Genomic DNA, 54,686 nt, shown 5'->3' on the forward strand with positions numbered 1-54,686 from the left:
TGTCCGACACGAAAAACGCCGGAGAATCGGGCTTTCGAACCCCATTCTCCGGCGCCTTCACCAGGTTTCTGATCCGAATGCGAACGACCCAGGCCCTAGCCCTCGCCATTCGCGTCCGAACCGGTCAGCAGGACCCGATCAGATCGACTGTCCGGTTTTCGCCCAGTCGGCGAGGAAGCCCTCGATGCCCTTGTCGGTCAGCACGTGCTTGAACAGGCTGAGGATGACCTTGGGCGGCATCGTCGCCACGTCGGCGCCGATCTTTGCGCACTGGAGCAGGTGGATCGGATGGCGGATCGAGGCGGCGAGGATCTCGGTCTCGAACGCGTAGTTGTCGTAGATCACGCGGATGTCCTCGATCAGCTGGATGCCGTCGAAGCCGTTGTCGTCGTGACGGCCGATGAAGGGCGAAATGAAGCTCGCGCCCGCCTTGGCCGCGAGCAGCGCCTGGTTGGCCGAGAAGCACAGCGTGACGTTGACCATCGTGCCATCCGACGTCAGCGCCTTGCAGGTCTTGAGGCCATCGACGGTGAGCGGCACCTTGATGCACACGTTGTCGGCGATCTTGCGCAGGATTTCCGCCTCGCGCATCATGCCCGCATGGTCGAGCGCGACGACTTCGGCGCTGACCGGACCATCGACGATTTCGCAGATTTCCTTGGTGACTTCCATGAAGTCACGCCCCGACTTGGCGATCAGCGAGGGGTTGGTGGTCACGCCATCGAGCAGGCCGGTGTCGGCCAGTTCCTTGATGTCGGCGATTTCGGCGGTGTCGACGAAGAATTTCATGGGAATATCCTGACTGGGCCGGGCTGCCGGCTGGCCTTGAGCCAGACCGGAACGGTATTGCCACGGCGCGGTGGGCCTTAGCGCTTGGGCGATTCTGCGCAGCCCTATAGGCGCACCGCTGGCCCGCGGCTAGGCCCTGAAATCGGCGCGGCAATCGGCGCTGCAATCGGCGCTGCGGCGCAGCGTCAGGCGCCGCGCCCTTCGAGCGCGAACTCGCTGCGCCTGACGCGCTGCCAGATCGCGGCGTCGGTGGCATCGGCGATCTGCGCCGCCAGCGCCGCGCGCGCGCCGGTGTCGAGCGTCTTGAGACAGCCCATCACCGCCGGATCGCGCGAAGCTGTCAGCGCGGTATAGATACGCTCCTGCAACGTGTTGACCGACGCGCTGCCCAGCGTGCGGTGAACGAAATCGGTCACCGGCATCTGGCCCTTGAACTTTTCCTGACCGTACTTCATCGGCACTTCCTCGGCCGCCTCGGCGAGGAACGGCTCCATACTCAGCGCCGCAGCATAGGCCACCTGATTGATCGCGCGCTGAAGCGCCTCGTCCTGACCGCGTACCGCCAGGGAACCGGCCAATGAAACGGGCAGCGGCAGGCGCGAGGCACCATTCCAGAACCCGCCACTGGCGCGCAGCGCGGCAAAGGCCTGATCGACCGAAGCCTGAAGCAGCTTGCGCCCCTTGAGCCCCTTGGCGCCGACGTAGATATTGTTCTTCGCGCGCGCCGCCTCGCTGCGGCGCAGCTGCGCCAGGCGTGCTTTTTCTGCCTTTTGCTGTGCCTTGCGCGCCTGCGCCGCCGCGCGGGCCTCGGCCACCACTTGCGCGGTCTCGTTCGCCGGACGCCGGGTCTTCACCGGCTTGCCCTCGGACGCACCCTGTGGCGCGGACAAGGCCAGCGCGTCCTCGCCGGCCTGCGGCGCCGTCACGGTCGGCGTTGCGGTTTCCCGCGCGGTGGGCGCGGAAGGCGCCGCCGCCGCACGTTCGTCCTTGCGCCCGCGCGCGCTGTCACCGGCCGCATCCAGCGCACTGCGCGCCTCGTAAGCCTTGATCGATTCGTCCGAATGGAGGAGCGACTTGCATCCCGAAAGCGCGCCGAGCGCGATCAGCGCACACCCGCCGATCAGCGCGCTGCGCAGGAAGCCTCTACCGCCGCGAACCGCGCCCGGCACCGCGGCAACGCCCCTGCAGAGCGCACCGCGCGCCAGCCCATTCGAATACACCTGCATGTTCGCACACCTTCAATTCTAAGAATATTCAGAAACAAGCGCTAGGCACGCCACGTAACACAGGTGTTCCAGCTCTTTTGCAGTAACGTTACCAGAGCACGCAGGCCACTGTTTCCATGCGATCGCGGCGCCATCCCCAACTGCGCGCCCCTCGTGCCTTTTCGACCGCGCATCACCATGCCTATATGCAAGCGCGATGTCCCGTGTCCGTCTCCTCGTCTTTAACGCCGCGCTGGGCGTACTCGACTACCGCGTGCCCGAGGGAATGACACTCGCGCCGGGCAGTGTGGTGATCGCCCCCCTCGGCCCCCGGCAGGTGCTCGGCGTGGTGTGGGAGCCCGAACGGCTGCCCGGCATCGACGTGCCCGAAGCCAAGCTGCGCAACATCCTCGAGGTCCTGCCGGTCCCACCGCTCAAGGCCGAGTTGCGCCGCCTGATCGAATGGACGGCCGACTATTACTGCGCCCCGCTGTCCTCGGTCGCCCGCATGGCGCTAGGCTCGATGGCGGCGCTGCGCGGCGGCGGGACGACCACCGAATACCGCCTGACCGGGGTCGAGCCCACCCGCCTCACCCCCCAGCGCGCCGCCGCGCTCGACGCGCTCCAGCACGAGCAGGCCTCGATCCGCGAACTCGCCGAACGCGCCTCGGTTTCCGAAGGCGTGCTGCGCGGGATGGTCGGCGCCGGATTGCTCGAAGCGGTCACCGTCGATCTCGACAAGCCCTACCCGCGCGCCGACACCGCGCACCACGTGCCCCGGCTCAACGAGGAACAGCGCCGCGCCGCCGACGCCTTCATCGAGGCCGTCCACGCCGACCGGTTCACCCCCTTCCTGCTCGACGGGGTGACTGGCTCGGGCAAGACCGAGACTTATTTCGAAGCCGTCGCCGCCGCGCTCGACGCGGGCAAGCAGGTGCTCGTGCTCCTGCCCGAGATTGCGCTGACCGAAAACTTCCTGCGCCGTTTTGAAGAGCGCTTTGGCGTCGCGCCGATCCAGTGGCATTCCTCGCTCAAGGCGAGCGAGCGGCGGCGGGCCTGGCGCGCGATCGTCAACGGCCCGGCGAAAGGCGGCGCGCAAGTCGTCGTCGGCGCGCGCTCGGCCTTGTTCCTGCCTTATGCGCGCCTCGGCCTCATCGTCGTCGACGAGGCGCACGAAGTCTCGTTCAAGCAGGACGACGGGGTGCGCTACAACGCGCGCGACGTCGCGGTGATCCGGGCCCGCTTCGAAAAGGCGCCGGTCATCCTTGCCAGCGCCACGCCCGCGCTGGAATCGATGCAGCTCGCCGAAACCGGGGTCTATCGCAAGATCGAACTCGCCGCGCGCTTCGGCGGCGCCCAGCTGCCCGACATCCGCATCGTCGACTTGCGCAAGGAAGTGCCCGAGCGCGGCCGCTGGCTCGCCCCCTCGCTGGTCGCCGAGATGAAGACCCGGCTGGAGCGCGGCGAACAGTCGCTGCTGTTCCTCAACCGGCGCGGCTACGCCCCGCTCACCTTGTGCCGCAACTGCGGCCACCGCTTCCAGTGCGCGCACTGCACCGCCTGGCTAGTCGAGCACCGCTTTACCCAGCGCCTTGCCTGCCACCACTGCGGCCACGAGGAGCCCGTGCCCGACGCCTGCCCCGAATGCGGCGCGAAGGACTGCCTCGTCGCCTGTGGCCCCGGCGTTGAGCGCATTGCCGACGAAGTGGCCGAGATCCTGCCCGAGGCGCGCACCGCGCTGATTACCTCGGACACCATGAACAGCCCCGAGGCGATCGCCGAATTCGTCGCCAAGGCCGAGGGCAAGGCGATCGACGTGATCGTCGGCACCCAGCTCGTCACCAAGGGCTACCATTTCCCCGAACTCACGCTGGTCGGCGTGGTCGACGCTGATCTTGGCCTTGAGGGCGGCGACCTGCGCGCGGCCGAGCGGACCTACCAGCAGGTCGCCCAGGTCGCCGGACGCGCCGGGCGCGGCGAAAAGCCGGGCGAAGTGCTGATCCAGACCCGCCACCCCGAGGCGCCCGTCATCGCCGCGCTGGCGGCGGGCGACCGCGACGCTTTCTACGCCGCCGAAACCGAAGCACGCCGCGACGCCGGTGCGCCGCCGTTCGGCCGCTGGGCGGCGATCATCGTCTCTTCCGAAGATCTCACCGAAGCGCGCGACGCCGCGCGCGCGATCGGCGGCACCGCGCCCGACCTGCCCGACATGCTGGTGCTTGGCCCTGCCCCAGCCCCGCTTTCGCTGCTGCGCGGACGCCACCGCTTTCGCCTGCTCATCAACGCGCGCCGCTCGGCCGAACTGCAAAAGATTCTGCGCCAGTGGCTCGAGCCCCTGCAGTTCCCACGCGGCGTTCGGGTCAACATCGACGTCGACCCCTACAGTTTCGTCTGAAGGCCTTTCGCGCGACAGCCACCCACCTTCTTGCGAATCCTCCTCGCAAGTGCTGCGCGCCCTGTTGGACAAAAGAACGAGACCGCGCGATGAGGCCCACCCTCACCGGACGCCAGAGGTGAAATTCAACGCCGCCCAATTTCTCCTGACGCAACTGCAAAACACGACCGCGCAACACAACTTCCACCGTGTAATTGCGTACGTTTTACAGCGATTGCCGCAAGGCTTCTCAACACCTTCGGACCCTTGGCAAGGCTCTTTGCACCGTGTTACTGTGAACGCTATCTTTAAACCCCGCGCGCGCAGGTGTGAGCTCCCCCCCGCCACGACTTCGCGCACAAGCCTCTCGGCGCACCTTGCATCGTCGCACTATCGTCGCTATGCGCGCCCCGTCTGCAGGCCGGGGGGACTTGCTTTTCAAGTTTCCCTATCAGTGCCTCAGCCCACCCGATGTAAGGATAGGACACGCGTGGAGAACTCCGGCGGAATCAAGGCCAGCTTGCAAGGACGGTACGCTTCGGCGCTGTTCGAACTTGCCAGCGAGAACGGCACCGTAACGACAGTCGAAGGTGACCTCGACAAGACCGGTCAGGCGATTGCCGGGAGCGCGGACCTGGCCGCCCTGATTCGCAATCCCGAGATCAGCCGCAAGGATTCGCAAAAGGCCATCGAAGCCGTTGCCGACCTCCTCGCGCTCTCGCCGCTGACCAAGAACTTCCTCGGCGTACTGGCCGACAACCGCCGCCTTTCGGCGCTGCCCGAAATGATCGCCGCCTTCAGTGCGATCGCGGCGGCTGAACGCGGCGAGGCCAGCGCCGATGTGGTCTCGGCCCATGCCCTCGACGACGCGCAGGTCGAACAGCTTCGCCAGAAGCTCGAAGCGCGCGAGGGTCGCAACGTAAAAATCAAGACGAGCGTCGACCCGGATCTTCTTGGCGGCCTGGTCGTCACGATCGGTTCGAAGCGTATTGACAGCTCGATCCGCACCCGTCTCAATTCGCTCGCCCAGGCCATGAAGGGCTGAGAAAGGCCCAAGAGGAACTAAACGCAATGGATATCCGCGCAGCAGAAATCTCGAAGGTCATCAAGGACCAGATTGCCAACTTTGGCACCGAAGCCCAGGTTTCGGAAGTGGGCAAGGTGCTCTCGGTCGGTGACGGTATTGCCCGCATTCATGGCCTCGACAAGTGCCAGGCTGGCGAAATGGTCGAATTCGCCAACGGCGTTCAGGGCATGGCGCTCAACCTCGAAGCCGACAACGTCGGCGTCGTGATCTTCGGCTCGGACGCCGAGATCAAGGAAGGCGACACCGTCAAGCGCACCGGCACCATCGTCGACGTGCCGACCGGCAAGGGCCTGCTCGGCCGCGTCGTCGACGCGCTCGGCAACCCGATCGACGGCAAGGGCCCGGTGATGTACACCGAGCGCCGCCGCGTCGAGACCAAGGCTCCTGGCATCATCCCGCGCAAGTCGGTGCACGAACCCGTGCAGACCGGCCTCAAGGCGATCGACGCCCTGGTCCCTGTCGGCCGTGGCCAGCGCGAGTTGATCATCGGTGACCGCCAGACCGGCAAGACCGCCGTCGCGATCGACACCTTCATCAACCAGAAGGGTCCGAACCAGAGCGACGACGAGAACAAGAAGCTCTACTGCATCTATGTCGCCGTCGGCCAGAAGCGCTCGACCGTCGCGCAGATCGTGCGCCAGCTCGAAGAGAACGGCGCGATGGAATACTCCATCGTCATCGCCGCGACCGCTTCGGAGCCCGCACCGCTGCAGTACCTCGCGCCCTACACCGGCGCTGCCATGGGCGAGTTCTTCCGCGACAACGGCATGCACGCCGTGATCGTGTACGACGACCTTTCCAAGCAGGCCGTCGCCTACCGCCAGATGTCGCTGCTGCTGCGCCGTCCGCCGGGCCGCGAAGCCTACCCCGGCGACGTGTTCTACCTCCACAGCCGCCTGCTCGAGCGTGCGGCCAAAATGAGCGACGAACACGGTGCCGGCTCGCTGACCGCGCTGCCGATCATCGAGACCCAGGCGGGCGACGTCTCGGCCTACATTCCGACCAACGTGATCTCGATCACCGACGGCCAGATCTTCCTTGAAACCGGCCTGTTCTACCAGGGCGTGCGTCCGGCCATCAACGTGGGCCTCTCGGTCAGCCGCGTGGGCGGTTCGGCCCAGACCAAGGCGATGAAGAAGGTGGCCGGCTCGATCAAGCTCGAGCTCGCGCAGTACCGCGAAATGGCGGCCTTCGCGCAGTTCGGTTCGGACCTCGACGCCTCGACCCAGAAGCTGCTCAACCGCGGCGCGCGCCTGACCGAGCTGCTCAAGCAGCCCCAGTTCTCGCCGCTGCCGTTCGAAGAGCAGACCGTGTCGATCTTCGCGGGCACCAACGGCTACCTCGACGCGGTCGCGGTCAAGGACGTGGTACGCTACGAGGCCGACATGCTCAGCTACATGCGTTCGGAATACGCCGAGGTGCTGGGCGAGATCCGCGACAGCAAGAAGTTCGAGGGCGAGGTGAAGGACAAGACCGTCGCCGCGCTCGACAAGTTCGCCAAGACCTTCGCATAAGCCTTTGCGTCGCCCCGGTGAAAGCCGGGGCCGCACCCGGCAAGGCGAGAAGTCTGGCCGCACACGATCCCGGCTCACCGCCGGGATGACGAATGGAGAAAATTGAGTGGCTTCGCTCAAGGAACTCAAGGGCCGGATCAACTCGGTCAAGTCGACCCAGAAGATCACCAAGGCCAAGCAGATGGTCGCGGCGGCCAAGCTGCGCAAGGCGCAGGAATCGGCCGAACAGGCGCGCCCCTACGCCGCTCGCCTGACCGACGTGATGGGCTCGCTCGCGAGCAAGATCACGATCAGCGAGAACAGCCCCAAGCTTCTTGCCGGGACCGGCAGCGACCAGGTTCACCTGCTTGTCGTCGCCAACTCGGACAAGGGCCTGTGCGGCGCGTTCAACTCGAACATCGTCAAGGCCGCGCTGACCAAGGCGCGCAGCCTCGAGGCTGAGGGCAAGACCGTGCTGTTCTACCTCGTGGGCCGCAAGGGCCGCGCGGTGATCAAGCGCGAATTCCCCAAGCAGATCGTGCACATGTTCGACACCTCGAACGTGCGTGAGCCCGGCTTCAACGAAGCCGAGCAGATCGCGGACGAACTGGTCGCGCTCTACGAGAAGGGCACGTACGACATCGCGCACCTGTTCTACGCGAAGTTCCGCTCGGCGCTGCTGCAGGAGCCGACCGGCCAGCAGATCATCCCCGTGCCCACCCCCGCGGCCAGCGCCAACACGGCGGCCAGCGATGCGGTGACCCAGTACGAACCGGAGGAGGAGGAAATCCTCGCCGCACTGCTGCCGCGCTACCTCAAGACCCAGCTTTTCGGTGCCCTGCTGGAGAACGCCGCATCCGAACAGGGTGCGTCGATGACGGCCATGGACAACGCCACGCGCAACGCGGGCGACCTGATCCAGAAGCTGACCATCCAGTACAACCGCAGCCGCCAGGCCGCGATCACCACCGAACTCGTTGAAATTATCGCGGGCGCGGAAGCGCTCTAAGACATCGCAGGCAAGGAAACCTCAAATGGCCACTGCACCCGTGTTTAACCAGACTACCGCCGGCAAGATCAGCCAGGTCATCGGCGCCGTCGTCGACGTCATCTTCGAGGGCGAACTGCCCCCGATCCTCACCGCGCTCGAGACCAGCAACAACGGTCAGAAGCTCGTGCTCGAAGTCGCCCAGCACCTGGGTGAGAACACCGTGCGCACGATCGCCATGGACAGCACCGACGGCCTGACCCGCGGTCAGGACGTGTCGAGCACCGGCAAGCAGATCTCGGTGCCGGTCGGCCCCAAGACGCTCGGCCGCATCATGAACGTCATCGGCGATCCGATCGACGAGCTTGGCCCGATCGGTTCGGACATGCACGCTCCGATCCACGCCGAAGCCCCCCCGTTCATCGACCAGTCGACCGAAGGCGCGATCCTGGTCACCGGCATCAAGGTCATCGACCTTCTCGCGCCTTACGCCAAGGGCGGCAAGATCGGCCTGTTCGGCGGCGCGGGCGTGGGCAAGACCGTGCTCATCCAGGAGCTCATCAACAACATCGCCAAGGGCCACGGCGGCGTGTCGGTGTTCGCGGGCGTGGGTGAACGTACCCGCGAAGGCAACGACCTCTACCACGAATTCCTCGACGCGGGCGTCATCGCCAAGGACGAGAACGGCGTTGCCACCTCGGACGGTTCGAAGGTTGCGCTCGTTTACGGCCAGATGAACGAGCCGCCGGGTGCGCGCGCCCGCGTTGCGCTCTCGGGTCTGACCATGGCCGAGTACTTCCGCGACCAGGAAGGCCAGGACGTGCTCTTCTTCGTCGACAACATCTTCCGCTTCACCCAGGCGGGCGCCGAAGTTTCGGCTCTGCTCGGCCGCATTCCTTCGGCCGTGGGCTATCAGCCGACGCTCGCCACCGACATGGGCCAGCTGCAGGAACGCATCACCTCGACCACCAAGGGCTCGATCACCTCGGTCCAGGCGATCTACGTCCCTGCTGACGACCTTACCGACCCCGCGCCGGCCGCTTCGTTCGCCCACCTCGATGCGACGACGACGCTCAACCGCGCCATCTCGGAGCTGGGCATCTACCCGGCGGTCGACCCGCTCGACTCGACCTCGCGCGTTCTCGAACCGCGTATCGTGGGCAACGAGCACTACCAGACCGCCCGCGCCGTCCAGTCGATCCTGCAGAAGTACAAGTCGCTGCAGGACATCATCGCCATTCTCGGCATGGACGAACTGTCGGAAGAAGATAAGCTGACCGTGGCGCGCGCGCGCAAGATCCAGCGCTTCCTTTCGCAGCCGTTCCACGTCGCCGAGGTCTTCACCGGCATCTCGGGCAAGTTCGTCCAGCTCGAAGACACCGTGAAGTCGTTCAAGGCCGTCGTCGAAGGCGAATACGACCACCTGCCCGAAGCCGCCTTCTACATGGTCGGTGGCATCGAGGAAGCGGTCGCCAAGGCCAAGAAGCTCGCCGAGGACGCCTAAGCCATGGCGCTGCACTTCGAACTCGTCACGCCGGCCAAGCTCGTTCGTTCCGAAGAGGTCCACATGGTGGTCGTCCCCGGCACCGAAGGCGAGTTTGGCGTGCTGGCAGGCCACGCGCCCTTCATGTCGACCGTCGCGGACGGCGCGCTCAAGGTCTACAAGACTGAGAACGCCGCGCCCGAAGAGATCGTAATCTCGGGTGGTTTCGCCGAAGTCGGCGACAAGGGCCTGACCGTCCTGGCCGAGCACGTCGAAGGCTGATCGCCTTCGCATATCGTCCATGAAAAGGGGCGCCCCGCTTCGGCCGGGCGCCCTTTTTTCATGACTCATGCACACGCTCCGAGCGCACCACCGCTCAGCGGCGCTTGCGCGTCGGCGCGTGGAAGTCGGCTGGCTTGTCCGCGATCCAGGCGAGAAAGCGCGCGATCTCCACGCGCTCGCGCAGCCTCGCCACATCACCGCCGATGCGCGCCAGTTCGGCGTTGGCAAAGCTAGCGTGCAGCGTGCGATGGCAGATCCGATGGACGGGCTCGGTCGTGCGCCCGCCCCGACTTTTGGGCACCGGATGGTGCCACTCGATCCGACGGCCGAGCGCGCGGCCGCACAGCCAGCACGGAATTTGCGCGAGGTCCTCCATGGCCTGAGAGATAGGCATCGGACAAACCTTTGCACAAGGGTGGCAAACGCGCAGCCCCATTAGGAAGTTATCAAAGTTTCAACCTTAACCTCGGCCCTTGAATGAAGATTTCGCCCGGCCACGTCCGGGTGCGGACAGGGTTGAACAAGACGATGACGGCATTCGGGCGGCGTAGCGGAATGGGCGGCTTGGGCCAGGGCACGCGCCCGGCGTTCGGCGTTGCCAAACCGCTCAAGGGCACGGCTGCGGGCCTGGAGGGCAAGGCCTCGGGCGCGCCGGTTCCGGGCGGAGACGCCTTTCCACCCCTGCCCGGCGCCGATGGCGCCCCGAGCAAGCAGAACCTGCGCGACGATGCCATGACGCGCCTCGCCGACCGCGCCAACGCGATCCACGAAACGCAGGAGCAGGACAGCTTCGAAGCCTCGATCCACAAGATCAAGGAACAGGTCCTGCCCCGCCTGCTCGAACGCGTCGACCCCGAAGCCGCCGCGACGCTCACCAAGGACGAGCTGTCCGAGGAATTCCGCCCGATCATCATCGAGGTCCTCGCCGAGCTCAAGATCACCTTCAACCGCCGCGAGCAGTTCGCGCTCGAGAAGGTGCTGATCGACGAATTGCTCGGCTTCGGTCCGCTGGAGGAACTGCTCAACGATCCCGACGTGTCGGACATCATGGTCAACGGGCCCAACCAGACCTACATCGAAAAGAAGGGCAAGCTGCAGCTGGCGGGCACCAAGTTCCGCGACGAGCAGCACCTGTTCCAGATCGCCCAGCGCATCGTCAACCAGGTCGGTCGCCGCGTCGACCAGACCACGCCTCTGGCTGACGCGCGCCTCAAGGACGGCAGCCGCGTCAACGTGATCGTGCCGCCACTGTCGCTGCGCGGCACCGCGATCTCGATTCGTAAGTTCTCCGAAAAGCCGATCACCATCGACATGCTCAAGGACTTCGGCTCGATGTCCGAAAAGATGGCGACTGCGCTCAAGATCGCGGGCGCGTGCCGCATGAACATCGTCATTTCGGGCGGCACGGGCTCTGGCAAGACGACGATGCTCAACGCGCTGTCCAAGATGATCGATCCGGGCGAGCGCGTGCTGACGATCGAGGACGCGGCCGAACTGCGCCTGCAGCAGCCGCACTGGCTGCCGCTCGAAACGCGCCCCCCCAACCTTGAAGGCCAGGGCGCGATCACCATCGGCGATCTCGTCAAGAACGCGCTGCGTATGCGTCCCGACCGTATCATCCTGGGCGAAATTCGCGGTGCGGAGTGCTTCGACCTGCTCGCCGCGATGAACACCGGCCACGACGGTTCGATGTGTACGCTCCACGCCAACTCCCCGCGCGAATGCCTGGGGCGTATGGAAAACATGATCCTGATGGGCGACATCAAGATCCCCAAGGAAGCGATCAGCCGCCAGATTGCGGAGTCGGTCGACATCATCGTTCAGGTCAAGCGCCTGCGCGACGGTTCGCGCCGCACCACCAACATCACCGAGGTCATCGGGATGGAGGGCGACGTGATCGTAACGCAGGAACTGTTCAAGTTCGAGTATCTCGACGAGACCGACGACGGCAAGATCCTGGGCGAATTCCGCGCCTCGGGCCTGCGCCCCTACACCCTCGAAAAGGCCCGCCAGTTCGGCTTCGACCAGGCCTATCTCGAAGCCTGCCTGTAAGGCTCCGACAGGGGCGACCGGCTCGGGCCGCCCCTGCTTCTGCCCTAGCCCGTTACGCCAAGGCTCAGCCCGCCGTCGCAGACCAGCACCGCGCCGTCCATGAAGCCGTTCCCGACCAGAAAGGCAATCGCATCGGCGACGTCGTCCGGACGCCCGTTGCGCCCCGCTGGCGTGCGCGCCGCATAGGCCTCGAGTGCCTGCGATCGCTCGGGCTCGGGATAGCTGTCCCACCACGGAGTGACGATGACGCCCGGCGAAACCGCATTTACCCGCAAGGGACGCAGTTCGGCGGCCAGGATCGGTACCAGTCCGCGCAGCGCGGAATTGGCCGCGCCTGTTCCCGCCAACCCCGGAAAGGCCGCATGTGCGGAAACCGCGGCCACGAACGTGATGCTCCCGTGCGATGCCATCACGCCCAGTGCGGCCTGGGCGCACGCATAATGCGCAAAGACCTTTTCCTCGAAGCCCAGCTTCATCAGCGCGACATCTGAGGTTGCAAAGGGACCGACACCATGGCTGGTCCCCAGCGCCAGCACCAGATGATCGATGATGCCCAGCCTTTCGAAGGCCGGCGCCAGATCGTCGATCCGCGTCGCATCCAGGACCAGCGTTTCGACCCGCGCCTCATCACCCGATGCCTCGCGCGCGGCGACCAGTCTCGCCGCGCTTCTCCCGGCGATCGTCACCCGTGCGCCATCGCGGCTGAGACGCCGCGCGGTGGCAAGGCCGATCCCTGAGGAACCTCCGATAATCACGACATGGTCTGCCATAGCCTCTTCCTTTCACGCCTGCTTCACCCCATCACGAACACCATGCTGCGACGGGCGGTCGCCCCTTTTGCAGACGGACCGGAGCGCAAACAGTTTTGGACGGATCATGGTATCGGCTAGTTCCAGGATCGTGATCGAGGACATGCCATGACGACCCAGCCCACCATCAACGCAGCGCCGCGCACCGACGCCGCGCCCATGCGCGAGGCGGGCGAATTCCTTCGCTCGCGGCGCGAACGTCTCAAACCGGCCGATGTCGGGCTACCCGACGGGGCACGGCGGCGCACGCCAGGGCTCCGCCGCGACGAGGTCGCGATGCTCGCTGGAATCGGAACGACCTGGTACACCTGGCTGGAACAGGGCCGCGACGTCCATCCCTCGCTCGAGGCTCTTGGCGCTCTTGCACGCGCACTGCGGCTCGATCCGCTCGAGACCCTCCACCTTTTCACGCTCCACGGCCGGGCCATGCCCCAGGACAGTAGCCCGCCGCCCGAGACAGTGCCTGCCTCGCTCCATCGAATGCTCGATGCGATGACCGCGCAGCCCGCGCTGGTCCTCGGGCGGCGCTGGGACGTACTGGCCTGGAACGCGGCGGCAAGCGCGGTGTTTGGCGACTATCAGGCGATGGAGGGACTGCAGCGCAACGCGCTGCACATGCTTTTTCTCGATCCCCGGCGCCGCGACATGCTGATCGATTGGGAAGCCGTCGCGCGCAGCACCCTGGCGATGTTCCGGGCCGATTGCGCACGGCACGCGGCCGATGCCACATTTCGCGCGCTGATCGACCACCTCCTCGCCGAGAGCCCGAAGTTCGCCGAGTGGTGGGGCCATTGCGAGATTGCACAGCCCCTGTCGGGTCTCAAACGGATCAGGCACCCCGAGATCGGCGAAATCCACTTCGAGTACGCCAGCTTCCTGCTCGACGATACGCCCGATATGAAGCTCACCGTTTTCACGCCGATCGATGGCGCGGGCCATGCCGATCGGTTGCGCGCGCTCCTCGAACGCACGCGCTGACGCACCGCGTCAGGCCGCCAGCCCGTCGCGCAGCGCAAGCCCGATCAGCACGAGTGCGCCCAGCGTGGTGAGCAGGCTCAGCACGTTCCAGGGCATGAACCCCACCGCCTCCAGATTGCGACGGCGCAACCGGCGGCGCTCGGCAATGCTCGCCGCGGCGGCCATCAGCGCCAGCACCACACCGGCGCCGAGCATGATCTGATCGGCAGTATCCATCCCTGCCCCTTGCCCCGAAGCGCACGGAAGTTAAAGCAGGATCGTGAGCACTTCATCCGACATCGCGCATCCGGGCGAGACCGCCCCGGTGCAAGGCCCATCGGCCAGCGCCCGCCCGCACAACCCGCTTCTGGCGATTGCGCTGCGCGTGGGCGCGACCTTTTCGCTCGCCACGATGTTCATGCTGTTCAAGCTGGCGGGCGACCACGGCGTATCGATGCCCGAACTGATGTTCTGGCGCCAGGCGGTGAGCGTGCCGATCATCCTGGGCGCGCTGCTGGCCACCGGACAGATCGGCAAGCTCGCCACCCGCCGCCCGATCGCGCATGCCGGGCGCGCGGCGGTGGGGACCGCCGGGCTGTTCTGCAACATCGCCGCTTCGGTCCTGCTCCCGCTGCCGGTGGCGACGACGCTGGGCTTCACCGCCCCGCTCTTTGCCGTGCTCATCACCGCGCTCGTCGTGCGCGAATACGTCGGCTACTGGCGCTGGACGGCGGTGATCGCCGGCTTTGCCGGGGTGCTGATCATCGCCGGCCCCGGCGAGATCGCCAACGTGCCGACGCTGGGCGTCGTGGCGGGCCTTGGCGCGGGCATCATCGTCGCAACCGTCAGTTTCCAGATCCGCTCGCTCGCACGGACCGACACGCCGATCTCGATGGTGTTCTGGTTCGCGATGTTCGGGATGCTGGGGGCGAGCGTGTTTCTGCCCTTCTACGCCCGCCCGCACGATGCGCAAACCTATCTCATCCTTCTCGCGCTGGGCATCGCGGGGACGATGGGGCAGTTCTTCGTCGCTGCCTCGCTGCGCTACGGCTCGGTCGCGACGGTCGTGGTGATCGATTACGTCTCGCTGATCTGGTCGACGTCGTATGGCCTGTTCATTTTCGGGAGCTGGCCACCGCACACCACGTGGCTGGGCGCGCCGCTCATCATCGTGGCCGGGCTCATCATCACCTGGCGCGAACACTACCTGTCCAAGCGAATCTCGCCAACGTCGACGATGGACCCCGGTGCGCTCGAGGAAACGGCAGGGGATCAGCCCCGCGACAGGCGCGGAACCTGATCGGGGCTTGCGTGTTCTTCTATCCACTCCGGCCGTTACCGGGCCGCATCGGGAAAGAAAGGACAAGCTCATGTTCAAGAAGATCACGCTCGCTCTTGTCGCCAGCGGCCTCGTTTTCGGCGCCGCCGCCTGCAACACCGTCAAGGGCGCGGGCCGCGACATCGAATCGGTGGGCCAGGCGGGCGACGACGCCATCCACAACTAAGCGCTGCGATCCTAAACGATCGGGCAAGCAGGCCTCTTTTGCCCAAGGCGCCTTTTGCGTAAATTCGCTGTGTTCAACAGCACACGAAACACGACGCCATGACCAAGAAACTGCTTCTCGCGATCGTCACCACCGGCCTGATTCTGGGCGCCACTGCCTGCAACACCGTGCGCGGCATGGGGCAAGACCTCGAATCCGCCGCCAACGCGGTCGACAAGGCGACCTGAACCGCCTGCACGCCGTCAAGCCAGAGACGAAGCCAACAAAAAGACCGGCGTGCGCAACAAGGCGAACGCCGGTCTTTTCATGCATCAAAGGTGTGCATCACAGGTGTGTTGGCCGCTTCACCCATCGTGCCGATGGTTGGCGATCATGTCGCGCGCGCGCAGCCACAGGGCGAGGCGCTGTCCGCAGATCAACCCCGGCACCAGCCCGAGCCCGAAATCGGTCAGCATCGTCGCCAGCAGCGTCGCATGGTCGGCGGCACCGGTGTGGAACTGGGGAAAGACGATCCGGCGCACCACGAAGATCGCCGCAATCAGCAGCAGCGCTGCGGGCGACTGGCGCAGCATGACACGCGCCGCACCCTCCTCCCCCTCGATGTGCAGCCGCATCAGCCGCGCGCGCCACAGGCCGAGCATTCCGCCGCCGACGAGGCCCGCCAGCAGCGCCACCCAGCCCAGACCGTGGGGCGGCGCCGCGAACAGCGCGGCCACCACCACAGCGGTCACCAGAATGGGCAGTATCCACAGCATGGGCAGGCGAAGAGGGCGGGCCACGCCCACCCTCTTCATACGCCAGAGCATGATGACCGCGAAAATCGCGATGGGCAGCCACGCCACCCACGCCGGTTGTCCTACGCCACCATGCCCCATACGCGCTTACCCCTCGGTTTGGTCACCCTTCCAGACCAGCACAGGCTTACGCGCCGCGCGGGTTTCGTCAAGCCGGCGGCGCGGCGCGTAGAACGGCGCGGCGTGCAGGCTCTCGTCGCCCGCCTTGGCGCGCTCGGCGAGACGGCGCATCGAGGCAATGAAGCGGTCGAGCCCCTGCTTGCTCTCGGTCTCGGTCGGCTCGATCAGCATCGCGCCCTTGACCACCAGCGGGAAGTAGACCGTCATCGGGTGGAAACCCTCGTCGATCAGCCCCTTGGCGATGTCGAGCGTGGAGAGCCCCTCGGGCAGGCCCGCATCGCTGAACAGCGCCTCGTGCATGCACGGACCGCTGGCGCCGAACGGCGCTTCGAGCACGTCGTCGAGGCTGCGCAGCACGTAGTTGGCGTTGAGCACCGCATCTTCGGCCACCTGGCGCAGGCCATCGGCGCCGTGGCTGAGGATATAGGCCAGGGCACGGGTGAACATGCCCATCTGGCCGTGGAAGGCGACCATGCGGCCAAACGCCCTGTCGTGCCCTTCACCGCGGTTCTCCTCCTCGACGAGGTGGATCGAACCATCGGCCCCGCGCGTCACGAAGGGCAGCGGCGCGAAGGGCGCCAGCGCTTCGGACAGCACCACCGGACCCGCGCCCGGACCACCACCGCCGTGCGGGGTGGAGAAGGTCTTGTGCAGGTTGATGTGCATCGCATCGACGCCAAGGTCGCCCGGACGCACGCGCCCGACGATGGCGTTGAAGTTCGCGCCGTCGCAGTAGACATAACCGCCCGCGGCGTGAACCGCATCGGCGATGTCCTTGAGCTCGGGCTCGAACAGGCCGCAGGTGTTGGGGTTGGTGATCATCACGCCCGCAACGTCCGGCCCCAGCTTTTCCTTGAGCGCGGCGACATCGACGCGGCCCTCGGGGGTGGCCGGGATGGTCTGCACCTTGAAGCCCGCGAAGGCGGCGGTTGCCGGGTTGGTGCCGTGCGCGCTTTCGGGCACGAGCACGATGTCACGCGTTTCCCCGCGCGCGTCGAGCGCGGCGCGGATGCACAGCAGGCCGCACAGCTCGCCATGCGCGCCCGCCTTGGGGCTCATCGCCACCGAAGCCATGCCGGTCAGCGTGATGAGCCAGTCGGCCAGCTGCTCGATCACCTCGAGCGCGCCTTCGACCGTCTTTTGCGGCTGGAGCGGGTGGACATCGGCGAAGCCGGGCAGACGCGCCATCTTTTCGTTGAGGCGCGGGTTGTGCTTCATCGTGCACGAGCCGAGCGGGAACGGGCCAAGGTCGATGCCGTAGTTCTGGCGCGACAGGCGCGTGTAGTGGCGCACCACTTCGGGCTCGGTCAGGCCGGGCAGCGCGGGCGCCGCCTTGCGCGCGAACTTCGCCAGCGCCGAAGCCATCGGACGCTCGCACGCGTCGATGTCGACGCCCCACTTGCCTTCGCCGTCGAGTTCGAAGATCAGCGGTTCCTCGAGCATCAGCGCGCGGTCGCCGCTCGCGGTGACGGGGCCGGTGGCGACACCCTCGGTCGAATTCATGCTCGGGCGCCAGCCCGCCGTGTTCACGCCGCTCATGCGCGCTCTCCTTCCAGAACCGCGGCCAGCGCCGTGGCGAACTCCTCGATATCCTCGTCGCTGACCGTCTCGGTCGCCGCCACCAGCAGGCCGTTGTGCAGCGCGCCGTGCTCGGGGAACAGGCGGCCGAGCGAAACACCGCCCAGCACGCCGCGATCCGCCAGATCGCGCACCACTTCGCGCGCCTCACGCGGGAGGACCAGCGTCGCCTCGTTGAAATAGGCGTCCGAGAGCAGCGTAACGCCCTCGATCTGCGTCAGGCGATGGACTACGGCCTGCATCCGGTCATGATTGCGCGCGGCGAGACGGGCCAGCCCTTCGCCGCCCAGAAGGCTCATGTGGATGCTGAAAGCCAGGGCGCAAAGTCCTGAATTCGTGCAGATATTGCTCGTCGCCTTCTCGCGGCGGATGTGCTGCTCGCGGGTCGAGAGGGTGAGCACGAAACCGCGCTTGCCCTCGGCATCGACAGTCTCGCCGCACAGACGGCCCGGCATCTGGCGCACGAACTTTTCCGAGCAACCGAACAAGCCAAGGTAGGGGCCACCGAACTGCAGGCCGACGCCCAGCGACTGGCCCTCGCCCACCACGATGTCCGCGCCGAGATGGCCCGGCGCTTCGAGCAGGCCAAGCGCGACCGGCTCGGTCACCACCACGATCAGCAGCGCCTTCTTCGCGTGCGCCGCCTCGGCGATCGCGGCAAGGTCGGGGATACGGCCCATGATGTCGGGATACTGAACCACCACGCTCGAGGTGGCCTCGTCGATCGCCGCGATCACCGCCGCATCGTCCGCCTCGGCGGTAAGCTCAGGCACGAGGCTTGCGATGTCGTCCTTGGTGAACTTGGCCATCGTGCGCACGACTTCGCCGTAGTGCGGGTGCAGACCGCCCGAAAGCACGGCCTTGCCCTTGCGGGTGATGCGCGCGGCCATGAGAATCGCTTCCCAGCACGCGGTCGAACCGTCGTACATCGAGGCGTTGGCGATGTCGGTGCCGAACAGGCGCGCGACCTGGGTCTGGAACTCGAACAGGACCTGCAGCGTGCCTTGCGCGATTTCGGGCTGGTAGGGCGTGTAGGCGGTCAGGAACTCGCCGCGCTGGATCAGGTGATCGACCGAGGCGGGGACGTGGTGGCGATAGGCGCCTGCGCCCAGGAAGAACGGCGCCGAACCGGCGTTGAGGTTCTTGGCGGCGAGCTTGGAGAGGTGGCGCTCGACTGCCATTTCGCTGGCGTGCATGGGCAGACCGGCGATCGGGCCGGACTGGCGGGCGGCTTCGGGGACGTCACGGAACAGTTCGTCGACCGAGCCCGCGCCGATCGTTTCCAGCATACTGGCGCGGTCGGCGGGCGTAAGGGGGAGATAACGCATCAGGTGTCTGCAATCCCGGCTGAGAGAGGTGGGCCGCCCCGCAGGACAGGGGCGGCCGGGGAAGCGGTCAGGCCGATCGGGCGGGCGGCGCGTTCACTCGGGCGCCCCCCGCTTCGCAAGCCTGACCCGAGGCCCGATCAGAGGCCTTCGACGTAAGTCTTGTAGGCGGCCTCATCCATCAGCTCTTCGAGCTCGGACGGGTTCGACAGGGTGACGCGGAACAGCCAGCCGCCGACTTCGGCGTCGGTGTTGACCAGCTCGGGCTCGTCGGCGAGCGCTTCGTTGATCGCGGCGATCACGCCCGAAACGGGGGTGTAGACATCGCTTGCGGCCTTGACCGAATCGACCACTGCGACCGAATCGCCCTTGGCGACTTCGGCGCCTTCCTCGGGCAGGTCGACGAAGGTGATGTCGCCCAGCTGGCCCTGCGCGTAGTCGGTGATGCCAACGGTGCCCAGGTCACCTTCGACTTCGATCCACTCGTGATCTTCGGAATAATAGACAGACATGGGGCAAGCTCCTCAGCGGTAATAACGGTTGGGGACGAAGGGCATGGGCACGACACTGGCGTTGAGCCGCTTGCCCCGCATTTCGATTTCGAGCGCCGTGCCGACAGCCGCGCTGCCCGCATCGACATAGGCCATGGCGATGGGCTGCTTGAGCGACGGGGCGAAGCCACCCGAAGTCACCACACCCACTTCGTGCGCTCCGGCAAAGACCTTGGCACCCTCGCGCGCGGCCATGCGGCCTTCGAGCACGAGGCCGACGCGGGTGCGCGCGGTGCCTTCGGCGAGGTCCTTCTGCACACGCGCGGCGCCGGGGAAGCCCCCTTCACTGCGGCGGCGCTTGTTGACGCCGAAGATCAGCCCGGATTCGACGGCGCCCTGCGCCGGCGTCATGTCGTGGCCATAGAGCGGCAGACCCGCTTCGAGGCGCAGCGAATCGCGCGCGCCAAGGCCGATCGGCTTCACTTCGGGCTCGGCGCAGAGGAGATCCGCAATCGTTGCCGCAGCCTCACCGGGCAGCGCGATCTCGAAACCGTCCTCGCCGGTGTAGCCCGAACGGCTGATCCACACGTCGACACCGCCAAGCTTGAAGGACGCGCCCTTCATGAACTTGAGATCAGCAAGCGCCACGTCACCTTCGACCAGCCGCGCCAGCGCCTCGGCCGCCTTGGGGCCCTGAAGCGCGAGCAGCGCGTTCTCGTCGAGGTGGTTGAGGTTGACCGCATCGGGCAGGTATTCGCGCAAGGTTCCGATGTCGTCCCACTTGGTCGCGCCGTTGACGACGAGGTAGAACCCCGTGTTCCACCGGGTGACCATGAGATCGTCGAGAATACCGCCCGCTTCATCGAGCAGCAGCGAATAGCGCACCGAGCCGGTCTTGAGCGTTGCCAGATCGATCGGCAGCGCCGCCTCGATCGCCGCGTCGAGATCGACCTCCGCACCTTCGGCCGCCGAGAGGTAGAGCTGGCCCATATGGCTGACATCGAACAGCCCGGCGCTCTCGCGCGTCCAGAGGTGTTCGGCCAGGATTCCCTCGAACTGGACGGGCATCATGTAGCCAGCGAATTCGACCATGCGCGCGCCGTGGGCGCGGTGCCAGGCGTCCAGCGGCAGGATACCGGGTTCGATCGGCTCGAGACCGAGTTCGTCGTCAAATTGGGAAATATCGCTCAAGACATAGCTCCGCACAGCACTGGTACACCATTTTCTGGTGCCCCCTCTGTCACGGAAACCTGAGAGTTTTCCCCCGGAACCTGCCTGTCAGCCGGTCGTCGAGGTTACACCGTCGGCGGCCTTGCCCACTTGGGACGAGACACTTTCCAGAGTTTCGCTATCGACGGGCGCGGTCCTTTTGCCTGAGAGTTTCCGGGGCGGTTGCTCCTTCGGCGCCAACCGATCCGTGCCTCGAAAGGTGCGAATCAGCCGGTCTCTCCCGCGCTGTCAGCGATTGAAACGACGATTGGTTCAGAGCCTTCGCCAAGTCAACGCCGCAAATGGACATTGCACAGCTAAAGGGGTGTTTTTTGCACCATGCGGCGCAAGGCGTCGTGCTCGGCAACGAAACGCCCGCGCGCCTTTTCGAACGCCAGCGCGAGGATCGCGCGCGCCAGATCGCGCGCGCGGATCGAGCGGAAACGGCGCCAGCCGCCATGGAGGACGAGCGCATCGGCCAGCGGCGCGGCGATCTGCCCCAGCGCCTCGAGCACCCGGCGCTCACCACGCGCCCCCCGCAACAAGCCGGGGCGCACGATATCGAGCCGCGCAAAGCCCAGCTTGCCCAGTGCCTCTTCCATCTCACCCTTGACCGAAAGGTAGAAATTGCGGCTCCCGCGCTCCGCGCCGACCGAGGACACCACGATCATATGGTCGATCCCGGCCTCACGCGCGGCGCGCGCACAGTCGAGCACGAGAGCCAGATCGACCGCGCGAAACGCCTCCTGCGATCCGGCGCGCGCCATCGTCGTGCCCAGCGCGCAGACCAGCACATCGGCCCGCGCCGCCGCGATCAGCTCGCCCCAGCGTTCGACCGGCCCGACCAGAACCTCCATCCGCGCGCCCTGCGGCAACGCCAGTTCGCCGCGCGCAACCGCGATCAGGCGCGCGTCACCACGTTCGCACGCCGCCTCGATAAGCGCCGAACCGACCATCCCGCTCGCCCCGACCAGGCACAGGCGCCGTGCCGACCCGGCCCCTGCCCTGCCCGCAGGCTCAAACATTGCGCAAGCCCTCCTGCACGCGCCCATAGATGCGTTCGTGGCAGGTAATCGCGTAACGATCGGTCATCCCGGCGATGTAGTCGGCGATGTGACGGCTGCGTTCGGGCTCGGTGCGCGGCATGGTGTCGATCCAGTCCTCTTCCATGAGGACGGTCTCTTGCGAGTAGGCCGCGTAGAGCTCGGCCAGCACTGCGCGCGCGCGGCGCGCGGTCTCGAGCTGTTCGGGGTGGTAGTAGAGCTTTTCGTACATGAAACGCTTGAAGGCCCGTTCGCCCTCTTCCATCTCGCTCGAGAAGGCGATCAGCGCGCGCCCCGCCGCACGCACCTCGTCGACGCTTTCGACGCCGACCAGCCGCTTGCGCGATTCCGCGATGAGGTCGTTGACCATGGTGCCGATCTGGCTGCGCAACAGTTCGGCGAGCTGGCGGCTGCGCGCCACCCCCGGATAGCGCTGTTCGACCGCGCTCCAGTTGGCGACGAGGAAGGGATGCGCGAGCAGCTCGTCCATATCGAGGAAGCCCGCGCGCAGGCCATCGTCGATATCGTGGTTGTCGTAGGCGATGTCATCCGACAAGGCGGCGACCTGCGCTTCCAGACTGGCGTGGGTGCCCAGTTCCAGATCGTAGGCCGCGTTGAGCTCGCTCAGCGCCCAGTTGGGGTTGGTGACGGGTCCGTTATGCTTGGCCAGCCCCTCGAGCATTTCCCAGGTGAGGTTGAGCCCGTCGTGCTCGCAATAGGGGCTGTCGATGCGCATCAGCGTGCGCAGCGTGTTGGCGTTGTGATCGAACCCGCCCGCCTTGTGCAGCGCCGCGTCGAGCGCTTCCTCGCCCGCGTGGCCGAAGGGGGGATGGCCGATGTCATGCGCGAGCGCGAGGCCTTCGGTCAGGTCCTCGTCGAGCCCGAGCAGGCGTGCGATCACCCGCGCGATCTGCGCGACTTCGAGGCTGTGGGTCAGGCGCACGCGGTAATGATCGCCATCGGGCGCGATGAAGACCTGGGTCTTGTAGCGCAGGCGGCGGAACGCGATCGAGTGGATGATGCGGTCGCGGTCGCGCTGGTAGGGGCTGCGCTCGCCGCGGGCGAGGCCGTTTTCCATCGGGTATTCCCGGCCGCGCGAGCGCGCCGGATCGGAAGCGTAAGGTGCAAGCATCAGGCTGAAATTCTTTCCCGTAGCGGCGGTCTGGGACAGACCTGTCCTAGCGGGCAAGCCCTGCCTTGCACAAGGCCGCAGAACTTGCCGTGACCATCACCACGCGGTCATCGCCGACCGCGCGCACCGCGCGCACCCAGGCGCCGAGCGTCGGCTTGTCGCCTTCGAGCTTTTGCAGCTTCATCAGTTCGATCAGGCTGAGCTTACGGGTCAGCCGCCGCGCCATGCAGTCCGAGACACGCTCGGACAGCCCGCTTTCGCGCAAGGCGGCGTGAAGACGCCAGGCCGCGTAGAAATCGGCCGCGAACCACAGGGCGCCGCACAAGGCGGCAAGGACGAGAATCCGTTTGAGAAGGCGCAGCATCAGCCGCGCCTTCTACCCGGTCTTGCTCAGTCCGTCAGCGCCTTGTTGATCTCCTCGACCATCTTCTTGGCATCGGCGAGGAGCATCATGGTCTGGTCCATATAGAACACCTCGTTGTCGACGCCCGCGTAGCCCTGCCCGCCCATCGAGCGTTTGATGAAGAAAATCGTCTTGGCCTTCTCCACGTCGAACACCGGCATACCGTAGATCGGCGAGCTTTTCTCCGTCTTGGCGGACGGATTGACGACGTCGTTGGCGCCGATGATGAAGGCTACGTCGGCCTGTGCGAACTCCGAATTGATGTCTTCCAGCTCGAACACGTCGTCATAGGGCACGCTGGCTTCGGCGAGCAGCACGTTCATGTGGCCCGGCATGCGCCCCGCGACGGGGTGGATCGCGAACTTGACGTTCACGCCATGCTCCTTGAGCAGGTCGGTCATCTCGCGCAGCGCGTGCTGCGCCTGGGCGACCGCCATGCCATAGCCGGGAATGACGATGACGTTTTCGGCCTCCTTCATGAGGAACGCGGCGTCTTCGGCCGAGCCGCGCTTCCACGGACGCTGCTCCCTGGCCGTGCCGCCCGCACCGCCCGCGCCCGCATCGGCCCCGAAGCCGCCCGCGATGACCGAGAAGAACGAGCGGTTCATCGCCCGGCACATGATGTACGAAAGGATCGCGCCCGATGAGCCCACCAGCGCGCCGGTGATGATCATCGCGGTGTTGTGAAGCGTAAAGCCCATCGCCGCCGCCGCCCAGCCCGAGTACGAATTGAGCATCGAGACGACGACCGGCATGTCCGCGCCCCCGATCGGGATAATGAGCAGAAAACCGATCGCGAAACTGAGCGCCACGATCGCCCAGAACAGCGCGGGCGTGTCCCAGTGGAACAGGCTGACGAGCACCAGGATCGCGGCCAGTGCGGCCAGATTGATCGCGTGGCGCGCGGGCAACAGGATCGGCGCACCCGACATGGTGCCGTTGAGCTTGGCAAAGGCAATGACCGAGCCCGAAAAAGTGATCGCGCCGATCGCCACGCCCAGCCCCATCTCGATCCGGCTGCCTTTCAGGATGTCAAGCCCGCCCGGCTCAAGAATGCCGAAGGCGTCGGGGTTGAGGTAGGCCGCAACGCCCACCAGCACCGCCGCGAGCCCCACCAGCGAGTGGAACGCGGCGACAAGCTGGGGCATCTGCGTCATCTGGATCTTGCGGGCCGTCGTCAGCCCGATGACCGCGCCGATGGCGATCGCAGCGAGGATTTCGGGCAGGCTGGCGATGTCGTGCGTCGCCAGCGTGGTGACGACCGCAATCGCCATGCCGACCATGCCATAGCGGTTGCCCTTGCGGCTGGTCGCCGGCGAAGACAGCCCGCGCAGCGCGAGGATGAAGCAGACGCCCGCGATGAGGTAGGCCAGCGCCACCCACGGGTTAACGGCATGAACCTCCATCACTTGCCCTCCTTGCGGGAAGGCGCCTTGTCCTTCTTCTTGTACATCGCGAGCATCCGCTCGGTGACGGCAAAGCCGCCGAAGATATTGACGCTCGCCAAGACGACCGCGGCGAGGCCTAGCCACTTGGCGCCGGGCACACCGGCGGCCGCGCTCGCCACCAGCGCGCCCACGATGATGACCGAGGATATCGCGTTGGTGACCGCCATGAGCGGCGTGTGCAGCGCCGGGGTCACCGACCAGACCACGTAGTAGCCCACGAAGCAGGCCAGCACGAAGATCGACAGAATACTGATGAAATCCATGGTGCGTGCTCCCCTCTTCAGCCCTGCAACCGCGCGTGAACGATCCGGCCACCCTGCGTGAGGCGGATGGCGTTGCCGATTTCCTCGTCGAGCACCGGGCCGCCCGCCACCTTGTCCCAGAAGGCGGACAGGAAATTGAACAGGTTGCGCGCAAACAGCGCGGAAGCGTCGGCGGGCAGGTGCGCGGGCGTGTTCGACAGGCCGATGATCTTGACCCCGTGTTTTTCGACCACCTGATCGGCCACCGTGCCCTCGACGTTACCGCCTTGTGGGGCGGCCAGATCGAAGATCACGCTGCCCGGCTTCATCGAGGCGATCTGCGCGTCCGAAATGAGGCGCGGCGCAGGCCGCCCCGGAATGAGCGCGGTGGTGATGACGATGTCCTGCTTGGCGATATGCGCGCTGACCAGCTGGCCTTGCGCCCTCTGGTACTCCTCGCTCATTTCAGTGGCGTAGCCGCCCGAACCCTCGCCCTCGATCCCGGCGACATTCTCGACGAAGATCGGCTTGGCGCCGAGCGAGAGGATCTGCTCCTTCGTCGCCGAGCGCACGTCGGTGGCCGAGACTTGCGCCCCCAGCCGCCGCGCGGTGGCGATCGCCTGCAGGCCCGCCACGCCCACGCCCATCACGAAGCACTTGGCCGCACTGATCGTGCCCGCCGCCGTCATCATCATCGGAAAGGCCCGGCCATAAGTGTCAGCAGCCATGATGACCGCCTTGTACCCGGCAAGGTTCGACTGGCTGGAGAGGATGTCCATCGATTGCGCGCGCGTGATGCGCGGCATGAATTCCATCGCCAGCGCCTCGAGCCCGGCGGCGGCATAGGCCTCGACCCGCGCGCGGCCACCCCCGGCGCCTTGCCCGAAGGGATCGAGACCGGCGACCACCCAGGCGCCCGGCGCCACTGTGCCCAGAAGAGCGGGATCGGGCCCCTGCACGCCCAGCACGATGTCCGCGCCCGCCGTGATCGCATCCGCCTCGCCCACATCGGCGCCAGCGGTGCGATAATCTTCGTCGGCGATCGAAGCGGACAGCCCTGCACCGCGTTCCACCGCGACAACGGCGCCCAGCCCGATCAGTTTTTTCACCGTCTCGGGCGTCGCCGCGACACGCGTTTCCCCACTCGCGCGTTCGGCAAGAACCGCGATCTTCCTGTTTTCAGCCATGCTTGTCTAATCCGCCCCCTCAGGCTGCGCTCACGATGCGATCAGGCCCACGACGAAAATGACGACCAGCGCGCAGAACCCGGTCCCCCAGAACGCGGCCTTCACGAAGCCGTTGTAGGTTTCCTGTGCGCTCTTGATATCCTGCCCCGAAGTCATCGTGCCTCCTGTCCCTGAAAAACCCGCCGGAACGTCAGTACCCGGCAGCCGCAACGCGATGCCTGTTCGCCCGCACGCGAACGCACTGGGACCACCGACACCGCATCGTTCTTCGTCGTTGTGCCCACTATGCTGCGGGCTGCTTGCCTCGTCCATTACCCCAAAGCACAGCCGAATGCCACCGCCACGATCGACAGGCGGGATGCGGGAGAGGAGGACAAGCTTAATTGCCTCTTTACCGTGCGCAGCTAAACCCTTGTGTCAAAGCGGCACAACTAGGGTAGAAGACACGAGCCATGGCGGAATTCGAGCAACGCCTTTTGATGCTCATCGACGATGAGCCGGCACAAAGCCGCCTGATCTCCGCGCTCGCCGCGCGCGAAGGCTGGCGCACGGTGCTTGCCGCCGACGCCGACACCGCCATCGCCATGCTCGGCACGCGCCAGGGGATGCAGCTCTCGGCGATCATTCTGGACCAGTGGGTGCCCGGTGACGATGCCTGCGCGCTGATCGCCGAGCTCAAGTCGCGCCGCCCCGCGCTGCCGATCCTGATGATTACCGCCAGCACCTCGCCGCTGCTCGCGGTCGAGGCGATGCGCGCGGGCGCGAGCGACTATCTGGTCAAGCCGGTCGCCCCCGAAAGGCTCATGCACGCGCTGCGCTCGGCAACCACGCGTGAGGCGGCGCGCGACGAACTTGCCCCGCTAACCGAAAAGATGCCCTCGCGCCCCGATTTCGAATCGATGATCGGCGCGGCTCCCAATTTCCGCAAGGCGCTCGCCGTTGCCGCCAAGGCCGCACGCGGCAGCACGCCGGTGCTGATCGAGGGCGAGAGCGGGACCGGCAAGGAAATGCTGATCCGCGCGATGCACGCGGCCTCCTCGCGCGCGAAGGCGCCGCTCAGGATCATCAACATCAGCGGCATTCCGGCCAATTCGATCGAATCGGTACTGTTCGGACACGAAAAGGGCGCCTTTCCCGGCGCGTTCGAACGACAGGTCGGCGCGCTCCAGCACGCCGACGGCGCGACCCTCGCGCTCGACGAGGTCGACCGCCTGCCGATGTCGGTGCAGGAGCGCCTGCTCGAAGCGATCCGGCGCGGCGACGTGCGCCCGATCGGCGCGCGCCATTCGTTCAAGGTCGATGTCCGGCTGATCTCGGCAAGCAACCTGCCCCTGGCCGATCTTGCGGCGACGGGCAACTTCCTGCCCGAACTCGCCGAAGCGCTGGGGCAGACCAAAGTGCTGCTGCCGCCCTTGCGCGAACGCGCGGGCGATATTCCCGCGCTTGCCCGCTACTTCCTTGCCCGTATCGGCGAACAGCCCGGCCTGCGCGAGCTGAGCATCACCGACGCCGCGCTTTCGCTGCTCGCCGCCTACGACTGGCCCGAGAACGTGCGCCAGCTGCAGGCCGCGCTGTTTCGCGCCTCGGTGTTCTGCGACAGCGACGCGCTGACCACCGAGGATTTCCCCCAGCTTCTCACCATCCTGGGCCCCGGCCCCTCCAATGTCGCGGGCAATCCGCTGCAGGAGAGCGCGGGCGTCATGCTCTACACCGAGGATGGCAACCTGCGCCCGCTCGAGGAAATCGAGGCCGACGTGATCCGCCTCGCCATCGGGCTCTATCGCGGCCGGATGACCGAAGTTGCCCGGCGGCTGGGCATCGGGCGTTCGACCCTCTACCGCAAGCTGGCCGAACTGGGCATCGACAACGCCGCCTGAGGGCGCCCTGAGGCCGTTCAGGCGCTCCAGTCAACGGCGTGGCTGACAAGGTCGACACCGTCCGAGCGGCACACCGTCAGCGTCAGTGCTCGGCGCTCCCAGTCGATCGTCACCTCGCCGAAATTGCCATCGCCCACGCAGATGCCCTGACGGTCGGGATCGGGTTCGCGCGCGGTCGCTTCCGCATTGCTCGCGTTGGGGCGATTGAGCGAGGAGGCGGTCATTTCCCAGAGCCCCTGCGCGAAGCCCGGCACCACCTTGCGATAGATCCCGCCGACATGGCGATCGCCGGAAAGCACCACCAGCCCACCACCCGCGCGCGCGGCCAGCGCGTCGTAGAGCCGGTCGCGCTCACCGGGCATCAGTTCCCAGCCTTCCCACAAGTGCGCGTCGGACAGCAGCTGGATCGACGAGACAAGCACGCGCAGGTCCGCGGGCTTTTGCAGTTCGCGCTCGAGCCAGGCCCATTGCACCGCGCCCAGCATGGAAGCCCCGGCGCTCGTATCGGGGACATAGCGCCCACGCACGGGCAGCTTGGTGCCCACCGGCGGCAGCACGAGATCCGAGCGCTGGAAACGCGTGTCGAGCAGGATGATCTGCACGCGGCGCCCCGGCGGCCCATAGGTGCGCGCATGATAGACCCCTTCGCGCTCGCGCACGTCGTCGGGCGCGTTCCAGAACGTCTCGTAGATATGTTCCGACCAGCGCTTGAAGGGAAACACCGCGCCCCCGTCGTTGAAGCCGAAGTCATGATCGTCCCACACCGTCAGCATCGGCACCGCGCGGCGAAAATCGCGAAATTCGGCGCGGCCGTTGAGGTATTCGTAAGCCCGGCGCAGCGAACCCAGGTCCGCGCCGCCGTCCCAGCCCGGATCGCCGTAAACGCAGTCGCCGATGTAGAGGAAGAGCTGCGGATCGCGGCTGCGGATGCCCTGCCAGAAGGCCTGATCGCCCTCCTGGTTGTTGCAGCTGCCCACCGAAAAGCGCGTCAGCACGCTATCCGCTGCAAGCTGCGGCCCCGGCGGGGCGACGGGCAGCGCGATCGTCTGTTCAAGATCGCGGTAGTAGGGATCGAGCAGCGCGGCCGGAGCCAGCGACGTGGCGGCCTGCGCGGACCCGGAACCCAGCGCCACAGCTCCGGACACGAGACCGGTCGTGGAAAGCGAAAGGAAGTGGCGGCGATCGTGTCCGGGGTGTCTGGTCATGCGCGCTTGTTCCACCCCGGCATGACCATTTCAAGACGATGTGCCCCGCCTTTCCAAAACGCGACGAAGCGCCGGACCGCGAGGGACGCGGAACCGACGCTTCGCCCATGCGGATCGGACCGGAGCCCGATCGGCGATCAGTTCTCGAAGTAGACGCGGGGAACGTGGACGCCCTTCTTCGCCATGTACTTCACATATTGCACGCGGTTGTGCTGGAGTTCGTGGGCGTATTCGCCGTAGGCGTCGCGCGCATCCTCAAGGTCGCTGGCGCGGCGCAAGTCGCTCGCCAGCTCCTTCTTGGTCTCATCGACGTTGATGCGATAGTCGTACCACTTCGAATTCTGGATGCCGCCGAGCGGCGCAGTGATGATGCGCGTCTCTTCGGTCTGCGCCATCTGCTGTTCGGCGGTCATCGGCCAGTGGGTCATCGGAACCGCAGCCACGGCCATGCTGGCGGGGATGGTCATCGCGGCGGCGATGGCGGCGGTGCGGAAAATCTTGGTCTGCTTCATGGGAAGGTCTCCCTTATCCTTGTCGCTTAGGCCCGATTGCCTGCGTTCAGGAGGGAAACGGCGCAAACCGAACTTTTCATCCCGACCAAGAGACGATGCGCGCCGCAGATGCGATGAATTTCCGGTTGTGCCAAGCGGTGAACACACCGCCCCCACCCGGTTCATCGCGCAGAAATCCTGGGTTCAGCGGGGCGCAAGCTTTGTCGCAGGCAGAGCGCTGCGAAATGCGCCCCGTTAGCGCGGGAGCTGCGTGAAATCGGTCAGAGCCGCATCGCGCAGGCCCCGCCACACGCGCACCGCCTGCACCGTTTCGGCGACATCGTGCACGCGAACGATGTGCGCGCCTGCTTCCACCGCTTTGAGCGCGAGCGCGAGCGATCCGCCCAGCCGCTGGTGCGCGGGCGCCTCGTTCGAAAGCGCGCCGATCATCCGCTTGCGGCTCGCGCCGACAAGCAGCGGATGGCCCAGCGCATGGTAAAGGGCAAGCGCGTTCATCAGCGCGAGGTTCTCGGCCAGGGTCTTGCCAAAGCCGACCCCCGGATCGAGCAGAATGCGCTCGGGCGCGATGCCCGCTGCCACCGCCTCGTCGCGCGCGGTCTCGAGCCAGTCGAACACGTCGAGCACGACATCGGCGTAGTTCCCGTCACCGTGCAGGTCCTCGCCCTTGCCCGGCGCGTGCATGAGCACCACCGGCGCCTGGCTGGCAGCGGCGAGCGCGCGGCTGCGCGGATCGTAGCGCAGCGCCGACACGTCGTTGATGATGTGCCCGCCCGCGGCGAGCGCGGCCTCCATCACGCCAGCGCGGCGCGTGTCGAGGCTGATCGCGGCCCCCATTGCCGCCAGACGCTCGACCATCGGCACCACGCGCGCGATCTCGTCGCCCTCCCACACCGCCGCGGCGCCCGGACGGGTGGATTCGCCGCCCACGTCGATGATCGCCGCGCCCGCTTCGAGCATGGCCGCGGCGTGTTCGCCCGCAACGTCGGGACGGTCGAGGAACTTGCCCCCGTCCGAGAAGCTGTCGGGCGTCATGTTGAGAATGCCCATGACCTGCGGCTGATCGAGCCGCACGGTGCGCGTACCGCACACCATCGGGGCATGGACCTTGCGCAGCGCCGCCCACTGGCGCGCGGCCCGTTCGCGCAGATCAGGGGCAAGCGCCGTGATCGCGGCGTCCATGTCCGGGGCATCGACCCGCCGGCGCGAGACAACCACCCCGTCCTCGCGCTCGATCAGCGCGAAGCGGCTGGCCCAGACCATCGCGCCGCCGAGCCGGACGGCCGCGCCCTCCTCGCTTTGCGGGCTGTCGACGAGGGCGATGGGGCGAAGATAGATCGTGCGCGGCATGACGGCTCTTTAGCCTTTGGGGCCCCGAAGTCGAGTGAAGAGGCGAAACGCGCGAGGCGCCTGCCCCTTCCCTGCGATCACGGTTCGGTGGCGAGGATGTAGAGCTGGCGGATCGCGTCGATCGGCTTGGACTGGCCTTCGTGTTCGATGTTCCAGAAGGTCCAGCCGTTGCACGAGGGGGCGCCCTGCAGTTCCTTGCCCACGCCGTGGATCGAGCCGGTGACCGTGCCCGAAATCAGCGAACCGTCGGCGCGGATCACCGCCTTGAACTTGCCCTTCTTGGCGGTCAGTTCGGTGCCCGGCGCGATCCAGCCGGTCTCGATCAGCGTGCCGAAGGCGACCTTGGGCTGGCTGCGCTTGGACTGCATGGTCTTGAGCGTGCTTTCGTCGAGCGGCAGCGCCATCTCGATACGCTCGAGCGCGGCTTCGCGGTAGTCACCCTCGCGCTCGCAGCCGATCCATTCGCGGCCCAGGCGCTTGGCGACGGCGCCGGTGGTGCCGGTACCGAAGAACGGGTCGAGCACGACATCGCCCTTGTTGGTGGTGGCCAGCAGCACGCGGTAGAGCAGCGCTTCGGGCTTTTGCGTCGGGTGGACCTTGCGGCCACCCTTCTTGAGACGCTCCGCACCGTTGCAGATCGGCAGGTGCCAGTCCGAACGCATCTGCAGTTCGTCGTTCAAGGTCTTCATCGCGCGGTAGTTGAAGGTGTACTTCGACTTTTCGCCCATGCTCGCCCAGATCAGCGTCTCGTGCGCGTTGGTGAAGCGGGTGCCCTTGAAGTTGGGCATCGGGTTCGCCTTGCGCCACACGATGTCGTTGAGGATCCAGAAGCCCATGTCTTGCATGATGGCGCCCAGACGGAAGATGTTGTGGTACGAACCGATCACCCACAGCGACCCTTCGGGCTTGAGCACGCGGCGCGCCTCGGTCAGCCAGTCGCGCGTGAACTGGTCGTAAGTCGCAAAGCTCGCGAACTTGTCCCACTCATCGTTCACCGCATCGACGCGGCTGCCGTCGGGACGGTCGAGATCGCCGCCGAGCTGGAGGTTGTACGGCGGATCGGCGAAGACCATGTCCACGCTCGCATCGGGAATGGTGCGCATCGCCTCGATGCAGTCACCCGGAATGATCTGGCCGAGCGGCAGAAGCTCTTTCGGCGTCGGCGCCGGAGCGCGGGCCCGAATTCGTTCCTTGAGCAGTACCTGACCCATCATAACCCCGTCTGAAAATCGTATTTAACTGTGGATAGGGGACTGTAATGATTCATCGGCGAGTCGCCGTCAAGTCGCGACTCGCCGGGAATCCTGATGATTCAAGATATCATGGAGGAGAACAAAACGAATCCGACACACGATGTGGAGTCTGGCGATTCGCGGGTGACTCAACATCTTGTGCCGAAGGCCCGATGCGGCCCGCGAAATTTTTTTGCGCACCCCCGAAAGGAACGGATTCAAACCCCTTCGCAGCTACTGCGCATCGCTCCCGCGATCAGAATGGCATTTCGAGCTGGGCGATGGGCGAGAAGCTGCGCCGGTGGTGCGGGCTCGGCCCATGCTCGCGCAGCGCGGCAAGATGCCCGGCGGTGCCATAGCCCGCGTTGCGCTCCCAGCCGTACTGGGGGAAAGCCTGCGCGAGCACGCGCATGATCTTGTCGCGGTGCTGCTTGGCGACGATCGAGGCGGCCGAGATCGACGGTTCGAGCGCATCGCCCCCCACGATCGCGCGCACCGCATCCCAGCGCCAGCCCTCGCACCGGCCCTGCGGGGTCTTGTTGCCGTCGATCAGCACTTCCTCGGGCTCGATCCCGGTCTTGGAACACAGCGTCGCGGCGGCGCGGGTCATTGCCAGCATGGTCGCTGCGAAGATGTTGATCCGATCGATCGTCTCAACGTCGACCACGCCGACCGCCCACAGGCAGGTTCTGTGAATTTCTGTTTCCAGCTGCAACCGGCGCTTGCCCGAAAGCTTCTTGGAATCATCGAGGCCCTCGGGCGCGTTCTTGCCAAGCAGGACCGCAGCGGCGACAACCGGCCCGGCCAGCGGCCCGCGCCCGGCCTCGTCGATGCCCATGATCCGCGGGCTGGCCAGCGCGATGCCCCCTACGGGGATGACAGGAGTAAGCGTCATGTTCTTGCGAAATTCCCTTCTTATGGCGCCCCTATCGTCGCTCGCGCTGGCGCTGGCAAGCTGCGGCTCGGCGGCCTCGGGGGGTGAGGATCGCGGCGAGAGGGGCCAGGGGCCTGCCGCCGATGGCGATGCGACGAACACGCCCTTCGCGGTCGAAACCAAGGCCAGCTTCGACGAGCCCTGGGCGATGGACTTCGATGCATCGACCAACACCGCGATCATCACCGAAAAGGCAGGCACGATCCGGCTTTACTTGCCCAATGGCACGAAAGGCACGGTGAGCGGCGCCCCCAGGGTCGCCTACGCCGGGCAAGGCGGGCTTGGCGACGTGCGTTTCGCGCCCCAGCCCGGCTGGGAGCCGCGCGCGGATGGCTCGCTCGACGGACGGAGGGTCTATCTCAGCTGGGCCGAGCCGAGCGCCGGGGAGACGAGCGGCGCGGCGGTGGGCCTGGGCACGCTGGCCTGCACGGCGCCCGATGCCTGCGCCCTCACCGGCCTTCGGGTGATCTGGCGCCAGCAGCCCAAGGTCACCGGGCACGGCCACTACTCGCACCGGCTCGCCTTCTCGCCCGATGACAAGTATCTCTTCGTCTCCTCGGGCGAGCGCCAGAAGCAAAGCCCGGCGCAGGACCTCTCGAACACGCTGGGCACGATCGTGCGCCTGCTGCCCGATGGACGGCCCGCACCGGGCAACCCGTTTGCAGCCAAGGGTTCGCCAAGCGACGAGATCTGGTCCTTTGGCCACCGCAACGTGCTCGGCCTCGCCTTCGACGCGGACGGCAACCTGTGGGACCTCGAACATGGGCCGCAGGGCGGAGACGAGATCAACCTGATCCGGCCGGGCCAGAACTACGGCTGGCCACTGGTCTCGGACGGCGATCACTACGATGGCACGCCGATCCCCCGCTCCTCCTCCCGCCCCGATCTCGCGCAGCCTGCGATCAGCTGGAACCCGGTCATCGCGCCGGGCGACTTCATCCTCTACAAAGGGGACAAGTATCCCGGCTTCCACGGGAAAGCCGTGGTGGCCTCGTTCGCGGTGCCGGGCCTCGTGCTGGTCAGCCTCAACGGCAGTTCGGGGGTCGAGGAAGCGCGCTATCCGCTCGCCAACCGCATCCGCGAAATCCGCGAGGACCCCGGCGGCACGATCTGGCTGCTCGAGGACGGCCCCGCTCCCGACAGCGGCCACCTGCTCAAGCTTGTCCCCCGCAAGGCCAGTTCCCATGCGAATTGAATCGACAAACCGCGCGCTCGCTCGTATCCGCGCGCCCCATGTCCAACACCACTGACACAGCGACCATCATTCCGCTCGACAACGTCGATCCCGCCCTTGTCGAAGCCCTGCTCGACCGCGCGTTCGAACCCGAGCGACGTCAGCGCACCGCCTACAAGGTGCGCGAAGGCGTGGAATGGCTGCCCGCGCTCAGCTTTGCGGTGATGGACGCCAAGGACATGCTCGTCGGCACGATCCAGTGCTGGCCGGTGGCCCTGAACGACGAGGAGGGCCGCGCCCACCCGATGATCATGGTCGGCCCGGTCGCGGTCGTGCCCGAACAGCAGAACCACGGCTATGGTCAGGCGCTGATGGCCTCGGCGCTCGCCGGGATCGACGAGCGCGCGCCGCTGCCGCAGGTGCTCATCGGCGATCCGGGCTACTACGGCCGCTTCTGGGGCTTCTCCAACGCCCAGACCGCCGGCTGGAGCCTGCCCGGCCCGTTCGAGCAGCACCGCCTGCTGGTGCGCTGCGCGAACCCGGCAGTCCTGCCCGAAAAGGGCACGCTGGGGCCCTGGACGCGCTGAACGCAGCCAGGCCTTTTTCCTTTCCCGCCGCCAACGCGACGCCTGCGGCGAAATACGGCTTAAATATTGGCGTGTGCCTCGCTATCTGGCATCGCACACGCCATGCCCTACGACGTCCCGCCCGACCTTGCCGGCCTTTCGCTGGCCGATGCCGCCGCCCTCCTCGCCGCGCGCAAGCTGCCGCCAGTGGAGACCTGGACGCCCGCCCACTGTGGTGACAGCGCGATGCGCATCCTGGCCGACGGGCGCTGGCTGCACGAGGGCCGCGCGCTCACCCGTCCGGCGATGGTGCGGGCGTTCTCCTCGCTTCTGGTGCGCGATGCGAAGGGCACGCACTGGCTGGTCACGCCCGGCCAGAAGCTCTCGATCGCGGTCGAGGATGCCGCGTTCCTCGCGGTCGACGTCACGCGGCAGGACGGCGCGCTCCTCTTCCGGCTCAACACCGACGAACTGGTCGTCGCCGGTCCCGACCACCCGATCCTCAGCCGCGGTGATCCCGACACCCCAGCGCTCTACCTTGGCGTGCGCCATGGCTGCGAGGCCCGGCTGAACCGCAGCACTTACGCCCAGCTGGTCGCCCTCGCGCTCGACGAACTGGGGGACCAGGACGATCCCGAAAATCTGGCCGTGACCAGCGGGGCCACCCGCTTTTCGCTGTTGCCCGCATGAGCGCGCTGTTCGACACGCTCGCCCACCGGCTGACGGCGGGCATGGCCGGGCCTGCGCCAGACCTCTACCCCGACCCGCGCACCGACACGATCGAGCACTTCACGCCCGCTGCGGTGCTTGTCGCGCTGACCGAGCGGCGCGCGCCGGGCGTGCTGCTGCTCCACCGCCCCTCCTCGATGCGCGCGCACCCAGGTCAGGTCGCCTTCCCCGGCGGCCGGATCGATCCCGGCGAAACCCCGATCGAGGCCGCGCTGCGCGAAGCGGACGAGGAACTGGGCATCGATCCCAGCGCCGTGCGCGTGGTCGGCACAGGCGATCTCTACCGCACCGGCAGCGGTTATGAGATTACCCCGGTGATCGGCGTGGTGCCGCCCGATCTCGCCATCACGCCCAACCCCGCCGAAGTCGCCAAGTGGTTCGAGGCTCCGGCCGACTTCGTGCTCGATCCCGCCAACCAGCAGCGCCGTTCGATGGAATGGGAGGGCGCCATGCGCCACTACGTCGAAATCCGCTGGCAGGATCACCGCATCTGGGGCGTGACCGGGGCGATCATCACCAATCTCACGCAGCGGCTGGGATGGCCGCTTTCGCAGGACGACACCGAATGACACAGCACCTCGTGGCCGAATGGATGAGCCGCGCCGATCTCGCCTCGCTCGTTGCCGCACTCGGGCCAGAGAACGCGCGCTACGTCGGCGGTGCGGTGCGCGACACCTTGCTCGGCCAGCCGGTCAAGGACATCGACATGGCCACCGTACACGTGCCCGATCAGGTCATGGCCCGGCTGAAGGCGGCGGGCATCCGCCATGTCCCGACCGGGATCGAACACGGCACGGTGACCGCCGTGCTCGAAGGCGGCCCGGTCGAGATCACGACACTGCGCCACGACGTATCGACCGACGGGCGGCGCGCCACGGTCGCCTTCGCGAGCGACTGGCGCGAGGATGCAGCCCGGCGCGATTTCACCATCAACGCGCTCTACGCCGATCCGCTGAGCGGGGAAATCTTCGACTATTTCGAGGGGCTCGCTGACCTTGCCACGCGCACCGTGCGCTTCATCGGCGACGCGCGCCAGCGCATCCGCGAGGATCACCTGCGCATCCTGCGCTACTTCCGTTTTCAGGCGCGGTTCGGCACGCTGCCCGCCGAGGCCGAGGCGGAGAGCGCCTGCCAGGACCTCGCCGCGATGCTCAAGGGCCTCTCGCGCGAGCGGGTGGGGATGGAGACGATGAACCTGCTCGGGCTTGCCGATCCCGCCCCCACCGTGCAACGCATGGCGCAGCTCGGCGTGCTCGCGGTGATCCTGCCCGAGGCCCGTCCCGACACTCTGGCCAATCTTGTCGAGGCCGAGCGCGCGCAAGCCATCGCGCCCGACGCGCTGCGCCGCCTTGCCGCGCTGCTGCCGCCCGATCCGCTGCTGGCCGAACAGGTCGCCGCGCGCTTTCGCCTCTCGGGCGCGCAGAAGAAGCGCCTCTCGCTCGCGGCCGCGCGTGAGAGCGAGCCGGGCGATCCGCGCACGCTCGCCTACCGCCTCGGCCGCGAGGCCGCGCTCGATCGCCTGCTGATCGCGCGGGCCGACACCCGCGCGCTCGAGGGTTGGGACATCCCGCGCTTCCCGCTCAAGGGTGGCCAGATCGTGGCGCGCGGCGTCAGCGCCGGTCCCGATGTCGCGCGCGTGCTGCGCGCCGTCGAGACGCGCTGGGTCTGTGAAGGCTTCCCCGACGACCAGCGGATCGAGGCCCTGCTCACGGACGAGCTGGCCCGGCCCCCGGCGTGAGCGCACAGGACCTCGACACGCTGCTGCGCGGCCAGCCGCTCCTGGCGCTGACCATCGTTGCGATCCTGCTCGCCATCGCCGCGCAGATGATCGCCGCCCGGCGCCCCGCGCTCGCCGGATTGCTGCGCAACACGGCCTATCTCGGGCTTGCCGCGGCGGGGATCCTCACCGTCGTCGGCTTTGCGCTGGGCAACCGGCATTCCGACGCCGCCTTGTGGTTCGACCGCACCCGACCGGCAACGATCGAGGGCGGCGAAACCGTGATCGCCCTGCGCCCGGACGGGCACTTCTGGGTCCGGGCCGAGCTGAACGGCGAACCGGTCGACTTCCTGATCGACACCGGCGCCACTTACACCAGCCTGTCCAGGGAGGTGGCCGAACGCGCTGGCGTCACGATGAGCCAGGACAACGAAGGCCGCCTGCTCGACACCGCCAACGGCACCGTGGTCGCGCGCATGGGCACCGCGCGCACGCTGCGCTTTGGCGGCATCCTCGCGCAGGACCTGCCGCTCGCGGTGCTGCCGGACGCCTCGGGCGATACCGCGGTGATCGGCATGAACCTGCTGTCGCGCCTCAAGCGCTGGCGGGTGGAGGACGATCGCCTGATCCTCACCCCCGGCGCCCCGGTCAGCAATCGGCAAGGCGCGCAGGAGTAAAGCACCCGCATGGACCTTGCCTTTCCCACCGACGCCAAGGCGCTGCTGGCGCTGCTTGCCGGACAACCGCTCCTGTTCCTGGCCGCCGCGGCGCTCGCCGTCACCTTCCTTGGCGCGGTGTTGCGCGGACCCCTGCCGATCCTGGGCGGGTTCATCAAGGGCGTGGGCAATCTCGGCCTGCTGGCCGCGTTTCTGCTCACCGTCGCGCAGTTCGCCCGCTTCAATTCGGGCTTCGACATCGCACTGCCGCAGATCGGGATCGAGCACCAGAGCGTGGCCGGGCGTGAAACCCGCGTAAAGATGTCGCCCGACGGGCACTTCTGGATCACCGCCGCGATCAACGGCGCGCGCCGCGACTTTCTCGTCGATACCGGCGCGACGCTCACCGCAATCGCCCCCTCCACCGCCGAGGCTGCCGCGATCGAGCCGCCCGCGATCCGCCGCACCGTGGCCATGCGCACCGCCAACGGCACCGTCGCGGCCGAAGTCGTCACCATCGACGAACTGCGCTTCGGCAACATCGTCGCGCGCGACCTCGACGCGATCGTCGCACCGGGGCTGGGCGATCAGAACGTGATCGGCATGAACCTGCTGTCGCGGCTGGCGAGCTGGCGGGTGGAGGGGCGCACGCTGATCCTCGTGCCCAACCATCCGCAACCTGAGGAAGTTTGAAGAAGGGATTTGTTCAAGGGGTTATCACCCCTTGCCCCCCGAACTGTCGAGCCCAACTCGCGCGCGCCACGTAGCGTGAGAGAGATGGGCTATAGGCAGGGGCGCTGGCCCTCGCTTTCTAGAATTTGTTATCCCGCGGAAAACCGTTGGGCGGCAAACGCCCGGCCGCGCCGCGCGCCACCTTCCACATCGCGATGTCCTTCTCGTTGCGCGTGCGCCCGCTGTCGCCGCCCATCGTCCACGAGAGGCCCTCTTCGAGCTTGAAGGTGGTCACGTCCGACATGCCCCCGTCGCGGTAGCGCTGGAGCGTGACACCCTGCCCCTTGGCCATGAGCGGCAGTTCCTCGAGACTGAAGACGACGAGCTTGCGGTTGTCGCCCACCACCGCGACGTGATCGTGCTCGGCAGGAATTTCGCGCACCACGGCCAGCTTCACATCGGGCTTGGTGCTCATCACCGCCTTGCCCTTGCGCGTTTCGGCGAGGATCTCGTCGGTCTCCACCGCAAAGCCGCGCCCGACACTCGAGGCAAGCAGGAGCTGCCCCTTGGGCTTGTGCGCAAAGGCCGCGACGATCTGCGCCTCGGCGTCGATGTCAACCATCGTGCGGATCGGCTCGCCAAAGCCGCGCGCGCCGGGCAGCTTGTCCCCGCCCAGCGTGTAGAAGCGGCCATTGTCGAGCGCGATGAGCAGCTTGTCGGTCGTCTGCGCGTGGAACACGAAGGCCGGGCCATCGCCTTCCTTGTACTTGAAATCGCTGTCGAGCGCGACGTGGCCCTTGGCCGCACGGATCCACCCGCGCGCCGAAAGGACCACCGTGATCGGCTCCTTCTCGATCATCGCGTCCATCGAGAATTCGACCGTGGGACGCGCCTCGGCGATCGTCGTGCGGCGCTGGCCGCGCAGGGTATCCTCGGCGTAGTCCTTGCGCAACGTGGTCAGGTCACGCTTGAGGCGGGTGCGCTGGCGGGCCGGGCTTTCGAGCAGCTTGTTGAGCTCGTCCTGCTCCTTGAGCAGTTCGGCGTGTTCCTGGCGCAGCTCCATTTCCTCCAGCTTGCGCAAGGAACGCAGGCGCATGTTGAGGATCGCCTCGGCCTGCCGGTCGGTCAGGTTGAATTCGGCCATCATCACCGGCTTGGGCTCGTCCTCGGTGCGGATGATCTCGATGATCCGGTCGAGGTTGAGGTAGGCGATGATGTAACCAGCGACCAGCTCCAGCCGCGCCGCGATCTTGTCGAGCCGGTGGCGCGTGCGGCGCTGGAGGATGTCGATCTGGTTGACCACCCACTGGCGCAGGAGGTCCTTGAGGCCGACCACGCCGGGCGTGCGCTGCGCGTCGAGTACGTTGAGATTGAGCGAAAAGCGGCTTTCGAGGTCGGTCAGCCGGTAGAGGCTTTCCTTCAGCAGTTCGGGATCGACATTGCGGCTCTTGGGCACGAGCACGATGCGGATCTGCTCGTCGCTCTCGTCGCGCACGTCCTCGAGGATCGGCAGCTTCTTGTCGGCGATGAGCTGGGCGATCTGTTCGATCAGCTTGCCCTTGGCGAGCATGTAGGGGATTTCGGAAACCACCAGCTGCCACTGGCCGCTGCCCAGTTTCTCGATGCCACTCTCTTCCCAGTGACCCGCCTCGTCCTTGCCGTTGGAAAAGCGCCCGCGCATCCGGAACGCGCCCTTGCCGGTTTCGTAGGCGTGGCTGATCGCCGCCGCGCTGTCGACGACGAGGCCGCCCGTGGCGAAGTCCGGCCCGTGGAAGACCTCCATCAGCTGCGCGTGTTCGACCTGGGGGTTGTCGATCAGCAGCATCGTCGCATCGATGATCTCGGCGACGTTGTGGCTGGGTATCGAGGTCGCCATGCCCACCGCAATACCCGTCGCGCCGTTGGCGAGGAGATTGGGGAACAGCCCCGGAAACAGATCGGGTTCGCTGTCCTCGCCGTTGTAGGTGGGCACGAAGTCGACGGTGCCTTCATCGAGGCCCGCCATCAGCTGGATCGCGGTCTTGGTCAGGCGCGCTTCGGTGTAGCGGTAGGCCGCCGCGTTATCCCCGTCGATATTGCCGAAGTTGCCCTGCCCCTGCACCAGCGGATAACGCAGCGAGAAATCCTGCGCGAGGCGCACCATGGCATCGTAGACCGAAGCATCGCCATGCGGGTGGTACTTACCGATGACATCACCGACCACGCGGGCTGACTTCTTGTAAGCGCTCGCGGGATCGAGCTTCAACTGGCGCATCGCCCACAACAGACGGCGGTGGACGGGCTTCAACCCGTCACGAAGATCCGGCAGCGAGCGCGCGGTGATGGTCGAAAGCGCATAGACGAGATAGCGCTCGGACAGCGCGGCATCGAAGGGCGCATCGACAATGGCGTCGAAGGGATCGGATTCGTCGTCGAGGGAAGTCACCATGGTAGGGCAAGCCTAGCAGCGGCAGCCCCTGCGCCAAAGCCTCAATTGGGCGTTTTCCAGAACCGCACGCAAACTCGGATTATCCATCGCCCGCGCCCCATGCGCGCTCACCGGTTGAACTCCCCGGAACGGCCGGGCGCGTGCGCGCATTGCGGAGGAAATCCCTTCAGAGACAAGAGACGTCACGATGGTGCAGCACATCGTCATCCTTGCCACCCATGGCTTTGAACAAAGTGAACTCACCGGCCCACGCGATGCGCTGCGCGACGCCGGCTTCGAGGCCGTGATCGCCAGCCCGGAACAGGGCGAGATAAAAGGCCGGCAGCCTACCGATTGGGGCGCCCCGGTCACGGTCGATATCACGCTCGCCGCGGTGAAGGCGAGCGCGTTCGACGGTCTCGTCTTGCCCGGCGGCCAGATGAACCCCGATCGCCTGCGCATCAATACAACAGCGGTCGAACTCGTACGCGTCTTTTTGCCGATGCCGGAAAGTCCGTTGACGCGATCTGCCACGCGCCCTGGCTGCTGATCGAAGCAGACCTGGTGCGCGGACGCACGGATACCGGATAGTCATCGATCCGTACCGATCTTGCCAGCGCGGGCGCAAAAGTGGTCGATCGCGAACTCGCCGCGGATGGCAATATCATCACCAGCCGGCAGCCCGGTGACATTCCAGCCTTTGCAAACGCAATAATCAAGGCGATGCATCAACCCGCCCAAGCGAATTCAGGCACGGCGGCTACCATTTCAGACACAGCGGGGACCACACGGCCAACCCGACCTTGCGGTCTCGTCCGATCAACCGATCTGCATGTCGCGCGAAACGCCCGGAATGCGCACCTCGAGCCCGTCGAGCGCCTCGGTCAGTTCGATCTGACAGGCAAGGCGGCTGGTGCGCGCGACGCCGGCGGCGAGATCGAGCATGTCTTCCTCGTCCATCGAGGCCGGTTCGACCCGCGCGAACCAGTCGTCCGAAAGATAGACGTGGCAGGTCGAGCAGGCCATCTGCCCCTCGCACGTTCCTTCGAGCGGCATACCCGCTCCTTGCGCCACTTCAAGCAGACGCGTGCCCGGCTCGGCGTTCACCGAAACCTCTTTTCCGTCGGCCGTGACGAAATTCACGTTAACCAATTTCAGACTCCCTGCGCCGCCGCAGCGGCATCGATTTGAGCGCAGGCATCCTCTATGTTCCCAAGCGTACTATATCGCCCGAATCCCAAACGGATAGAGCTTTTGGCCTCGGATGCGGAGAGACCCATTGCGGCCAGCACGTGGCTGGGCCGCCCCGAGCCGCTCGCGCAGGCCGAACCGGCGGAAAAGGCAAGGGTCCGAAGGTCCGACATCAGCCGCGCGACGTCGAGACCATCGCGCCGAAGGTTGAGGTTTCCCTTCCAGCGCGCCTGCGCGCACCCGTTGAGCGACCAACCGCCAAGCCGCTCCCGCGCCACCTGCCAGAGCCGGGCGACGTGCGCCGCATCCTCCTCCATGCGCGCGGCGGCCAGCGCCGCCGCCGCACCAAAGCCCGCGCACAGCGCCGGGCTCAGCGTGCCCGAGCGCGTTCCCTGCTCCTGCCCCCCGCCCCGGATCAGCGGCGCGAGATCGAGCCCGTCGCGCACCCACAGCGCGCCGATCCCCTTGGGGCCGTAGAGCTTGTGCGCGCTGAGCGCGATCAGGTCCGCGTTGGCGGGCGGCGCAAGTTTGCCGGCGCCCTGCACCGCATCGCACAGGAACAGCGCGCCCGCCGCGTGCGCACGATCGGCCAGCGCCTCGACCGGCTGGATTGTACCGATCTCGTTGTTGACCTGCATCACCGCGACCAGATCAGGCTGGTCGCCAAGGTTCGCATCGGCGGCAACGAGCCCCAGCCGATCGACCGCCATCGCCTGGCAAGCCGGATCGATCGCGCGCGCGGTGTCGAGCACCGCGGCGTGTTCGATGCCGCTGACCGCCAGACGCTTGGCCCCGCTACCGACCAGCGCCAGGTTGATCGCCTCGGTCGCGCCCGAGGTGAAGATCACGCGACCGCCGGGCGGCAGCAGCGCGGCCACCTGATCGCGCGCGACTTCGACCGCCGCCGCCGCCGCGCGGCCCGGCCGATGCGGGCTGTGCGGGTTGGCAAAGCCCATCAGATCCGGGCCCATCGGATCCGGCCCGCCAAGCCAGGGCAGCATGGCCGCGCGCGCCTCGGGCGCCAGCGGCGTCGTCGCCTGATAGTCGAGGTAGATCATGCGTTGATCCCGGCCCAGGCGGTGGCAAAGGCTTCGAGCTCTTCAGGTTGTGTATTCCAGCCCAGACTGACGCGCACGGTGCGCCGCGCGGTATCATCGTCAATGCCAAAGCCCTTGAGAACGCGACTGGTCTTCAAGGTCCCCGAGGAACAGGCGCTGCCCGCCGAAATCGCAAAGCCCATCGCGTCGAGCCGGATCAGCACCGCATTGGCGGCCAGACGCGGCGCCGCGACCGCGAAGATGTGCGAACATTGCACGCCAGGCTGAATGACCTCGCCATGCTTAAAGAGCTGGTTCTTGAAANGCCGCGACCGCGAAGATGTGCGAACATTGCACGCCAGGCTGAATGACCTCGCCATGCTTAAAGAGCTGGTTCTTGAAATCGAAGCGTTGCTCCGCGCTGGTTGCCCAGCCTTCGATCCCGCCGCATTCGATCGCAGCGGCAAACGCCATCGCGGCGGGCAGGTTTTCGGTTCCCGCACGGTATCCCCGCTCCTGTCCGCCCGTTGGCTCCAGCATCGCATAGTCGCGTACCAGCAACGCGCCGATGCCGACCGGTCCGCCCAGTTTGTGCGCCGATACCACGACCATGTCGGCATCGGGCAGCGCTGCCTTGCCCGCCGACTGCGAGCAATCGGCAAGGAACAACCCGCCCGCCGTGCGCACCTGCGTGATCGCTTCATTCGTAGCGTAGGGCAGCAACACCGTGCCCGTTTCCGAATTGATGGACTGTACGGCAACCACCGCCGGGCCACCGGCTGACAACGCCTGTGCAAGCGCTTCACCGTCAATTTCTCCGCCTCGCACGGCGATCTCCTGTGCATCAGGCGCAGCGCGGAACACCGCATCATGCTCGACCGCCGAGACCAGCCGCCGCTGGGCCTTGGCCCGGCCCAGGCCCAGCGCCAGCGCCTCGCTCGCGCCCGAGGTGAACAGCACTTCGCCCGCCCAGTTCAACGCGCGCTTCACGCGCTCGCGCGCCTCCTCGAGAGCGGCGCGCGCGGCGCGTCCGGCCTTGTGCGGGCTCGACGGGTTGGCCCAGAGCGCGGCGCCTTCCAGCCAGGCCTCGCGCGCCTCGGGACGAAGCGGCGTGGTGGCGGCGTGATCGAGATAGACGAGCGAGGAAATCGGTTTGCTCCGCTTTGGACCATGAATGTCGTCATGATTGTTTTTGGTACAAATGTTTCTATATAGCGAACCTTCGCATTTCCACTCCCGCAATGGTCGGCGCCCGGTTTCGCCACCGTTTTTGCGGGAGTTTCAACAGGTCAGGTTCGCACACACATGCCCGCAGTCATCTTTCCCGGTCCCGAAGGTCGTCTCGAAGGCCGCTTCCAGCCGGCCACGCGCCCGCGCGCGCCGGTGGCGATGATCCTCCACCCGCACCCGCAGGCGGGCGGCACCATGAACGACCGCATCACGCAGCACCTCTACAAGACTTTCGTGGCGCGCGGTTTTGCGACGCTGCGCTTCAATTTCCGCGGCGTGGGCCGCAGCCAGGGCAGCTTCGACAACGGCATCGGCGAACTTTCGGACGCGGCCGCCGCGCTCGACTGGGTGCAGCAGATCCACCCCGAAAGTTCGACGACGTGGATCGCGGGCTATTCGTTCGGCGCGCTGATCGGCATGCAGCTGCTCATGCGCCGCCCGGAAATCCGTGGCTTCATTTCGGTCGCCCCGCCGGCGAACATGTACGACTTCAGCTTCCTTGCCCCCTGCCCTGCCTCGGGCATCATCATCCAGGGCGAGAGCGACACGGTGGTAACGCCCGGCGCAGTGCAAAAACTGGTCGACAAGCTGCGCACGCAAAAGCACATCACCATCCACCACGACGAAATCCGCCGCGCCAATCACTTCTTCGAGAACGAGACCGACGATCTGATGAAGTCGGTCAACAACTACCTCGACATGCGTCTCGCGCCCGATTGCCCGATCAAGTAAGCGGCAATCGCCCCCCAGCGGGACGATAACAGGCAACAACAAAGGCGTCGCAGGGCTACTGCGGCGCCTTTGCCGTTTCCGGCCCCGGCGCGCCCTGCGCCAGCGAAGCGCCGCTGCGCACAGGCACCGTCCAGATCGCGACGTTAGCCGCCAGGACCAGCGCAAGCACCAGCATCAGCGCGGCCTGGCGCCGATAGCCTTCGCGTCGCCACAGGAACACCGCTCCCGCAGCAAGAGCCAGCGTGGTCAGCACGAGGAGCGAAAGCGCGATGGTCATGCCCCCAGCCTAGCCTAACGCCGCCCCTCGTGCGAGCCCGGCTTGGGGGATGGAGAAATGACGGGAGGACATCCCCGGCGACCGGTTTGACACCGCCCCTGGAGCGCGCCACTCTTCGTCCCATGCACACCCCACCTTCGGCCCCAGCGCCCCTCTCCCGCCGCAACGCCCTTCAACTGCTCGGAGCCGGGGTCGCCGGTATTGCGCTGCCCAACTGTGGCTGGGCGAAAGACGCGCCGCTTGCTGCGCAGGCGACGTCGCCCGTACCGCCCTCCACGCCGCCCCTTCTCGATGCGTTGGCCTCGGCCCTGCTCGCGCAAATGCCCAACACGGCGACCAGTCTGGGCGTCGACGTTGGCCCCCATGCCGGACTGCGTGCCCGACTGGAGGATCGCTCTCCGGAAGGGATTGCGAAACTCGCCAATGTCGTAAAGACTGGCTTGGCGATGACCCAGGCAAGGCTTCGCGACCAGACGGGGCTCGATCCTTCTACCCGCACCAGCCTGGAAGTCATCAAGAGCGCCTACACCACCGCGCTTGAAGGCTTCGCGCTGCCTTACGGGGACGTGGCGGTAGGAGGCTGGCGCAATACCCCCTATGTGGTGATCCAGAATGTCGGCGCCTATATCGACACGCCCCGCTTTCTCGACGCCGATCACCCGATCAAAACGCCCGAAGACGCCGATGCCTATGTCGCGCGCCTGAGCCAGATGCCGAGACAGCTGGATGGCGAATTGGAGCGCATCCAGAGCGCCACCGCGATGGGCCTTGTCCCGCCCGATTTCCTGCTCGACCGGGCCATCGCGCAGATGACCAGCACGATCGCCGATGCCAACGACAACGGCGGCGGTCTGGTCCAGTCGGTTGCCCGGCGCACCACCGCCTTCTCCGGCGACTGGGTGCAGCATGCCCGCAGCATCGTGGCCGACGAGGTAGTCCCCGCACTCGGCCGCCAGCTCGCCGAACTCCAGCGCCAGCGCGGGCTAGCGACGGGCGATCCGGGGATGCACGAGCGGCCGCAGGGCGAACGCTTCTACGCCAGGGCGCTCAAGGCCAGCACCACGACGAACGTTCCGGCGGAGGAAGTTCACCGCCTGGGAGTCGAACAGCTCGCCGAACTCCATGGCCAGATGGATCCGATCCTCAAGCACCTGGGCTACACCCAGGGCAGCGTAGGCGCGCGCATGACGGCGCTTGGCAGGGACCCGCGCTTCATGTTCGCCAAGGGCGACGAGGGCCGCGCGCAAATCCTCGACTTCATCCACCACCGGATCGACTGGATCAAGGCGCAGATGCCGCGCGCCTTCCGCCAGCTGGTGCCCGGCAACGTCGAAGTGCACCGCCTGCCGCTGGCCGAAGAGCCCGGCGCGCCCACGGCCTACGGCGGCCCCGGCTCCAAGGACGGGACGGTTCCGGGCAAGATGTGGATCAACTTGCGCACCACTGATCTCCACCGCAAGTACACGCTACCCACGCTGGTCCACCACGAGACCATTCCCGGACACGTCTGGCAGGGCGAATACGCCAACCGCCTGCCGCTGATCCGCTCGATGCTCGCCTTCAACGCCTATTCCGAAGGCTGGGCGCTTTACGGCGAACAGCTGGGCGACGAACTGGGCGCCTACGACGAGGACCCGGTCGGTCGTCTCGGCTACCTCCAGTCGATCGCTTTTCGCGCCTGCCGCATGATTGTCGACACGGGATTGCACACCAAGGGCTGGACGCGCGAGCAAGGCGTGCGCTTCTTCGTCGAAGAAAATGGGAACGGGCGCGAGGAAGTGGTCAACGAAGTCGACCGCTACTGTTCGTGGCCGGGTCAGGCCTGTGGCTACAAGATGGGGCACAACCAGATCAACGCGCAGCGCCTGCGCGCCATCGCCGAACTGGGCCAGGCCTATGATCTTCGGGACTTCGACCAGGCGGTGGTCGATGGCGGCAACGTCCCGCTCGACGTACTGGCCCACAACATCACCCGCTATATTGCCGCAACCAAGGCCTGAACCTTCAAGCGGCACACGCCGGATGGAAAAGAGCCCTGCGGACCTGCGTCTGTAGGGCTCTTGTGACAGGTTCGGCGCCGGTGCCCCCCGCCTTACTTCTTGCCGAAGAAGCTTGACGCCATACCGGCGATATCGTCCAGCGCGCTGCCATCGCCATCGCGGTCGAGCAGCTTCATGATCTCGGGGCTGGAAGCGATCTGGCCGGCGAACTGCGCCAGAGCCCCCTCGCCGCCGATCGCCGCGATGACCTGCTGGATGACACCGAGGTCGAGCCCGGTCTTTTGCGCGGCAAGTTGCGCGGTATCGCCCGGCTGCTGGTGCGCATGGCCCAGCGCGGCGACGGCCTTTTCAGCCATCGCAGGATCGATCCCCAGCTTGCCCGCCATGTTGGCGATGTCGATCGGGGCGCCCATCTCACCCAGCAGGCCGTCCAAAAGTCCCATGTGCAGTCACCTCCATCATTGTTCGCCCCCAGCATGGCACAGCGATTTGGACAATATAAGCCCAGGGATCTTCGACGGGCATGAAAAAGCCCTCCCGAAGCGAGCCTTCGGGAGAGCTTTTCACAACGCCGGGGCCGTTAGACCATAACGTCGAAAGCGGGCCTCAGGCCATCGCGGGCGCGGCCTGACGCACGCTCTCGTCGACGTGGGCTTCGAACTGGGCGAAGTTGTCGATGAAGGCCTTGACCAGCGTCTGCGCGGTCTGGTCGTAGGCGAGCGGATCGCTCCAGGTGCCACGCGGGTCGAGCAGCGCGCTGTCGACACCGGCAATCGCCACCGGAACCTCGAAACCGAAGTTGGGGTCTTCCTTGAACTCCGCCTCGTTCAGGCTGCCGTCGAGCGCGGCGTTGAGCATCGCGCGGGTCGCCTTGATCGGCATGCGCTTGATGCCTTCCATGGTCGCCTTGCCGCCCGACCAGCCGGTGTTCACCAGCCAGCACTTCACGCCGCCCTTGGCGATCCGCTCCTTGAGGAGGTTGCCGTAGACGGTGGGGTGACGCGGCATGAACGCAGCGCCAAAGCAGGTCGAGAAGGTCGCCTCGGGTTCGGTGACGCCGATCTCGGTGCCCGAAACCTTGGCGGTGTAGCCCGAGAGGAAGTGGTACATCGCCTGATCGGGCGTGAGACGCGCGATCGGAGGCAGCACGCCATAGGCGTCCGCGGTCAGGAAGATGATGTTCTGCGGCACCGGTCCGAGGTTGTGTTCGGAGGTGTTGGGAATGAAATCGATCGGGTAGGCACCGCGGCTGTTCTCGGCGAGCGAATTGTCGTCGAGATCGAGTTCGCGGGTGACGGGATCGATCACCACGTTTTCGAGCACGGTGCCGAAACGCTTGGTGGTGGCGAAGATTTCCGGTTCGGCTTCGGCCGAAAGGCGGATCATCTTCGCGTAGCAGCCGCCTTCGAAGTTGAACACCGCGGTGTCCGACCAGCCGTGTTCGTCATCGCCGATCAGCGTGCGCGCGGCGTCGGCCGAAAGCGTGGTCTTGCCGGTGCCCGAAAGCCCGAAGAAGACCGCCGTATCACCCTTGGGACCGATGTTGGCCGAGCAGTGCATCGGCATCACGCCCTGTACCGGAAGCAGGTAGTTGAGGATGCCAAAGACCGACTTCTTCATCTCGCCAGCATAGGCGGTGCCACCGATCAGCACGAGCTTTTCGGAAAAGTTGACCGCGATCACCGTCTCGGAGCGGCAGCCGTGGCGCGCGGGATCGGCCTTGAAGGTGGGCAGGTCGATGATCGTGTATTCGGGCACGAAATCGGCCAGTTCCTCGGCCGTCGGACGCACCAGCAGGGTGCGGATGAACTGGTTGTGCCAGGCGTATTCGTTGACCACGCGAACGTTGACGCGATACTCGGGCTGCGAACCGCCGAAGAGGTCTGCGACATAGAGCTTGTCCTTGTCCGCCACCGCAGCGAGGAAGTCCTCCTTCAGCGCAGCGAAATGCTCAGGGGTCATCGCGACGTTGGTCTTGCCCCACCAGATCGTCTCTTCGGTGTTCGCGTCGCGGACGATGAACTTGTCCTTGGCCGAACGGCCCGTGTGCTTGCCCGTCGCGACAACGAAGGGACCATCCGCTGCGAGCGTGCCTTCCTCGTTCCTGATGGCATGCTCAACTAGGGGCGCGGCGCCCAGGTTCGCATAAATCTTCGCCTTGGTGGCGATCCCCTGTTTGTCGAGCGAGTAGCTAAGCGAAGTGGTCAATGTCATCTCCTCCAACGTGACACTTCCGCCGATCCATCCTGCGAGCGCATGCGACAGCATCGGCAATCCCGGCAAAAGCCGGAATCGGGCTCGCGAATAGTCGACAGTCTCTTTTCCGTCAATTTGACAACAATTGAAACTAGAAAGGGCCAAAATGCGAAAGATTTGGGACGAGAAGCGAGGTGATTGCCAGCGCGTTCACCAGCGGCTAGGCAGCGTTTTTGCGACGTTGAGAACAGAGCGGAGTGCATGCGATGTCCGATGCATCGTCTCCATCGAGACCGGGCGAAAAGCCCTCGCAAACGGGGCCGTCCCGGCGCCATTCGATTGCACTGGTCGACGATGACCGCAACATCCTGACCACCGTCTCGATCGGTCTGCAGGCCGAAGGCTTCGCCACGCGAATCTACACCGACGGCGAAACCGCGCTCAAGGCCATTCTCGATAACCCGCCCGATCTTGCCATTTTCGATGTAAAGATGCCGCGCATGGACGGCCTCGAATTGCTGCGCAACCTGCGCGAGCGATCGAGCCTGCCGGTCATCTTCCTCACCTCCAAGGACGAGGAACCCGACGAGGCGCTCGGGCTCGCGATGGGGGCGGACGACTACATCACCAAGCCGTTCAGCCAGCGGCTTCTTGCTGCACGCATCCGCGCCATTTTGCGGCGCAGCGATCTGGTCCGTGCCGGCAGCGAGCAAGCCCACGCCGAGGATCTGCCCGAACCCGTGGTGCGCGGCCGCCTGACGCTGGACCCGGCCCGCCACCAGGTCCAGTGGGACGCCAGGCCAGTCTCGCTCACCGTCACCGAGTTCCTCATCCTCGAGGCGATGGCGCTGCGTCCGGGCGTGGTGAAGAGCCGCAACCAGCTGATGGACGCGGCCTACAACGACGACGTCTATGTCGACGACCGCACGATCGACAGCCACATCAAGCGACTGCGCCGCAAGTTCCGCGCGGTCGACCCCAACTTCAACGCGATCGATACACTCTACGGCGCGGGCTACTCGTTCTCCGACGAACGCGGCGCGGGCGAAGGCTGAGCCCATGGCCGAGCGATCGCACGCGCGCATCGCCGCTCCGCTCTCGGTGCGCCTCGGGCTGTCCTGGCGCGTCTCGCTCACCGCGCGCATCCTCGCGGTCAACATCATCGCGCTCGCGCTGCTCGCCGGCAGCCTGTTCTACATCGACAGCTACCGCAGCGAACTGCTCGACGAGCGCTACCGCCTGGCGCGCAGCGAAGTCGAGATTACCGCCGATGCGCTCGCCGGGCAGAGCGCGGCCCGGCGCAGCGAACTCATGGTGCGCATCGGGCGCGTCCAGACGCTGCGCCTGCGCGTCTTCGCGGCGGACGGGCAGCTCATGGCCGACAGTTTCGAGCTGGCCCCGCCCACCTACAACCTGATCGACCCGGCCAGCGAACCCTGGCTGCAGGACGCCGCGCGCCTGCTCGATCGCGGCATGGACTTCCTGCTCGGCGCCCCGCGCATTGCGCGCTACCGCGACCCGAGCGAGCGCAGCATTGGCGCCTGGCCCGAAGCCCGGCAGGCCCTGGCCCGCGACGACACCGTGATCGATCAGAAGGAAGCCCCCGACCAGACCCCGGTGATTATCGCCGCGACCCCGATAGGCGACAGCGGGCAGGTTCTCCTTTCCACCCGCAACGCGCGCGATATCACCGAAAACGTGCGCATGGCACGCCAGACCCTCGCCATCATCGTGGGCGGTGCGCTGATGGTTTCGATCCTCCTGTCGCTGTTCCTTGCCCGCACCATCGTCGAACCCTTGCGCAAACTGGTGCGCGCGACCGTGCGCGTAAGGCTCGGGCGCGAGCGCAGCGTGGTCGTCCCCCGCCTGCCCGACCGGCGTGACGAGATCGGCCTGCTCGCCCGCGCGGTCTCGGACATGACCGGCGCGCTGCGCCAGCGCATCGATGCGGTCGAGCGGTTTGCCGCCGACGTCGCGCACGAACTCAAGAACCCGCTCACCTCGCTGCGCAGCGCGCTCGAAAACCTCGACCGGGTCGAGGACCCGCAGCTCCACAGCCAGCTCATCGCGATCGCCAAGGACGATGTGCGCCGGATCGATTTCCTGGTTACCGAAATCGCCGACGCCAGCCGTATCGACGCCCAGCTCAGCCGAACCACCTTCGAACCGGTGGACATCGCCAGCCTGGTCCGCGCGCTCGCCACCGAGCGTAGCCAGCGCGGCGTCAACGGGACCTGCGCGATCACCATCGCGCAAGTCGGCGCCGGCCCGCTGGTGGTTCCGGGCGATGCGCCCCGGCTCGAACGCGTGTTCCAGAACCTGCTCGACAACGCCGTCTCGTTCTCACCCGAGGGTGCACCGATCGACGTCACGCTCGAGGCCCTGCGCGGCAAGGTGCGCATCGCCATCGCCGATCGCGGGCCGGGAATTCCCATCGCCGCGCGCGAACGGATCTTCGAACGGTTCCACTCGCTGCGGCCCTCGAGCGAGGAATTCGGACGCCATTCGGGCCTGGGCCTGTCGATCGCGCGCACCATCGTCGAAGCACACTCGGGCACGCTCTTTGCGACCGACCGCGCCGACAGCGCGCGCGGCGGCTGTTTCGTCATCACCCTGCCCCAGTGGCCGAGCGCGGCATGAACGCCCCGTCCCCGCTGGCCTATCAGGCCACCGCCGTCGCCATCGCCGGGCGCGCGGTGCTCATCGAAGGTGCGCCCGGCAGCGGCAAGACCTCGCTCGCGCTCGAGCTGATCGATCGCGGCGCCCGGCTCATCGGCGACGATGGCCTACACCTCGTACGCGAGGCGGATCGCCTCATCGCCCGCCCTCACCCCAATACTCGAGGCCTGATCGAAGTGCGCAATCTGGGCGTGCTTGCCACGCCATTTTGCGAGCGCGCACCGGTGTGCCTCGTCCTGCGCCTCGACGAGAACGCCCCGCGCTTCGTCGAAGGCCCCGCACCGATCGAACGCGGCGGAATCGCGCTGCCGTCTCTCGCGCTCTGGCCCCGCTCGGGCCCGCTGGCGATCAAGGCCGAACTGGCCCTTGCGACGTATGGCCTCGCGCTTTGATACCGCACTCCAACCTTGCGCGCGTACCGGTAAATCAGCGGTGCATTAGACCAATAACTCCCTTTCCTTTCCGATACGGCGGGCGCAAAACGATTCCATGAGCGATCAACTCGAACAGGCCGAAGGCGCCGATGCCTCCGGACGACCTGCCAGTAGCGCCAAGTCTGATATCTGCCAGCTTGAGGCCAGCCAGCGTGACGCCAGCCAGGCCGAGGCCGCGCGCCAGTGCATCCTCCTGGTCACCGGCATGTTGGGCGCAGGCAAAACCACGGTGCTGCGCGTGCTCGAGGATCTGGGCTGGGAGATCATCGACAATTTCCCCGTGCGCATGCTCGAAGGCCTGCTCGACACCCCCCACGATCGCAACGGCGGGGGCGATACCCCGCTGGCGATCGGCTTCGATTCGCGCACCCGCGGATTCGATCCCGAACGCGTCATCGCCCAGGTGAAGGCACTGGGGGAACGACGGGACATTTCCGTCTCCACGCTGTTCCTCGACTGCAACAGCCAGGAACTGGAACGGCGCTACAACGAGACCCGGCGGCGTCACGCGCTCGCCGCCGATGCACCCGTCGCCACCGGCATTCGCGCCGAGCGCGATCTGCTTGCGCCCTTGCGCCGCTGGGCGGATCTCCTGATCGACACCAGCGAATTCACGTCCAACGATCTCCAGCGCACGATTCGCGAACGGTTTGCCGACACGGCGCCCGAGGATACCACCCTCACCATCTCCAGTTTCGGATTTTCGCGTGGCATGCCCCCGCTGGCCGATCTGGTTTTCGACATGCGCTTTCTCGACAACCCGCACTGGGACCCGGAACTGCGCCCGCAGACCGGACTCGACGCGCCCGTGGGTGATCATATCCGCAAGGACCCGGCCTTTGCCGAGGCTTTCGAGCGCATCCTGGGCCTCCTGCTCCTGCTCCTGCCGCGCTACAAGGCGCAGGGCAAAAGCTACGTCCATGTCGCCTTTGGCTGCACCGGCGGACGCCATCGGTCGGTATTCATGGCAGAACAGATGGCAATGGCCTTGCGCAACGCGGGTTTTTCGCCCACATTGCTGCATCGCAACCTGGGCTCGCGAGCAGCCGATCTTCTCGAGGGAGGGCCGCGCCGTGAAAAGACAGCATAATACCCGGGGGCATCTGCAGGGTATTCGGAGCGCTTCTTCAACATGATCGGTATGATTCTGGTCACTCACGGCAATCTGGCCGAAGAGTTTGTGCACGCCATGGAACATGTCGTCGGCGATCAAACCGCCGTGGCAACCGTATGCATCGGCCCCAACGACGACATGGAACGGCGCCGCGCCGAGATCGCCAAGGCGATCGAAACCGTCAACAGCGGCGAAGGCGTGATTATCCTTACCGACCTGTTCGGCGGGACGCCTTCCAATCTGGCAATTTCGCTAATGGAAGCGGGCAAGGTCGAAGTGATCGCAGGGATCAACCTGCCGATGCTGATCCGTCTCGCCAAGGCGCGCGCGTGCATGTCGGTGCGCGATGCGGCCTCGGCCGCGCGCGAAGCGGGTCGCAATTACATTACCATCGCAAGCGAATACCTGGGGCAGGATGCATGAACGAATGCCGTGAATCGGTCATTATCGTTAACAAACGTGGGCTTCATGCCAGGGCGAGTGCCAAGTTCGTCAACCATGTCACCGATCTGCCAGGCGAAGTGAGCGTGACCGTCGTCAAGGACGGTTCGTCGGCGCTGGGCAATTCGATTCTGGGCCTGATGATGCTGGGTGCCGCCAAGGGCGATTCGATCGAGATCGTGTGCGGTGGCGACGGTGCCGCCGAAGCGCTGGTGCGGCTGGCCGATCTCGTGCGCGACGGATTCGGCGAAGGCCGCGATTGAGGACAAGGTTTCCCACGTGACGTACCGCCGCACCATCACCGGCTTTTCCAACCCGCTGGTCAAGTTCC

At 66.4% G+C, this 54,686-nt stretch carries 58 protein-coding genes, 1 pseudogene and 2 riboswitches (1 of these 61 cut by a window edge); of the genes and pseudogenes, 29 read left to right on the forward strand and 30 right to left on the reverse strand.

All coding sequences use genetic code 11. The features are described 5' to 3' along the window. Positions 1–138 precede the first annotated feature (138 nt). Together fsa and MTR62_RS00460 are read right to left on the reverse strand one after the other, a co-directional pair. A complete protein-coding gene (gene fsa / locus MTR62_RS00455) occupies positions 139–789 on the reverse strand; it encodes a fructose-6-phosphate aldolase (RefSeq protein WP_244016234.1) in 651 nt (216 codons plus the stop codon). Between the two features lie 185 nt (positions 790–974). Next, a complete protein-coding gene (locus MTR62_RS00460) occupies positions 975–2,015 on the reverse strand; it encodes a DUF4197 family protein (RefSeq protein WP_244016236.1) in 1,041 nt (346 codons plus the stop codon). Between the two features lie 196 nt (positions 2,016–2,211). On the opposite strand from MTR62_RS00460, the gene MTR62_RS00465 reads away from it, so the two are divergent. The 6 genes from MTR62_RS00465 (at position 2,212) to MTR62_RS00490 (ending at position 9,701) form a co-directional block, all read left to right on the forward strand. Beyond that, positions 2,212–4,389 (forward strand): primosomal protein N', encoded by a 2,178-nt coding sequence (locus MTR62_RS00465; protein ID WP_244016238.1) that lies wholly within the window; start codon positions 2,212–2,214, stop codon positions 4,387–4,389. Between the two features lie 469 nt (positions 4,390–4,858). Further along, the gene (locus tag MTR62_RS00470) at positions 4,859–5,413 is read left to right on the forward strand and encodes a F0F1 ATP synthase subunit delta (protein WP_244016240.1); all 555 of its coding nucleotides are present in this window, start codon (positions 4,859–4,861) and stop codon (positions 5,411–5,413) included. Between the two features lie 26 nt (positions 5,414–5,439). Then, the gene (atpA, locus tag MTR62_RS00475) at positions 5,440–6,969 is read left to right on the forward strand and encodes a F0F1 ATP synthase subunit alpha (RefSeq protein ID WP_244016242.1); all 1,530 of its coding nucleotides are present in this window, start codon (positions 5,440–5,442) and stop codon (positions 6,967–6,969) included. 106 nt (positions 6,970–7,075) lie between these two features. Continuing rightward, complete coding sequence (locus MTR62_RS00480) at positions 7,076–7,957, forward strand: F0F1 ATP synthase subunit gamma (protein ID WP_244016244.1); 882 nt, start codon at positions 7,076–7,078, stop codon at positions 7,955–7,957. A 25-nt stretch (positions 7,958–7,982) separates the two neighbouring features. Further along, complete coding sequence (atpD, locus tag MTR62_RS00485) at positions 7,983–9,440, forward strand: F0F1 ATP synthase subunit beta (protein WP_244016246.1); 1,458 nt, start codon at positions 7,983–7,985, stop codon at positions 9,438–9,440. A 3-nt stretch (positions 9,441–9,443) separates the two neighbouring features. Further along, positions 9,444–9,701 (forward strand): ATP synthase F1 subunit epsilon, encoded by a 258-nt coding sequence (locus MTR62_RS00490; RefSeq protein ID WP_244016248.1) that lies wholly within the window; start codon positions 9,444–9,446, stop codon positions 9,699–9,701. Between the two features lie 94 nt (positions 9,702–9,795). Here the strand turns inward: MTR62_RS00490 and MTR62_RS00495 are convergent, their stop codons facing one another. After that, positions 9,796–10,095 (reverse strand): HNH endonuclease, encoded by a 300-nt coding sequence (locus MTR62_RS00495; protein ID WP_244016250.1) that lies wholly within the window; start codon positions 10,093–10,095, stop codon positions 9,796–9,798. Positions 10,096–10,229: 134 nt separating this feature from the next. On the opposite strand from MTR62_RS00495, the gene MTR62_RS00500 reads away from it, so the two are divergent. After that, complete coding sequence (locus MTR62_RS00500) at positions 10,230–11,753, forward strand: CpaF family protein (protein WP_244016252.1); 1,524 nt, start codon at positions 10,230–10,232, stop codon at positions 11,751–11,753. A gap of 44 nt (positions 11,754–11,797) precedes the next feature. Here MTR62_RS00500 and MTR62_RS00505 read toward each other — a convergent pair whose 3' ends face one another. Then, positions 11,798–12,523 carry an SDR family oxidoreductase gene (locus MTR62_RS00505; protein WP_244016254.1) on the reverse strand — a complete coding sequence of 242 codons (726 nt, stop codon included), beginning with the start codon at positions 12,521–12,523 and terminating at the stop codon, positions 11,798–11,800. Between the two features lie 147 nt (positions 12,524–12,670). Between MTR62_RS00505 and MTR62_RS00510 the strand changes: the two genes are divergently transcribed. Then, entirely contained in the window at positions 12,671–13,540 is an 870-nt protein-coding gene (locus MTR62_RS00510) for a helix-turn-helix transcriptional regulator (RefSeq protein WP_244016256.1), read from the forward strand. Between the two features lie 9 nt (positions 13,541–13,549). On the opposite strand, the gene MTR62_RS00515 is transcribed toward MTR62_RS00510, so the two are convergent. Next, positions 13,550–13,756, reverse strand: coding sequence for a hypothetical protein (locus MTR62_RS00515; RefSeq protein ID WP_244016259.1), 207 nt, complete (start codon positions 13,754–13,756; stop codon positions 13,550–13,552). A 43-nt stretch (positions 13,757–13,799) separates the two neighbouring features. On the opposite strand from MTR62_RS00515, the gene MTR62_RS00520 reads away from it, so the two are divergent. From MTR62_RS00520 to MTR62_RS21270, 3 genes are all read left to right on the forward strand, one after another. Continuing rightward, positions 13,800–14,819: a DMT family transporter gene (locus tag MTR62_RS00520; RefSeq protein ID WP_244016261.1), complete on the forward strand. Its 1,020-nt coding sequence runs from the start codon at positions 13,800–13,802 to the stop codon at positions 14,817–14,819. Positions 14,820–14,889: 70 nt separating this feature from the next. Continuing rightward, on the forward strand, positions 14,890–15,024 hold the full coding sequence (locus tag MTR62_RS00525) for an entericidin A/B family lipoprotein (protein WP_244016263.1): 135 nt from the start codon (positions 14,890–14,892) through the stop codon (positions 15,022–15,024). A gap of 98 nt (positions 15,025–15,122) precedes the next feature. After that, positions 15,123–15,251, forward strand: coding sequence for a hypothetical protein (locus tag MTR62_RS21270; RefSeq protein WP_268739575.1), 129 nt, complete (start codon positions 15,123–15,125; stop codon positions 15,249–15,251). A 117-nt stretch (positions 15,252–15,368) separates the two neighbouring features. Here MTR62_RS21270 and MTR62_RS00530 read toward each other — a convergent pair whose 3' ends face one another. The 12 genes from MTR62_RS00530 to MTR62_RS00585 form a co-directional block, all read right to left on the reverse strand. Beyond that, positions 15,369–15,803 (reverse strand): CcdC protein domain-containing protein, encoded by a 435-nt coding sequence (locus MTR62_RS00530; RefSeq protein ID WP_244016265.1) that lies wholly within the window; start codon positions 15,801–15,803, stop codon positions 15,369–15,371. Positions 15,804–15,905: 102 nt separating this feature from the next. Further along, positions 15,906–17,477: an aminomethyl-transferring glycine dehydrogenase subunit GcvPB gene (gene gcvPB, locus MTR62_RS00535; protein ID WP_244016267.1), complete on the reverse strand. Its 1,572-nt coding sequence runs from the start codon at positions 17,475–17,477 to the stop codon at positions 15,906–15,908. Beyond that, positions 17,474–18,844, reverse strand: a complete 1,371-nt coding sequence (gcvPA, locus tag MTR62_RS00540) for an aminomethyl-transferring glycine dehydrogenase subunit GcvPA (RefSeq protein ID WP_244016269.1) — start codon at positions 18,842–18,844, stop codon at positions 17,474–17,476. The genes gcvPB and gcvPA overlap by 4 nt, the downstream gene beginning before the upstream one ends. A 137-nt stretch (positions 18,845–18,981) precedes the next feature. Further along, positions 18,982–19,353, reverse strand: a complete 372-nt coding sequence (gcvH, locus tag MTR62_RS00545) for a glycine cleavage system protein GcvH (protein ID WP_244016271.1) — start codon at positions 19,351–19,353, stop codon at positions 18,982–18,984. Positions 19,354–19,365: 12 nt separating this feature from the next. Further along, positions 19,366–20,523 (reverse strand): glycine cleavage system aminomethyltransferase GcvT, encoded by a 1,158-nt coding sequence (gcvT, locus tag MTR62_RS00550; protein WP_268739577.1) that lies wholly within the window; start codon positions 20,521–20,523, stop codon positions 19,366–19,368. Positions 20,524–20,559: 36 nt separating this feature from the next. Then, a riboswitch (glycine riboswitch) is annotated at positions 20,560–20,683 on the reverse strand. Next, positions 20,684–20,795: riboswitch (glycine riboswitch) on the reverse strand. A gap of 63 nt (positions 20,796–20,858) precedes the next feature. After that, positions 20,859–21,566 (reverse strand): NAD(P)H-binding protein, encoded by a 708-nt coding sequence (locus MTR62_RS00555; protein ID WP_244016273.1) that lies wholly within the window; start codon positions 21,564–21,566, stop codon positions 20,859–20,861. Next, a complete protein-coding gene (locus tag MTR62_RS00560; protein WP_244016385.1) occupies positions 21,559–22,719 on the reverse strand; it encodes a deoxyguanosinetriphosphate triphosphohydrolase in 1,161 nt (386 codons plus the stop codon). The genes MTR62_RS00555 and MTR62_RS00560 overlap by 8 nt, the downstream gene beginning before the upstream one ends. A 43-nt stretch (positions 22,720–22,762) precedes the next feature. Beyond that, positions 22,763–23,080, reverse strand: a complete 318-nt coding sequence (locus tag MTR62_RS00565; RefSeq protein ID WP_244016275.1) for a hypothetical protein — start codon at positions 23,078–23,080, stop codon at positions 22,763–22,765. A gap of 26 nt (positions 23,081–23,106) precedes the next feature. Beyond that, positions 23,107–24,525, reverse strand: a complete 1,419-nt coding sequence (locus MTR62_RS00570) for an NAD(P)(+) transhydrogenase (Re/Si-specific) subunit beta (RefSeq protein ID WP_244016276.1) — start codon at positions 24,523–24,525, stop codon at positions 23,107–23,109. After that, positions 24,525–24,830 (reverse strand): NAD(P) transhydrogenase subunit alpha, encoded by a 306-nt coding sequence (locus tag MTR62_RS00575; protein WP_244016278.1) that lies wholly within the window; start codon positions 24,828–24,830, stop codon positions 24,525–24,527. Before MTR62_RS00575 ends, MTR62_RS00570 begins: the two co-directional genes overlap by 1 nt. Before the next feature lie 17 nt (positions 24,831–24,847). Continuing rightward, entirely contained in the window at positions 24,848–25,996 is a 1,149-nt protein-coding gene (locus MTR62_RS00580; protein ID WP_244016279.1) for an NAD(P) transhydrogenase subunit alpha, read from the reverse strand. 30 nt (positions 25,997–26,026) lie between these two features. Next, complete coding sequence (locus tag MTR62_RS00585; protein WP_244016281.1) at positions 26,027–26,152, reverse strand: aa3-type cytochrome c oxidase subunit IV; 126 nt, start codon at positions 26,150–26,152, stop codon at positions 26,027–26,029. Positions 26,153–26,448: 296 nt separating this feature from the next. On the opposite strand from MTR62_RS00585, the gene MTR62_RS00590 reads away from it, so the two are divergent. Beyond that, the gene (locus tag MTR62_RS00590; protein ID WP_244016282.1) at positions 26,449–27,873 is read left to right on the forward strand and encodes a sigma-54-dependent transcriptional regulator; all 1,425 of its coding nucleotides are present in this window, start codon (positions 26,449–26,451) and stop codon (positions 27,871–27,873) included. Positions 27,874–27,890: 17 nt separating this feature from the next. On the opposite strand, the gene MTR62_RS00595 is transcribed toward MTR62_RS00590, so the two are convergent. The 5 genes from MTR62_RS00595 to MTR62_RS00615 all read right to left on the reverse strand — a co-directional run bounded on the left by MTR62_RS00595 (position 27,891) and on the right by MTR62_RS00615 (position 33,064). Continuing rightward, positions 27,891–29,078, reverse strand: coding sequence for an alkaline phosphatase D family protein (locus tag MTR62_RS00595; protein WP_244016283.1), 1,188 nt, complete (start codon positions 29,076–29,078; stop codon positions 27,891–27,893). Positions 29,079–29,215: 137 nt separating this feature from the next. After that, positions 29,216–29,590, reverse strand: coding sequence for a hypothetical protein (locus MTR62_RS00600; protein ID WP_244016285.1), 375 nt, complete (start codon positions 29,588–29,590; stop codon positions 29,216–29,218). A gap of 234 nt (positions 29,591–29,824) precedes the next feature. Next, positions 29,825–30,937 carry a dihydropteroate synthase gene (gene folP, locus MTR62_RS00605; protein ID WP_244016288.1) on the reverse strand — a complete coding sequence of 371 codons (1,113 nt, stop codon included), beginning with the start codon at positions 30,935–30,937 and terminating at the stop codon, positions 29,825–29,827. A 77-nt stretch (positions 30,938–31,014) separates the two neighbouring features. Beyond that, on the reverse strand, positions 31,015–32,148 hold the full coding sequence (locus tag MTR62_RS00610) for a site-specific DNA-methyltransferase (RefSeq protein ID WP_327194363.1): 1,134 nt from the start codon (positions 32,146–32,148) through the stop codon (positions 31,015–31,017). Positions 32,149–32,425: 277 nt separating this feature from the next. Then, on the reverse strand, positions 32,426–33,064 hold the full coding sequence (locus MTR62_RS00615) for a ribonuclease HII (RefSeq protein ID WP_244016290.1): 639 nt from the start codon (positions 33,062–33,064) through the stop codon (positions 32,426–32,428). A 22-nt stretch (positions 33,065–33,086) separates the two neighbouring features. Here MTR62_RS00615 and MTR62_RS00620 point away from each other — a divergent pair, with 22 nt between their 5' ends. From MTR62_RS00620 to MTR62_RS00650, 7 genes are all read left to right on the forward strand, one after another. After that, positions 33,087–34,298 (forward strand): PQQ-dependent sugar dehydrogenase, encoded by a 1,212-nt coding sequence (locus tag MTR62_RS00620; RefSeq protein WP_244016293.1) that lies wholly within the window; start codon positions 33,087–33,089, stop codon positions 34,296–34,298. 38 nt (positions 34,299–34,336) lie between these two features. Next, positions 34,337–34,864 carry a GNAT family N-acetyltransferase gene (locus MTR62_RS00625; protein ID WP_244016295.1) on the forward strand — a complete coding sequence of 176 codons (528 nt, stop codon included), beginning with the start codon at positions 34,337–34,339 and terminating at the stop codon, positions 34,862–34,864. Positions 34,865–34,966: 102 nt separating this feature from the next. Further along, on the forward strand, positions 34,967–35,533 hold the full coding sequence (locus MTR62_RS00630; protein ID WP_244016297.1) for a DUF1285 domain-containing protein: 567 nt from the start codon (positions 34,967–34,969) through the stop codon (positions 35,531–35,533). Then, a complete protein-coding gene (locus MTR62_RS00635) occupies positions 35,530–36,141 on the forward strand; it encodes a CoA pyrophosphatase (protein WP_244016299.1) in 612 nt (203 codons plus the stop codon). The genes MTR62_RS00630 and MTR62_RS00635 overlap by 4 nt, the downstream gene beginning before the upstream one ends. Next, positions 36,138–37,310, forward strand: coding sequence for a CCA tRNA nucleotidyltransferase (locus MTR62_RS00640; RefSeq protein ID WP_244016301.1), 1,173 nt, complete (start codon positions 36,138–36,140; stop codon positions 37,308–37,310). Before MTR62_RS00635 ends, MTR62_RS00640 begins: the two co-directional genes overlap by 4 nt. After that, on the forward strand, positions 37,307–37,966 hold the full coding sequence (locus MTR62_RS00645) for a retropepsin-like aspartic protease family protein (RefSeq protein ID WP_244016303.1): 660 nt from the start codon (positions 37,307–37,309) through the stop codon (positions 37,964–37,966). Before MTR62_RS00640 ends, MTR62_RS00645 begins: the two co-directional genes overlap by 4 nt. Positions 37,967–37,975: 9 nt before the next feature. Then, complete coding sequence (locus tag MTR62_RS00650) at positions 37,976–38,638, forward strand: retropepsin-like aspartic protease family protein (protein ID WP_244016304.1); 663 nt, start codon at positions 37,976–37,978, stop codon at positions 38,636–38,638. A gap of 118 nt (positions 38,639–38,756) precedes the next feature. Here the strand turns inward: MTR62_RS00650 and parC are convergent, their stop codons facing one another. After that, on the reverse strand, positions 38,757–41,045 hold the full coding sequence (gene parC, locus MTR62_RS00655; RefSeq protein ID WP_244016306.1) for a DNA topoisomerase IV subunit A: 2,289 nt from the start codon (positions 41,043–41,045) through the stop codon (positions 38,757–38,759). A 187-nt stretch (positions 41,046–41,232) separates the two neighbouring features. Between parC and MTR62_RS00660 the strand changes: the two are divergent. Next, positions 41,233–41,762 (forward strand): annotated as a pseudogene (locus MTR62_RS00660) (type 1 glutamine amidotransferase domain-containing protein); the annotation flags it as partial. Positions 41,763–41,843: 81 nt separating this feature from the next. Here the strand turns inward: MTR62_RS00660 and MTR62_RS00665 are convergent. The 4 genes from MTR62_RS00665 to MTR62_RS00675 are packed head-to-tail and all read right to left on the reverse strand — an operon-like array spanning position 41,844 to position 44,494. Further along, the gene (locus MTR62_RS00665; protein WP_244016308.1) at positions 41,844–42,176 is read right to left on the reverse strand and encodes a 2Fe-2S iron-sulfur cluster-binding protein; all 333 of its coding nucleotides are present in this window, start codon (positions 42,174–42,176) and stop codon (positions 41,844–41,846) included. 2 nt (positions 42,177–42,178) lie between these two features. After that, on the reverse strand, positions 42,179–43,273 hold the full coding sequence (locus MTR62_RS00670) for a cysteine desulfurase family protein (RefSeq protein WP_244016310.1): 1,095 nt from the start codon (positions 43,271–43,273) through the stop codon (positions 42,179–42,181). Next, positions 43,270–43,530 (reverse strand): hypothetical protein, encoded by a 261-nt coding sequence (locus tag MTR62_RS21545; protein WP_407672550.1) that lies wholly within the window; start codon positions 43,528–43,530, stop codon positions 43,270–43,272. Before MTR62_RS21545 ends, MTR62_RS00670 begins: the two co-directional genes overlap by 4 nt. 25 nt (positions 43,531–43,555) lie before the next feature. After that, complete coding sequence (locus MTR62_RS00675) at positions 43,556–44,494, reverse strand: aminotransferase class V-fold PLP-dependent enzyme (protein WP_407672551.1); 939 nt, start codon at positions 44,492–44,494, stop codon at positions 43,556–43,558. A 63-nt stretch (positions 44,495–44,557) separates the two neighbouring features. On the opposite strand from MTR62_RS00675, the gene MTR62_RS00680 reads away from it, so the two are divergent. After that, the gene (locus MTR62_RS00680) at positions 44,558–45,214 is read left to right on the forward strand and encodes an alpha/beta hydrolase (RefSeq protein WP_244016312.1); all 657 of its coding nucleotides are present in this window, start codon (positions 44,558–44,560) and stop codon (positions 45,212–45,214) included. A gap of 55 nt (positions 45,215–45,269) precedes the next feature. On the opposite strand, the gene MTR62_RS00685 is transcribed toward MTR62_RS00680, so the two are convergent. Continuing rightward, entirely contained in the window at positions 45,270–45,491 is a 222-nt protein-coding gene (locus tag MTR62_RS00685; protein ID WP_244016314.1) for a hypothetical protein, read from the reverse strand. Between the two features lie 122 nt (positions 45,492–45,613). Here MTR62_RS00685 and MTR62_RS00690 point away from each other — a divergent pair, with 122 nt between their 5' ends. Continuing rightward, positions 45,614–47,491 carry a DUF885 domain-containing protein gene (locus MTR62_RS00690; protein WP_244016316.1) on the forward strand — a complete coding sequence of 626 codons (1,878 nt, stop codon included), beginning with the start codon at positions 45,614–45,616 and terminating at the stop codon, positions 47,489–47,491. A gap of 92 nt (positions 47,492–47,583) precedes the next feature. On the opposite strand, the gene MTR62_RS00695 is transcribed toward MTR62_RS00690, so the two are convergent. Continuing rightward, positions 47,584–47,934, reverse strand: a complete 351-nt coding sequence (locus MTR62_RS00695; protein WP_244016319.1) for a hypothetical protein — start codon at positions 47,932–47,934, stop codon at positions 47,584–47,586. A gap of 163 nt (positions 47,935–48,097) precedes the next feature. Further along, positions 48,098–49,699 carry a phosphoenolpyruvate carboxykinase gene (locus MTR62_RS00700; protein ID WP_244016321.1) on the reverse strand — a complete coding sequence of 534 codons (1,602 nt, stop codon included), beginning with the start codon at positions 49,697–49,699 and terminating at the stop codon, positions 48,098–48,100. Between the two features lie 254 nt (positions 49,700–49,953). On the opposite strand from MTR62_RS00700, the gene MTR62_RS00705 reads away from it, so the two are divergent. The 7 genes from MTR62_RS00705 to MTR62_RS00735 form a co-directional block, all read left to right on the forward strand. Then, positions 49,954–50,742, forward strand: a complete 789-nt coding sequence (locus MTR62_RS00705; protein WP_244016323.1) for a response regulator transcription factor — start codon at positions 49,954–49,956, stop codon at positions 50,740–50,742. A 4-nt stretch (positions 50,743–50,746) separates the two neighbouring features. Then, positions 50,747–52,327: a sensor histidine kinase gene (locus MTR62_RS00710; RefSeq protein ID WP_244016325.1), complete on the forward strand. Its 1,581-nt coding sequence runs from the start codon at positions 50,747–50,749 to the stop codon at positions 52,325–52,327. After that, positions 52,324–52,758 (forward strand): HPr kinase/phosphorylase, encoded by a 435-nt coding sequence (locus MTR62_RS00715; RefSeq protein WP_244016327.1) that lies wholly within the window; start codon positions 52,324–52,326, stop codon positions 52,756–52,758. Before MTR62_RS00710 ends, MTR62_RS00715 begins: the two co-directional genes overlap by 4 nt. Positions 52,759–52,855: 97 nt before the next feature. Continuing rightward, the gene (gene rapZ / locus MTR62_RS00720) at positions 52,856–53,890 is read left to right on the forward strand and encodes an RNase adapter RapZ (RefSeq protein WP_268739578.1); all 1,035 of its coding nucleotides are present in this window, start codon (positions 52,856–52,858) and stop codon (positions 53,888–53,890) included. Between the two features lie 42 nt (positions 53,891–53,932). Further along, positions 53,933–54,337: a PTS sugar transporter subunit IIA gene (locus MTR62_RS00725; protein ID WP_244016329.1), complete on the forward strand. Its 405-nt coding sequence runs from the start codon at positions 53,933–53,935 to the stop codon at positions 54,335–54,337. Next, positions 54,334–54,618 (forward strand): HPr family phosphocarrier protein, encoded by a 285-nt coding sequence (locus MTR62_RS00730; RefSeq protein WP_244016330.1) that lies wholly within the window; start codon positions 54,334–54,336, stop codon positions 54,616–54,618. Before MTR62_RS00725 ends, MTR62_RS00730 begins: the two co-directional genes overlap by 4 nt. Before the next feature lie 16 nt (positions 54,619–54,634). Further along, positions 54,635–54,686, forward strand: the beginning of a protein-coding gene (locus tag MTR62_RS00735; protein WP_244016332.1) for a TrmH family RNA methyltransferase. 755 nt of this gene lie beyond the right edge of the window; only the first 52 of its 807 coding nucleotides appear in the window; its start codon is at positions 54,635–54,637; the stop codon falls past the right edge of the window.

This window comes from Novosphingobium organovorum (assembly GCF_022832435.1).
In the GTDB taxonomy this organism is placed as follows: Bacteria; Pseudomonadota; Alphaproteobacteria; order Sphingomonadales; family Sphingomonadaceae; genus Novosphingobium; species Novosphingobium organovorum.

What these genes read in the sequence shown, in the direction of transcription:
- MTR62_RS00715 (WP_244016327.1), top strand. Translation starts at nt 52,324, where the DNA reads ATGAACGCCCCGTCCCCGCTGGCCTATCAGGCCACCGCCGTCGCCATC.
- MTR62_RS00460 (WP_244016236.1), bottom strand. Translation starts at nt 2,015, where the DNA reads ATGCAGGTGTATTCGAATGGGCTGGCGCGCGGTGCGCTCTGCAGGGGC.
- MTR62_RS00685 (WP_244016314.1), bottom strand. Translation starts at nt 45,491, where the DNA reads ATGACCATCGCGCTTTCGCTCCTCGTGCTGACCACGCTGGCTCTTGCT.
- MTR62_RS00590 (WP_244016282.1), top strand. Translation starts at nt 26,449, where the DNA reads ATGGCGGAATTCGAGCAACGCCTTTTGATGCTCATCGACGATGAGCCG.
- MTR62_RS00710 (WP_244016325.1), top strand. Translation starts at nt 50,747, where the DNA reads ATGGCCGAGCGATCGCACGCGCGCATCGCCGCTCCGCTCTCGGTGCGC.
- MTR62_RS00495 (WP_244016250.1), bottom strand. Translation starts at nt 10,095, where the DNA reads ATGCCTATCTCTCAGGCCATGGAGGACCTCGCGCAAATTCCGTGCTGG.
- MTR62_RS00510 (WP_244016256.1), top strand. Translation starts at nt 12,671, where the DNA reads ATGACGACCCAGCCCACCATCAACGCAGCGCCGCGCACCGACGCCGCG.
- parC (WP_244016306.1), bottom strand. Translation starts at nt 41,045, where the DNA reads ATGGTGACTTCCCTCGACGACGAATCCGATCCCTTCGACGCCATTGTC.
- gcvH (WP_244016271.1), bottom strand. Translation starts at nt 19,353, where the DNA reads ATGTCTGTCTATTATTCCGAAGATCACGAGTGGATCGAAGTCGAAGGT.
- MTR62_RS00625 (WP_244016295.1), top strand. Translation starts at nt 34,337, where the DNA reads ATGTCCAACACCACTGACACAGCGACCATCATTCCGCTCGACAACGTC.
- MTR62_RS00670 (WP_244016310.1), bottom strand. Translation starts at nt 43,273, where the DNA reads ATGATCTACCTCGACTATCAGGCGACGACGCCGCTGGCGCCCGAGGCG.
- gcvPB (WP_244016267.1), bottom strand. Translation starts at nt 17,477, where the DNA reads ATGAGCGGCGTGAACACGGCGGGCTGGCGCCCGAGCATGAATTCGACC.
- MTR62_RS00575 (WP_244016278.1), bottom strand. Translation starts at nt 24,830, where the DNA reads ATGGATTTCATCAGTATTCTGTCGATCTTCGTGCTGGCCTGCTTCGTG.
- MTR62_RS00725 (WP_244016329.1), top strand. Translation starts at nt 53,933, where the DNA reads ATGATCGGTATGATTCTGGTCACTCACGGCAATCTGGCCGAAGAGTTT.
- MTR62_RS00680 (WP_244016312.1), top strand. Translation starts at nt 44,558, where the DNA reads ATGCCCGCAGTCATCTTTCCCGGTCCCGAAGGTCGTCTCGAAGGCCGC.
- MTR62_RS00555 (WP_244016273.1), bottom strand. Translation starts at nt 21,566, where the DNA reads ATGTTTGAGCCTGCGGGCAGGGCAGGGGCCGGGTCGGCACGGCGCCTG.
- fsa (WP_244016234.1), bottom strand. Translation starts at nt 789, where the DNA reads ATGAAATTCTTCGTCGACACCGCCGAAATCGCCGACATCAAGGAACTG.
- MTR62_RS21270 (WP_268739575.1), top strand. Translation starts at nt 15,123, where the DNA reads ATGACCAAGAAACTGCTTCTCGCGATCGTCACCACCGGCCTGATTCTG.
- atpA (WP_244016242.1), top strand. Translation starts at nt 5,440, where the DNA reads ATGGATATCCGCGCAGCAGAAATCTCGAAGGTCATCAAGGACCAGATT.
- MTR62_RS00610 (WP_327194363.1), bottom strand. Translation starts at nt 32,148, where the DNA reads ATGGGTCAGGTACTGCTCAAGGAACGAATTCGGGCCCGCGCTCCGGCG.
- MTR62_RS00650 (WP_244016304.1), top strand. Translation starts at nt 37,976, where the DNA reads ATGGACCTTGCCTTTCCCACCGACGCCAAGGCGCTGCTGGCGCTGCTT.
- MTR62_RS00600 (WP_244016285.1), bottom strand. Translation starts at nt 29,590, where the DNA reads ATGAAGCAGACCAAGATTTTCCGCACCGCCGCCATCGCCGCCGCGATG.
- MTR62_RS00465 (WP_244016238.1), top strand. Translation starts at nt 2,212, where the DNA reads ATGTCCCGTGTCCGTCTCCTCGTCTTTAACGCCGCGCTGGGCGTACTC.
- MTR62_RS00730 (WP_244016330.1), top strand. Translation starts at nt 54,334, where the DNA reads ATGAACGAATGCCGTGAATCGGTCATTATCGTTAACAAACGTGGGCTT.
- gcvPA (WP_244016269.1), bottom strand. Translation starts at nt 18,844, where the DNA reads ATGCGTTATCTCCCCCTTACGCCCGCCGACCGCGCCAGTATGCTGGAA.
- MTR62_RS00620 (WP_244016293.1), top strand. Translation starts at nt 33,087, where the DNA reads ATGGCGCCCCTATCGTCGCTCGCGCTGGCGCTGGCAAGCTGCGGCTCG.
- MTR62_RS00580 (WP_244016279.1), bottom strand. Translation starts at nt 25,996, where the DNA reads ATGGCTGAAAACAGGAAGATCGCGGTTCTTGCCGAACGCGCGAGTGGG.
- MTR62_RS00595 (WP_244016283.1), bottom strand. Translation starts at nt 29,078, where the DNA reads ATGACCAGACACCCCGGACACGATCGCCGCCACTTCCTTTCGCTTTCC.
- MTR62_RS00505 (WP_244016254.1), bottom strand. Translation starts at nt 12,523, where the DNA reads ATGGCAGACCATGTCGTGATTATCGGAGGTTCCTCAGGGATCGGCCTT.
- MTR62_RS00615 (WP_244016290.1), bottom strand. Translation starts at nt 33,064, where the DNA reads ATGACGCTTACTCCTGTCATCCCCGTAGGGGGCATCGCGCTGGCCAGC.
- MTR62_RS00635 (WP_244016299.1), top strand. Translation starts at nt 35,530, where the DNA reads ATGAGCGCGCTGTTCGACACGCTCGCCCACCGGCTGACGGCGGGCATG.
- MTR62_RS00515 (WP_244016259.1), bottom strand. Translation starts at nt 13,756, where the DNA reads ATGGATACTGCCGATCAGATCATGCTCGGCGCCGGTGTGGTGCTGGCG.
- folP (WP_244016288.1), bottom strand. Translation starts at nt 30,937, where the DNA reads ATGCCGCGCACGATCTATCTTCGCCCCATCGCCCTCGTCGACAGCCCG.
- MTR62_RS00570 (WP_244016276.1), bottom strand. Translation starts at nt 24,525, where the DNA reads ATGGAGGTTCATGCCGTTAACCCGTGGGTGGCGCTGGCCTACCTCATC.
- atpD (WP_244016246.1), top strand. Translation starts at nt 7,983, where the DNA reads ATGGCCACTGCACCCGTGTTTAACCAGACTACCGCCGGCAAGATCAGC.
- MTR62_RS00565 (WP_244016275.1), bottom strand. Translation starts at nt 23,080, where the DNA reads ATGCTGCGCCTTCTCAAACGGATTCTCGTCCTTGCCGCCTTGTGCGGC.
- MTR62_RS00490 (WP_244016248.1), top strand. Translation starts at nt 9,444, where the DNA reads ATGGCGCTGCACTTCGAACTCGTCACGCCGGCCAAGCTCGTTCGTTCC.
- MTR62_RS00705 (WP_244016323.1), top strand. Translation starts at nt 49,954, where the DNA reads ATGTCCGATGCATCGTCTCCATCGAGACCGGGCGAAAAGCCCTCGCAA.
- MTR62_RS00690 (WP_244016316.1), top strand. Translation starts at nt 45,614, where the DNA reads ATGCACACCCCACCTTCGGCCCCAGCGCCCCTCTCCCGCCGCAACGCC.
- MTR62_RS00640 (WP_244016301.1), top strand. Translation starts at nt 36,138, where the DNA reads ATGACACAGCACCTCGTGGCCGAATGGATGAGCCGCGCCGATCTCGCC.
- MTR62_RS00525 (WP_244016263.1), top strand. Translation starts at nt 14,890, where the DNA reads ATGTTCAAGAAGATCACGCTCGCTCTTGTCGCCAGCGGCCTCGTTTTC.
- MTR62_RS00500 (WP_244016252.1), top strand. Translation starts at nt 10,230, where the DNA reads ATGACGGCATTCGGGCGGCGTAGCGGAATGGGCGGCTTGGGCCAGGGC.
- MTR62_RS00585 (WP_244016281.1), bottom strand. Translation starts at nt 26,152, where the DNA reads ATGACTTCGGGGCAGGATATCAAGAGCGCACAGGAAACCTACAACGGC.
- MTR62_RS00695 (WP_244016319.1), bottom strand. Translation starts at nt 47,934, where the DNA reads ATGGGACTTTTGGACGGCCTGCTGGGTGAGATGGGCGCCCCGATCGAC.
- rapZ (WP_268739578.1), top strand. Translation starts at nt 52,856, where the DNA reads ATGAGCGATCAACTCGAACAGGCCGAAGGCGCCGATGCCTCCGGACGA.
- MTR62_RS00630 (WP_244016297.1), top strand. Translation starts at nt 34,967, where the DNA reads ATGCCCTACGACGTCCCGCCCGACCTTGCCGGCCTTTCGCTGGCCGAT.